Raw genomic sequence first — 54,468 nt, 5'->3', positions numbered from 1 at the left:
ATTGCCGCAGGTACTTGGCATAGGCGCGCAGGATCGCCACGCGGCGCCAGTCGATGCCCTCCCTGATCACCAACGCGTCGAACGCATCCGACTCCGCGTCGCCACGCATCGAGGCGCAAAACGAGTCGGCCAACAGTTCAGCCGTCGGGAGCGGATCCACTCCGCGCGGGTACTTCAACCCTAGGTCGTAGAGGAAGAACTGCCGGCCATCCGCCCGCTGCACATCGAAAGGCCGCTGGTCCAGGACCTTCAGCCCGAGGTTGTGGAAAAACGGCAGGATCTCCGTGAGGCTTTGCGGACGGGTCAGGTACAGGCGTACGCGGGCGTCCTCGGTCAGGATGGCGGTGCCGGGGCGTTTGTAGACGGAGAGGATGGGGTCCTGGTCGCCATCCTCAGGGAAGCCCTCGAACCTGGCGATGTCTGCAACGGCATCCTCCACCTCGTACTCGGCTTTGTAGCTTGCGGAAAACGCGGTACCCCATTGCGCCGAGAGCTGGGTGGCTTCCTCCCTCGGGTACCTGGCCTGCAGTGCCTCGTCCAGGCCCTGCGCCCAGGAACGCGTGGCGGCGATGATGCGCTGCTCCAGGACGGCTGAATCGATGAGGGCCGCTGAATCGACGACGGCGGCAGTCACCCCTTGCGGACTGGTTCCGCTTTCGCTGTGGTTGCCGCCGTGTTCCGCTGCCTCCGGCAGCAGGATCCGGAAGAACACCCGTGCCATGGCAGATTCGCCCAGCCGCAGCTCGAATTCGATCTCTTCGGCACCGAAGGCCTCGCGCAGCTCGCGCTCGATGTTGAGCCGGACGGCCGTGCTGTACCGGTGGCGTGGCAGGAAGACGAGTGCCGTCATGAACCGGCCATAGGAGTCCGGGCGAAGGAAGAGCCGGGTGCTGTGGCGTTCCTGCAGGCGCTGGATTTCGCGTGCGTGCATTGCCAGTTGTTCGGCGTCGATGTGGAACAGCTCGTCCCGGGGGTAGGCGTCCATGACCGCCAGGAGTTCCTTGCCGTGGTGTGATTCCGCGGGGTAGCCGAACATCCGGAGGACATCCAGCACCGTGTCCCGGATGGCGGGGATCTGCAGGGCCGAATGCGCAGAGGAATTCGGGGAGAACAAGCCAACGAAGGTGTGCCCGCCGTGCCCGCCGGGGATTCGCACCTTCATCTCGTCGAGGTACGCATGGCGCAGTACCGTCGAGCGGCGGGTGGACTTGGTGAGCGTGAGGATTGGCGTCCCGGAGCGTGGGTTGTCCACGGTGGTCTCCGTGGCTGGCAGGTCCTGCAGGATCCCGAACCCCATTCCATCCGGCCCGCGGTACCCCAGGAACACGAAATTTCCGTCCTCCAGCCAGCGCAGCAGCTCTTGGGCTTCGTCCGTTCCGGGCTCGGATTGACTGTCCAGTTCGCGGAGCACGCCCTCCAGCTGCGAGTGCATGGCCAGAGCGTCCTCGGCTGCGGCACGAACGTCGCGAATCACGGCCTCCACGCGGGAGATCAGCCGCGCGGTGGCTTCCTCATCCGCCAGCCGTGGGATGTCCAGCGCCAGCCAGGCTTCGGTGAGCTGGCCGGCGTCGTGCGTTTCCGGCGGGTGTTCGACGCCGGTGGGCAGCCCCGTGCGGTGCGGTCCCCGGTGGAGGCCGGTCAGGCGGTGGGTGGCGGGGTCGCGTTCCACCCGGAACGTGGGGTGGACCAGCAGGCGGATCGACGACGTGTCCCTGGCGATCTCGGCGGTCACGGAGGGCAGGAGGTAGGGGAGGTCGTCCGTGACGATGGCGACCAGGCTGGCATCGGACTCATTCAGGATCCCGATCACGGCCTGGCCCGGCTCGCGGCGTTCGGCCAGGGACCGGTGGTAGCGTGCCCGTTCCACCAGGGTTTCGGGCGGGTAGTTGAGGACATCGTCGTCGGCCACGTGCTCGTAGTAGTCGGTGAGAAACCCGTCCGCCGGCTCCAATGTGGGTGCCATGTCGCGCCTCCGCTGCCCTGGGGCTGCGCAAGTAGCGGCCGTACTGGTGCGGTCGGCGAAGTCCCTGCGCCTCATCCCATGATCGTCTCCGAGGGGCCGGCGGTAAAGGCTTGAAGGCGCATATCCGGGTGCGGCCGGTGGCCGCGGAACGTGCCCGCGGCCACCGCAAACCCGCTAGGGTTTGGTTTGCCAGAACCCCCGGACAATCTCATACGCAAGGCGAACGAGATTGACCATGAAGTTCAGGCGGCCCCACTGCTCGAAGCGTTTCCGCTGACGAGGCATGGTGCACCCCCTCCCGAGGACAGGGTGCGACTGCGGGCTGATGTGTTTGCACACGGCACGCAAAGGGGCATACCCTTGAGGTGTGGTCAGCAAGGATTTGCCCCTTGTTATCGCACCTAAGAGCGCTTCGCGCTGAACAAGGACCCGATTGCCGTCGGGTCTTTCGTTTGTAACGAAGCAGCCGGCTGTTGCCCGCTGCGAAGTAGTTTATCGAGAGTTAACTACTTATTAGTTCATGGTGGATGTTCGTCGTCCAGAGAAGCACTCAGCCCCCTGCCGGAAACCGGCAAGGGGCTGATCGGTTTGTCCCGCGGGTGCTTAGCGCTTGACGGCGTCGAGCTTGAGCATTTTGGCGATGACGTTGTCGAGTTCGGAGTCGTCGAAGATTTTCTTCCAGTCGTCCTTGATGATGGTGTCCTTGCCGTACTGGATGGCGATTTCGCAGGCCTCGGAGAAGGGGTTGGAGCCGCGCAGGGCGTTGGTGAGGGCGATCTGGACGTGGCCGAACAGCATGGCCTTGGCGGCTGCCTCGGGGACGCCGACGGTGTGGACGGTCTCGTGCAGTGCCTCGTTGAGCAGGGTGCCGATCATGCAGGCCACGGTTTCCACGAGGGTGGGTTCCAGCACGGCGAGCTGGTAGACGGTGACCCAGTGGACGTCGATCACGGGGGCGTAGATGGTGCGGATCACGGCTTCGGCCGCGTCGCGGGTGGCGGTGGGGGCGTCGTCGTCGATCGCGGCGACTACGTTCTGGGGTGCGCCTTCGCCGCCGAAGGTGTCGGCCCATTCTTCCTTGGTGGTGCGTTCCAGGAACACGGACGGGTGGCACGGGTGCGCGACTGCCTGCACCACGTCATCGCGCTTGGCCAGCAGGCCGGCGTAGGCGGCGGCGGGGTCGAGGGTCAGGAGGATGGAGCCTGCCTTCATCTGCGGGACCACGCCTTCGGAGACGACGCCCAGGACGGTGTCCGGGACAGCGAGGATCACGACGTCGGCGCCCTTGACGGCGTCGTCGGTGGCGGTGATTTCGCGGCCCTCGGCCTGGATGCGTTCCTGACCGGCGGGGGAGTTTTCGCTGTAGAAGACGGTGTGGGCCGACTTCTGGAGGTTCCGGGAAACGCGCATCCCCATCTTGCCTCCGGCTCCGATCACGGCGACGGTCAAAGTTTCTGCAGTCATTTCACTTGCTCCTTAGGAAGTCGAGGCTTTGTTGGGTCCACTGGTTTTCGAGGCGGATGGTTTCTGCTTCGGTGTCCTGCCAGGGCAGCCAGTGTTCGACGATTTGGTTGATGTTTCTGGTTTTGGGCTGGATCTTTTCGACCATGTAGTCGTAGTCGAGGAGTCCTTCGCCGAGGGGTGCGCCGGAGTACGTGAATCCGACCCATCCCTGCTTGCGGCTGAACGCAAAGTCTTTGATGTGCATGTTCAGGACATAAGGCTCGACGGCGTCAATCACCTGCCGGGGCATCTCCAGGGCCGCGACCGTGTTGGCGGGGTCGCTGCAGATCCCCAGGTACGGGCTGTTGACCGCCTTGACCACGGAAAGGATCCGTTGCGTAGGGACCTGTTCGTAGGTTTCGATCGCGATCCGCACACCTGCCGCTTCGAATTCGGGAAGCACCTGCGTGAAGATGTTCACGGCTTCCTCGTTGCTGGGGGTGTGCCCGGGGACGTTGAACATGGTCCGGAGCAGGTCCGAGCCCAGGATTCCCGCGATGTGCAGGAACTTCCGGAGATGCTCCGAGCGGATGCCCTTGGTCCCGACTTCCAGGGTGATTCCGAGTTCGTCCGCCGTCGTGCGGACGGCGGTCAGGTCGGCGTCGTCCATGTCCTCCAGCGGCGCGTAGTCGCAGATCTGAAACAAATCCACGCCCAAATCAGCGGCGCGCCCGAGGGCGTCGTGGATGCTCAACGGTTCGCTGACCCGGTCCGAGAGCTGCCAGAAAAACGCGTAACTGCTGAGGCCAATCCTGCTCATGCGGCCACCTCCTGTGTTGCCAACCGTGCGGCGGTTTCGTCGAGGATGGTTTTCAGCGCGGTGGGGTCGTGCGCGAAGCGGCCCAGGAAAAGACCTGCGACGGCGGTGTCCAATTCGGTGATCAGTCCCGGTCCGGCGCTGCCGCCGTAGATGACCCGACTGGTCTCCTGCCCCGGCAACGAACGCAGGTGGGCGTCGAGGCCGCGGATCACTGTGCTGATGTACTCCGGGGTGGCGGGTTCGGGAGCGCCGATGGCCCATTGGGGTTCGTACGCAACGATGGTCCTGCCCACCGGTCCGAGGGTCGCTGCCCGGTTGAGGGCGGCGTCGATCTCGGGGGTGCACCGGGCGATCGCTTCCTCGGGGGAGCCTGCGGTGAGTTCGCCGACGCACAGGATGGGGGTGAGGCCGTTGCGGTACGCGGCAGCGGTTTTCAGGCCGATCACCCGGTCGTCTTCACCGAAGATCCGGCGCCGTTCGGCGTGCCCTACTTCTACGTACCGTCCACCGAGTTCGGCCACGGTCTTGCCGCCGACTTCGCCGGTGTAGGCGCCTTCGTCTTCCCAGAAGAGGTCCTGCGCGCCGGTGCCCACGTGCGCGGGTCCGAGGATCCGGGCCGCTTCCGGGAGGGCGGGGAGGATGGGCAGGATGAACAGTTCGATCTCGCCGTTCTGCACTGCGGGGTGTTTCAGGGCGATCGTGGCCACGTCGCGGCAGTAGTCCACGGAGCGGGCGTGCCCGAAATACATTTTCAGGCTCACTCCGATCACGGCCTTGGCGGGAACGGGGTTAGCAGCTGGTGACACCTTCGTAGTCCTTAATCAGGGTGACTTTCTCTGCCGAGGCGGAGGTTTCGTCGAAGGTGTAGGTGAGCCATTCCTTGGCCAGGCGGCGGGCGAGTTCCAGGCCGATGACGCGCTGTCCCATGGTCAGGATCTGGGCGTTGTTGGACAGGATGGAGCGTTCCACGGAGAAGGAGTCGTGCGCGGTGACGGCGCGGACGCCGGGGACCTTGTTCGCCGCGATCGCCACACCAAGGCCGGTGCCGCAGACCAGCAGGGCACGGTCGGCCTTCCCGGCAGCAACCAGCTCAGCGGCGGCGATCGCCACGGACGGGTACGGGGTGTGGGAAGTGGCGTCCACCCCGACGTCGGTCACGGACTCCACCAAAGGGTTCGCTTCCAGGTCAGCCTTCAGGGCTTCCTTGTATTCAAATCCGGCGTCGTCCGATCCGATGACCAGGCGCAGTGCGGCGCTCATGCGTTCTCCTTAACAGTGTTCTTTACGGCTGCGGTGTTCTGAAGCAGGGTGTTGTGGATGGCACGGACGATCAGTGCCATGGAGATGGCTCCGGCGTCCGGGGTTCCGAGGCTCTTTTCGGCGTGCGGGCGGGCCCGGCCCATAAGGGGCAGCAGGTTCGCGGTCGCTTCGGCGGACTGCTCCGCGACCGTGGCGGCAGTACCCCATGCGTCCCGGAGGGAACCGCCGTCGTTCACCGCGGCGGTGAGGGCGTCGCTGAACGGGGAAAGGACATCCACCAGGGTCTTGTCGCCGACCTTGGCTTTGCCGAAGTCCATGATGGAGCGCTTCGCTTCGGCCACACCGGCGGCCACGGCCGCGGCGTTCGGGGCATCACTGTCGCCGACGGCGGCACCGACCGCGCGCAGGGCCATGCCCCACAACGCACCCGAGGTTCCACCGGCCTTGTCAGCCCACGCATCGGCGGCCAGGTTGAGCACGGTCCCGGCACCGGCACCGCGGACGACGGCGTCTGCCGCGGCAGCCGTGGCGGCGTGGATTCCGCGTTCCATGCCGATGCCGTGGTCACCGTCCCCGGCGATCGCGTCGATCCGGCCGAGCTCGGCCACGTTCGCGTCGATCACGGCCTTCGCCGCGTCCAGGGCCGCCAGGACAGCGCCTGCCGATGCTTTCGATTCTTCGCTCGCGTCCGGGATCACGGCCAACTGCTCCGCGTCAAAGGCAAGTTCTTCGGCGTCGAGCGCCTGGGCGGTGACCGCACCGCGGCGGAACGCCGGGGCGTCGGCGGGGGCGAGCCAGAGTTCCTCCAACTGGGCATCGAGCCAGAACAGGGTCAGGGAGGTGCCGGCCATGTCGAAGCTGGTCACGAGCTCACCGACCTGCGGGTCCACGGCCACAACGCCCGCCTCGGCCAAGAGCTGGGCCACGCGGCGGTAGACCACAAACAATTCTTCGTACTTCACGGACCCGAGGCCGTTAAGAATAGGTACAACACGTGCACCCTCCACCGAGACACCGTCCGGCACCTCGGCCAGCAGGTCCTTCACGAGCAGTTCGGCAAGGGCGTCCGCCGTCGGAATGTCCGTTTCGCCGATGCCGGGTTCGCCGTGGATGCCCATGCCCACCGCCATCCGCCCCTCCGGAACGGAGAAGAGCGGCTCCGGGGCGCCGGGCAGGGTGCAGCCGGTGAACGCGACCCCGAAGGAGCGGGTGCGGTCGTTGGCGCGGTTGGCGATCTCCACCACTGCGTCCATCGAGTGGCCGGCCTCGGCAGCGGCTGCGGCGACCTTGAACACCGTCAGGTCACCGGCGATCCCGCGACGCTTGTGCTTCTCAGCCAACGGTGCCGAGGAAATATCGTCCGTGACCGCGATGCTGCGGCAATCAATGCCCTCAGCGCGGAGCTTGTCCTGGGCCTGGGTGAAATGCAGGACATCCCCCGCGTAATTGCCATACCCCAACAACACACCCGCGCCATTGTCGGACGCTTTGGCCACGTTGTAGACCTGCTGCGCGGACGGGGACGCGAACAAGTTCCCCATCGCCGCACCATGGGCCAGGCCCTGACCCACCAAACCCGCGAACGCCGGGTAATGGCCCGAGCCGCCGCCGATCACCAAAGCGACCGTATCCGGCGTCGAACGCGTACTCCGCGCAACACCACCGGACACGCGGCGTACCCACCGGCCATGCGATGCCACGAAACCATCGATCATCTCGTCAGCAAAAGCTGAAGGTTCATTGAACAAACGGGTCATGCGGGGGCTCCTGGAGCAGTCGGCGTGAAAGTGTGCGTGGTTGGAGAGGGGTGCCCGCCCTTCGGGAGGGCACCCCGGATCAGGGAGTGTTACGGCTCTGCGTGGTGCCCGGCGCCCTGGGGGTCAAGGGCCTCCGCGGGCGTGCCTTCGGCGGCCTTGCCCTGGCGGCTCAGGACCACCATGAGGATCGAGGAGAGCAACATGAAGCCACCCACCACGAACATGGGAACCGTATAGTTGCCGGTCCAGTCTTTGAGCCAGCCCGTGATGTAACCGGCGCTGAAGCCTGCCAGGTTGCCCACCGTGTTGATCAAGGCGATGCCTGCGGCCGCCGCTGCGCCGGTGAGGAACTGTGTAGGAACGGTCCAGAAGTTGGGCAGTGCCGCGAAGATGGACATGGCGGTGATAGTGATGACCGCGATGGTCGCAGCCGGGGAGCCTGCGAAGAGCGCCAGCGGGATGCTGAGGCCACCGATCAGGGCGGGGAGGGCGATGTGCCAGGTCTTGACGCCACGCTTGGTGGCGTCCTTGGACCAGAAGTACAGGGCGAACGCCGCCGGGAGGTACGGGATGGCCGTGATCAGGCCCTTCTGGAAGACGTCGAACTTGGCGCCGTAGAGGCCTTCGAAACCCGCGATGATGGTCGGCAGGAAGAAGCCCAGGGCATAGAGGCCGTAGATGAAACCGAAGTAGATCAGGGAGAGCATCCAGACGCGGCCATTGCCGAACACGGTGCGGACGCTGACGTGCTTGTTGCTGGCGGCAGTCTGGGCCTTTTCCTTCTCCAGGGCGCCGGTCAGCCAGGTCTTTTCCTCGGCCGTGAGCCACTTGGCTTTGGCGGGGTTGTCGGCAAGGTAGAACCAGGCGATGACACCGATCACGATTGCCGGAACAGCGACGCCGAAGAACATGAAGCGCCAGCCTTCAAGGCCGAAGAACACGCCGTGCTGCTGGATCAGCGCACCGGCCAGGGGAGCACCGATCACGGTGGTCAGCGGCTGGGCCAAGTAGAAGAGGGCAAGGATCTTGCTGCGGTGCTTGGACGGCACCCAAAGGCTCAGGAACAGGATGGCGCCCGGGAAGAAACCAGCCTCGGCAACACCCAGGATGAAGCGCAGGATGTAGAGCTGCTCAACGTTGCCAACCCACGTGAAGAGCAGGGACACGATGCCCCAGCTGACCATGATGCGGGCAAGCCAGCGGCGGGCGCCGAACTTGTGGAGGGCCAGGTTGCTGGGGACTTCCAGCAGGATGTAGCCGATGAAGAACACGCCGGAGGCAAAGCCGAACTGGGCTGCGGACAACGCCAGGTCATTGTTCATGCCATTGGGTCCGGCGAAGGAGATGGCCGTGCGGTCCAGGTAATTGATGAAGAACATCAGGGCGACGAACGGCACCAGCCGGACCGCCACCTTCTTGATTGCGGATTTCTCTACCACCGATTGTGTGGTGTCCACATTGACTCCTAGATGTTGGTGTCCCCGCAGATCCTGCATTGGATGCGCCGGGCTGACTCGTGGATTGCCGGTCTGGGTCCGGCCAAAACGAAGCTTGTGACTTAAACCATAGGACTGGAATCTAAATTGGTCAACCGGTTGATGTGTTTTTCTTTTTGGTGTCTCTCGACGCTGCCTCTCGATTGGTCATCCGGTTGCTACGCTTTGAGGATGTCTGTGAATTCTGCCGCCGCAGCGGCCCAAATGACGGCGGCCCTGGCGCCCATGGAGCAGGGCTCCGTCGTGTCCGAAGTGGCCGAGCGACTGCTCGCCTACTTCACCAGCGGCGACATCGCGCCGGGCACGCGGCTACCGGCCGAACGCACGCTGGCAGCGTCGCTGGGTGTCGGACGCTCGGCCATTCGCGAGGCACTGGCCGCCTTGGAGATTCTCGGCATCGTCATTGTCCGGCCAGGCTCCGGAACGTACCTGCGCGACGGCGTCTCCGAACTCTTGCCGCGCACGCTCAGCTGGGGCTTGATGCTGGGGGAGCCGCGGACGCGGGAACTCGTTGAACTCCGCAGCGGCCTGGAAGTGCAGGCTGTGGAGTTGGCCGCCGGGCGGGTCCCCGACGAGGCCCTGGAACGCATGCGCGCCAACCTCGATGCCATGGAGAAGAACCTCGATGACTTGGCAGCGTATGTCGAAGCAGACGCGGCGTTCCACCGGGAGATCGCTGCCGCCTCCGGGAACATGGTCCTCGAGGAGCTCTTGCAGAGCATCCGGTCGCTGCTGAGGATCTGGGTGGACCGCGCCCTGACGGACGAAGGCCACGCGGAAGCGGCCCTCCAGGAACACACGGCAATCTATGAGGCTTTGAAGGCCCGGGACGTCGACGCTGTCACTAAGACCATGCGCTCCCACATGGTCACCGCATCCCGGCGCCTGCTCGCTGGCTTCGACGCGGCCCAGTAAATCTCCGGCGAGTTGGCATTTAATGGCAATGTTTGGGCCAAACATTGTCATCAAATGCCATCTCGGTGAGGACCACGGACCCAACAGACGTGGTGGCGGGATTCGAACCCGCGTGCGCTGCTTTGCAGGCAGCTCCCTGGCCTCTTGGGTACACCACGTGCCAACGAGACTAGGCCCGGGCCGGCAAACGAATCAAAGTTCTTTGCCCCGGTTTTCGCAGGGCTACGCGGGCTGACGGTTAGGCTACGCGCCCTGACGACCGGACTACGCCGCTGGTCGCTGGATTACGTCCGCGTTGCGTGGCTTTGCGCAGCGTGAAGCGTGCGCCCCCGCCACGACCGCCCAGCCAGTTTGGCCACGCCGGCTCCGATCAGGAGCGTGAGGATCGCAGCAGCTGCGTGCGTGTACAGCATGAGGTCCCCGGCGTGGAGAGCGGCCGTCCCGGCAGCGGGGACGGGCAGGTCCGCTGGAATCTGGCCGGTGCCGTGAAGGTGGTCCAGGGAGCCGAGCCCGGGGATGGAACCTCCCAGCGCATCAAAGCCGAAGAACAGCAGCTGCTGCGTGGCTCCGGAAACCAGCAGCAAAAGCAGCGGCCCGTGGATCCACCGGGAAATGAGCTGCGCGCCCAACGCCGCAAGGGCCACGAAGCCCAACAGCACTGGAATGGCCGGCGCACTGCCCCCGGAAAGTACGTGGGCAGCGAGGCCGAGCGCCACGGCCACCGGCCCGGCCACCCAGCGCCACTTGTTCTGCACAGGAGTTGCGTTCATCGCCGTCCTTCCCTCCCCACAGGCTATGCGGAGGATGGCCGCAAGGAAACAGCTATGCCAGGAGTGTGTTGACCAGCCGGGCCGCAACCTTGGCGGTGCGGGAGTCGATGTCGAACTCGGGGTTCAATTCAGCCACGTCCAGGTGCAGCAAAGCGCCACTCGCGGCAACCTGCTTGCAGACTGCGCTGATTACCGGCAGCGGCACACCATATGCAGCCGGGGCACTCACGCCCGGCGCCACAGCGGCGGGCAAAACATCGAGGTCGATCGTCAGGTACAGCACGTCGATCCCGGCCAGGAAGTCGGCCACGAAGGTCTCCACGGCTTCCGGCGAGCAGTCTTCGTCCAGCAGGTATTTCACGCCGAGCCGGTCGGCGGTATCGAACAGCGTCCGCGTGTTGTTGGGTTCGGAAATACCGACGACGGCGTACTGGAGTTCGCGCCCCGCGGCGGCTTCCTCCTGGGCCATCTGGAGGAACGGGGTCCCGGAGCTCGGTGTCGGCTCGTCCCGCAGGTCGAAGTGGGCATCGAGGTTCAGCACGCCCAAACGCTTTCCGCTGCGCACGGCCTCCGAGCCGGCAACGCCCAGGTAGCTGGCAAACGCGGTCTCGTGCCCGCCGCCCAGCACCACGGTGAGGTTGCCGCCGTCGAGCAGTCCTGAAATGGCGCGTCCCGCCCGCTCCTGTCCCGCTTCCAGGGCATCGCCCTCAACCACCACGTCGCCGGCGTCGAAAACATCGCGGTCCAGGTGGAAGGCCAGGGGACCCAGCGCGGCACGGATGGCGGCCGGAGCCGCGGCGGCACCCACGCGCCCCTTGTTGCGCTTGACGCCGGCGTCACTGCAGAAGCCAAGCACGACGGCGGGACGCGCGGCGGCTGCTGCGGCCTCCGGAGTATGGGGAGCCACGGCCTGCCACCAGCGGCGGTGTTCGTCGCCGTCGCCATCAAAACGGCCGGTCCACGGCGTGGGGCTGACATCTACGGTGAAGGCGCTGGTTTCCATGCTTAAAGCACACCGGACCCGGACTGCCAAAGCCAGCAGTTCCGGGTCCGGAGTGTCTGAAATACCGGACATCCGTCCCCTCAAAAAACCGCGAGTTGGCATTTGATGACAATGCGGGAGCCTCGGACTGTCATCAAATGCCAACTCGGCGCAGCGACTTACTTGACGCCCAGCAGTTCCTCCACCGTTCCGATGCCGAAGAACAGCAGGAACGCCGCTGCAACAACCCACATCAGGGGGTGCACTTCACGGGCGCGGCCTTGGAAGGTGCGGATCAGGACGTACGAGATAAAGCCTGCCCCGAGGCCGTTGGCGATCGAGTAGGTGAACGGCATGAGGGCGATGGTCAGGAACGCCGGGATGCCCACGCCCCAGTCCTGCCAGTCGATCTTGCCCACCTGGGACACCATCATGAAGCCCACCACCACCAGTGCGGGGGCAACGGCTTCGAACGGAACCAGGTTGATGAGCGGCGTGAAGAACATGGCCACCAGGAACAGCAGGCCGGTCACGATGGACGCCAGCCCGGTCCGCGCACCTTCGCCGATGCCGGCACCGGACTCCACGAAGATCTGGTTGGAGGAGACGGACGCGCCGCCACCAACAATCGCGCCAAGGGCGTCCACCTGGAGCACACGGTCCACGTTGGGGATGTTGCCGTGCTCGTCCACGGTTCCGGCCTCGTTGGCCAGGCCCACCATGGTGCCCATGGCGTCGAAGAAGATGCTGAGCAGGATCACGAAGGCCAGCAGCGCTGCGGCGATGAAGCCAAGATGTTCAAAGGCGCCGAAAGGGTTCGCCTTGCCGATCAAGGACAGGTCCGGCGCGCCCCACTCGGAGAGCGTCGGCGCCACGAGGGACCAGCCGCGGGGGTTGACGTTCTTGCCGTCGAAGCTCGGGCCGATGTGCAGTGTGAATTCCAGGATCGCTGCCAGCGCGGTGGATACGACGATGCCGATCAGGATCGCGCCGCGCACCTTGCGGACCACCAAGGCGATGGTCAGGATCAGGCCGACAGCGAAAACCAGCGTGGGCCAGCCCATGAGCTTGCCGTCCACGCCAAGTCCCAGGGGAACCGTGGTTCCGGCGGCGTCGGGGATGCGCCGGACGAACCCGGCGTTGACGAGTCCGATCAGGGCAATGAACAGGCCGATGCCCACGACGATCGCGGTCTTCAGTGCTTCCGGCACGGCCTTGAATACGGCGGTCCGGAACCCCGTGAGGACCAAGATCAGCATGGTCAGGCCGGACAGGACCACCAGTCCCATCATGTCCGGCCACGTCAGCCCCGGATGCGAAGCGACGGTGACGGCAACGAAGGCATTGACGCCCAGGCCCGTGGCCACGGCGAACGGGTGCTTGGCCCAGGCTCCCATGAGGATGGTGAGGATGCCCGCAACGAACGCGGTGGTGGCAGCGACGGCGGTGAAGCCGAGTGACGCTCCGCTGGAGTCGGCTCCGGAGAGGATCAGGGGGTTCAGGACCACGATGTAGCTCATGGCAAAGAAGGTCGCGAACCCGCCACGGATTTCCCGTGAGTACGTGGAACCACGTTCGGAAATCTTGAAGTAGCGGTCTATGGCAGAACCTTGTTTAAGCATGAAGGTCTCCGGGGATCGGGTGAGTGTGCTCTCAAATCCTATGCCCGCGGCTACGGGGCGCCCGGACGATTCGCCTAGTCTGTAAGGAAGCCAACATTAGGAGAAACCGCCCCATGCGTACCATCCGCCCGCTTCTGGCCGCCGTCGTTGCCGCCCTTGCCTTCGCCTCGGCGGTACTTTTCGGTGCCGCCCCCGCGTCCGCGCACGACGTGGCCGAGTCCACCACTCCGGCCAACGGAGCCACCGTGGCGGCCGTGCCGGCGTCGGTCTCCATCACTTTCAACAACCGTCCGCTGGCGATCGGCTCCGGCATGACGGTCACCGCGGGCGGCGAAAACTGGGCAGACGGGGCCGTCGAAATCATCGACAACCAAGCAGTCCAAAAGTTGCGTCCGGGAGCGCCGGCCGGTGAGTACACCGTGGTGTGGCGCGTCGTCAGCTCCGATTCGCACCCCATTGAGGGCACCTTCAAGTTCACGGCCACCGCGGGAAGCACGACGGCGGCGAGCGGCTCCGCGGGCGCCTCACCGTCCGCTTCGGCCTCGGGAGCGGTGATTCCGAGCGCGGGAACGGCCGCTCCGGGGACCGGCTCCGGCGAGTCGGCTCCGGCCGCTTCCCAGCCCTTCCCTTGGAGCATTGTGGGCCTCGCCGTGGTGGCCGTCGGCCTGGTGGTTTTCCTGGCCGTTACAGCCCGCAGGAAGTTGGCCGCGTCCAACGAGGCTGAGGGCGATAATTCCGCGGAATGACGCGGTTTTCTACATACCTGCGAAAATCTCGAAAGGGTTACCGCGACACGCGCAAAGCGAACTCCTCGTTACTCAAATGTGACTTTGGGGTGATCATCCGTTACGGTAGTACCTGTGCCCGATCCATCTTTGGGGCACTTCCGGCCTGATTGCCTAGCTCTGCCGCAGTCCGGAATCCGTTCGCAGACAAACCTACGGCAGAGACGGGGAACCCATTTTAGGCCGCCATCGAGCGCGCCTTGGGGTGAAGTCACGAGGCTTCCGCTGAACAGCGGGGGATAGTGACCGGGTGACTCCCATCCGAATCCGACAGCTAACCTCGCAGGCATCGGGAGAGGCTTTTTCATGTCTTCACGCATTCTTCGCGGCCGTCGTAAGGCGGACATCGCACGTCCCAATCCGTTCATCTCCATCTCCAAGGCCGTTGCCAGCAATGCTTCCGGCGCTGGCCGCCAGGCAGCCGTCATTGCTGCAGCTTCCGGCCTTGTCCTGACCGGCTCCATTGCCGCCCACGCTGCCGAGACCCCCGCACAGGCTCCGGTCCAGCGCGACTCCAGCCCGGCGACGGTTGCCGAAACCGTTGCGGAGACCCCCAACAAGGTAGTCACCGCAGCTGCAACGGCCACCATCAACTTCGAGCGCCCCGCGGTTTCCTCCGTCGCGGCTCCCGTTATCGAGAAGCCGGCTCCGGTGGCTGCGGCTCCGGCCAAGAAGGCAACCACTACGGCCACCACCGCCAAGGCTACTGTTGCAGCTACCGCGGCTGCCCCCGCCGCCGCGGCCCCTGCAGCAGCAGCACCTGCCGGCAGCGTCAACGCAGCCATGGTTGCCTCGGCTTACGCCCAGATCGGCATCATGCAGGACTGCACCGCCATGGTGGAGCGCGCCCTCGGCTCGGCAGGAATCCCCGTGGGTGACCTCGCTCCGATGCAGTTCATGAACTACGGCAAGGTAGTCAGCGATCCCCAGCCCGGCGACATGATCGTCCAGTCCGGCCACGTTGCCATCTACATCGGCAATGGCCAGGCCATCAGCGGTGGCATCAACGGCAACCAGACCGGCATCCACCCGATCAGCTGGCTGACCGCAACCGGCCCCATCACGTACGTACGCGCTGGCGCCTAAGCTTCACGCTTAAACACCAAGGCCGGCACCTGGGAGAGATTGCTCTCCGGGTGCCGGCCTTTGGCTGTTAAGGGCTTGCTGGGGACTCGGGGTCCCTGGCATGTGGATGCTCGCGACATTTGGCTGCTCGCAGCAGCGGGCATGCCGGTTGGTCAGGCGGCCGAGGTGCCCGTTTCCAGGTGCGGCACTGTGCCGGAGCTTCAGGCGATCGCGATGCCCGGTCCGGCCGGGAGCGCCACCTTCGACGAGATCGCCTGTCCCACGGCCTTCGCTTGCCGCAGCACTTCCTTGGGCGTGGGTGTGATAAGTTCGCCGACGCCAACAAGGTGCATCCCGACCGCCCGCATGGCGGCCACGAGGTTCTGCCCGATCGCGATGCCCAGTTCGGCCAACATCCGGCGCAAGTGGCTCTGGGCGCAGCGCGTCACCACAATGTGGTCCGCCAGAAGGATGCCGCTGGCCGTGTGCACGGCCCACTGGCGGGGTGCTAAGTCGAAGGGTGCTGAGTCGAACGGTGCCGACTCAAAGGGTGCGAGTCCCGCCGTCGCCAGGCCGGGGCCACTGACGCCGGGAGCCGAGAGCCCTGGCACGGCCCGCTCGCCAAGCTGCAGGCCCTGGTTGGCTCCCAGGAAATCCAGGCGCACCGCCTTGGTGGTGCTCCGCACGTCGAGCTGATGGCTGGCTGCGTAGTTCCGCAAGTGCCGGAGGATCTGGTTGCGTTCCAGCATGGCCGCGGGGTCGGCAGCGTCGCAGCGCTGCAGCATTCCCGTGTGGACGGAGGGACCGGATGTGGACAGGGATCCAAACCCATCCACAACAATTGAGCCAACTCCGTAGCGGCTGAGCTCGCTGGCCACGGCCAGGCCGGAAAGCCCGGCTCCAATCACCACGGTGGTGGTGCGCTCTGTGCCGGAATCAGGCGTGAGTGACACTGCTTGGCTCCTCCTTGACGTGTGTGCCCGAAGGCATCGCGTTGTTTCGCGTCCAAGCTCCCCCAGCGTCCGCAAACAAATGGCCGGGTGTGTCCTGGAACACGCTTGCCGGCCATTCGGTGACTCGAACACTACAGAACTTTTAGGGCCGTGGATAGCCTCAGTGGCAGCGTGTTTTTACTTGTTCATCCAGAGTCCAACAACCACACCTGAAACCGAGCCCGGACCGTTATGCGACCGGCGAAAAGTCGCCTTGATTCGGCCTTGGCAACCGAGAATAGTGGGCAGTGGAAGGGGATGCCCTGAACTTCTCTTTCCCCGGATATTCGCACCAGGCCGGGCGCGTCACCTTGCGGGGTGAAACCTCTGGCAGAATGACCGGAACAAAAGCAGCAGGTGGAGAGGCGGGCCCCATGGACCAGCACGGCAGTCACGTTGAAGAACCCCGGAGCGGCGACGGAGAAGCCGTTGCCCCCGGTGGAATCGTCGTCGGAGTAGACGGCTCGGAACACGGTCAATGCGCTTTGGTGTGGGCCGCCCGCGAGGCAGAACGCCGCCAACTTCCCCTTCATATCGTCACGGCCTATTCGGTGCCGATTTTCGCGGCCTCCGGGCTGGACGGCGGTTACGCCACCGTGGACGATTCCGTCATCCGCGAGGGCGCGGAAGCGATTGTCAAGCAGGCCATGGAAAAGGTGGCCGGCTATGACCTGGACGTGGATGCCTCCGTGGAAAACGGAGATGCCGCCGGGGTACTGCTGGACCTTTCAACCGAAGCCGCTTTGCTGGTCTTCGGAAGCCGGGGCCGGGGAGGCTTCGTTGGGCGGCTCCTGGGTTCGGTGAGCAGCGCGCTCCCGGCCCACGCAAAATGCCCCACGGTTACGGTGCCTTTGTACTGCGCCGACCGCCTCGGGGAGAACACCGAGGACCGCCACATCAAGGCCGAGCACGCCAAGGCCGGTCCGCGCACGGTGGAGAACGTGGTGGTGGTGGGCGTCGATGGTTCCGAGCAAGCCCGCATCGCAGTTTTGGAAGCTGCCGAGCAGGCAGAACGGATGGGAGCCAAGCTGCGGGTCGTTTGCGCCGTCCCGCAATACAGCGGCTCCCTCGCCTGGGTGCCCGCGCCGCTGGACAGGGACGCCCTGTTCGCGGATATCAAGGTGCAATTGGACGCCGGTGTCGCATGGTTGCGCAGCCACTTCCCCACATTGACCGTGGAAACCGAACTGACCGACGGCTCGCCTGTGGATGTCCTGGTGGAAGCGAGCAGGGGCGTTGAGCTGGTGGTACTGGGTACCCGCGGCCGCGGCGGTTTTGCCGGGATGCTCCTTGGCTCCACATCCGACGGCGTCCTGCACCATGCCAAGGGCCCCGTGATGGTGGTTCCGGACCGGGAGGACCCGCGACTCGCCGACCGGGCCAACTTCGGTCCCATGCTCGGGGCTGAATAGGGCAACGGCGCCGGTCGATGGACGGCCAGGATCCCGGCGCACGGGCAAAGGACCCGGGGGTAAAGGCACATGAGCCGCCGCAGACACAGGAGACTGACGGCTCCGGATTCATCCTGCCGCTGGAGGAGATCCGGGCAGGCATGCTCGCGGAGGTTGGCGGCAAGGCTGCCAACCTCGGTGAACTGACGGCGGCCGGGCTGCCGGTTCCTCCGGGCTTCTGCCTCACGACGGCGGCCTACCGCCATTCGCTGGCGTCCGCCGGAATGGAAGGGGTCTTCGCGGCTATGGAGGCCGCGGCTTCCGGCGCGGACCCGGCGGGCGCCCGCGCCACGGGCGGCCCGGAACCTGCCGCTTCGGGCGGTGAACCGACGGGCGCCCGCGCCACGGGCGGCCCGGAACCTGCCGCTTCGGGCGGTACCCCGGCGGGCGCGACACCGGTGCGCAACGGCTCCCCGGCCGGCCCTGACCCCGCCCACCTCAACTCCCTCGCGGCCCGTGCCCGGTCGTTGGTCCTCGACGCCGGGATTCCGCCGAAAGTCGCCAGGCAGGTGCGCGCCGCGTACCTCGCCTTGGGAACCGACGTTCCGGTCGCGGTCCGGTCTTCGGCAACCGCCGAAGACCTCGCCTTCGCAAGCTTCGCCGGCCAGCAGGACACCTTCCTGAACGTCGTGGGCGTGGACTCCGTCCTGGACGCCGTCAGCAAATGCTGGGCCTCCCTCTGGACTGACCGGGCAGTGAGCTACCGGTCCACCAACGGCATCGACCATTCCACGGTGGCCTTGGCCGTGGTGGTCCAGGAGCTGGTCCAGTCAGCCACCGCAGGGGTGATGTTTACCGCGAATCCGGTGACCGGCCGCCGTCGGGAAGCCGTGATCGATGCCAGTCCCGGGCTCGGCGAGGCCGTGGTGTCCGGGGCTGTGAACCCTGACCAATACGTGGTTGACATGCAGAGCGGCCGCATCCTGAAGCGCACCCTCGGTGACAGGCAGGTGGAAATCCGCTCTGTGGCCGGCGGCGGCACGGAAAGGGTAGAACAGGACGCCTCCGAGGCGCCCCCGGAACCCTGCCTCAGCGATGGGCAGGTCAAGGCTGTGGCGGCGCTCGGCCTGCGGGTCGAGGAGCACTACGACGCTCCGCAGGACACCGAATGGGCCATCGACCAAGCAGGCAAGCTCTGGCTCACCCAGGCCCGGCCCATCACCACCCTGTATCCGCAAACCACGCGGAAGCCGGACATTCCCGGAGAACACGCCTTCCTCAACTTCAGCCTGGCCCAGGGACTCACCCGCCCGTTGACGCCCATGGGACTGGCAGGGATCCGCCTTATCGCGTCCTGTGTGGCGGGCAAGGCCCACTTCAACGTGCCTCATCCGCGTTCGGGGCCATCGCCGTACTACGAAGCAGGGCAGCGGATCTTCTTCGACGTCACGTCAGTACTCCGCAGCAGGGTAGGACGGCTGATCGTGCCCAGGGTCTTCGACATCATGGAAGCCCGCTCGGCTGCCCTGATCCGTGGACTCGGCGATGATCCCCGGTTCGCCGTCACCAACAAGACGCCGTTCAAGCTCATCCGGCACGTGGCACCCGTTGCCGCCGCGTACCGGGTGCCGGAGGCGATTTTCCGGGCGCTTTTCCGGCCAACGGCGGCAATGCGGTGCGTGGACAGGCTTGACCAGGAGCTCCAGGAATCGTTGGCGGCACCGGAAGCGGCAACAAGCCGACAGCGCCTGCAGCACGTCGAGGAGATCCTGGGGCAACGAATCTTCGCCACCGTGCCACAGGTCTTACCGCTTCCCGCCGTGGGCTTTGCCATGCTGGCCCTGGTGCGCAAACTCCTGGGACCGGACGTGTCCTATGGCGAACTTCAAACCGTGATCCGTGGCCTGCCCAACAATGTCACCACTGAGATGGATCTGGAACTGTGGAATCTGGCATCGAAGATCCGCCAGGACCCGGAAGCCAAGGAGTTCTTCGCCTCCCGGACGGCGGTCGAGCTCAGCGAGGCCTATCACAACGGCACGCTTCCGCCGCGGTCCCAGTCCGGCACTGACAGGTTCCTCGCCGATTACGGACACCGCGCCGTCGCTGAAATCGACCTCGGCATGCCGCGTTGGTCCGAGGACCCCACCCACATCCTTGGCGTGGTGGCCAACTACCTCCGCCTGGAGCCAGGGGCCGGAGACCCCGCCCGGCAATTCGAGGACGCCGCCCGGGCAGCTGAAGAACAAGTGTCCCGGCTGGTGGCGCGGGCGCGTGCCAAGAGCCCGGTCCACGCCGCGGTGGTCCGCACAGCCCTGGACCGGACACGGCGCTTCGCCGGCATGCGGGAACTTCCCAAATACAACCTGGTCCTCGGCCTGGCCGCAGCCCGGGAGCAGTTATTGCTGGTGGGTGGGGAATTGGCAGGGGCGGGGCTGGTGGACGACGCCCTGGACATCTTCTTCCTGGACTTCAACGACGTTGAGACCGCCCTTGACGGGACCGGGCTGCACCACGTGGTTGCCGGGCGGCGTGAGGCCTATCAGCTTGAGCTGCGGCGCAGGCACATTCCCCGTGTCCTGCTGTCGGATGGAACAGAGCCGGAGGCCGCCGGTGCGCTCGCCGCTGCTCCGGGCGCGCCAGGGTCGCTCACCGGCAGCCCCGCATCCGCAGGCATCGTCACGGCCCCGGTGAGGGTGATCATGGATCCTGTTGGAGCGCACCTGGAGCCCGGGGAAATCCTGGTGGCGCCCTCCACGGACCCCGGATGGACGCCCCTGTTCCTCACCGCAGGCGGGCTGGTCATGGAAATGGGTGGCCCCAATTCGCACGGCGCCGTGGTGGCCCGCGAGTACGGCATCCCGGCCGTGGTGGGTGTTCCCGAAGCCACCGCAAAGCTCGTCACGGGACAAACCATCACTGTGGACGGTGCCGCGGGGACGATCATCCGGGCCGAGGGCTAGGCGTGCTGGTGCGATTCGTGTTCTGAATGGCTCACGGGTTCCAGCTGGAACGTGCAGTGCTCGGTATCGAAGTGCCGTCCCAGGCAGGAGCCCAACTGGTCCAGGATGCTGTCCGCCCCACTGGCATTCAGGACCTCGTCCTCCACCACCACATGCGCCGAGAAAACGGGCACGCCGGAGGTGATGGTCCAAATGTGGATGTCGTGTGCTTCCACCACGCCATCCACGGCAAGGATGTGTTCACGGATCATGTTGACGTCCACGCCCTTGGGGGTTGCCTCCAGGAGTACGTCCACCACGTCGCGGAGCAGGTGCCAGGCGCGGGGGATGATCATGAGCGAGATCAGCATGGAGGCGATGGGGTCCGCTGCACTGAAGCCCGTGGTCATGATGACGATAGCGGCCACAATAACGGCGATGGAGCCCAGCAGGTCGCCGAGGACCTCAAGGTAGGCGCCCCTCACGTTGAGGCTTTCCTTCTGTGCCCCTTGCAGGACAAGGAGTGAGACGAGGTTGGCTACGGCACCCAGGACCGCGGCCCCCAGCATGATGTCCGTATGGATCTCGGGAGTCTCGCCAAAGCGCCGGATGGCCTCGATCATGATCACCACGGCGATGACTATGAGGATCAGTGCGTTGGCCAGGGCCGCAAGGACCTCGGCGCGTTGGTAGCCGTAGGTGCGCTGGTCGCTCGCCGGACGGGTGGCGATCCAGGCCGCCATCAGGGCGATGAATACGCCGGCGGCGTCGGAGAGCATGTGGCCGGCGTCGGCGAGCAGGGCCAGCGAACCGGAAACGACGGCGCCAACCACCTGGATGCCCACCACCCCCAGGGTGATGGCCAGGACGGCGATAAGCCGCTTGCGGTGTTTGCCGGTTGCTGTGACTCCGTGGGAGTGGTTGTGGTCGTGCCCCATGCCTACAAGGCTAGCCCCACCCGAGTTCATGAAGGCGGTCGTCGTCGATCCCGAAGTGGTGGGCGATCTCGTGGACCACGGTAATGGCCACTTCATCGATGACTTCCTCACGGGTGGTGCAGATGTCCAGGATCGGCTGGCGGAAGATGGTGATCCGATCCGGTAGGGAACCGGCTTCCCACCACGAGTCGCGTTCGGTCAGGGGGACGCCCTCGTACAAGCCAAGAAGCACGGTGTCCGGGTCTTCCCCGGGCTGCGGGGTGTAATCGTCTTCGATGAAGATCGCCACGTTGTCCATGGCGCTCGCGGCTTTGGGTGGAATCAATTGCAAAGCATCGCTGACGGCGGCCTCGAATTCCTCCGGCGACATCTCGAACGGGGCACCCTGGGGCAGCCCGGAATCTTCGGCTGGGCTGTGCACGGCTTCGCGGGCCGGCAGCGACGGCAGCGGCGAAGAAGGGCGGTCGCCGTCGGGAACGATGGGAAGGCCGGGAGGAAGATTCGCGGGCATGGTTCGACTCTAGTCCGCACCGGGAGCATTGACGCTGGATGTGTTGGCAGATACTGTTTTGGAGGTTTGGTTATGCGTATAACCAAACCTCCATTCCCACCACAGTCAGGTCCCGCATGTCCCGCAATGGCACCAGGCCTGGATCCCCAGGGTCCGGCCCCACGATGCACCACGTGGCGGCTGCCGCCGGGGTTTCGCAGGCCACGGTGTCCATGGTGCTCAACGATGCCAGGGGAGCCAGGGTCTCGGAGGAGACCCGGCTGCGCGTCCACCAGGCTGCGCGGGAGTTGGGCTACCGGACCAATGCCCACGCAAAGGTCCTCCGTGACGGGGTGGCAGGGATGATCGGCTTCGTGGGCGATCACGTGGCCACCGCGCCGTTCGCTGGAAAGATCATCGAGGGAGCACAGGCCCGCGCCTGGGAAGCCGGCATGCTGCTGCTCACCGTCAACACCGGCGGCGACAAGGAGCTCGAGGCGGCGTCCCTTGAGGCCATGCTGTCCCATAAGGTTGCGGGCGTGGTGTACGCGTCCATGTACCACCAGGTGGTAGATGTTCCGGACGCGCTGGGTGAGGTTCCCGCCGTCGTACTTAATGCCCGGGATCGCAGCGGCACGTTCGCGAGCATCGCGCCCTCGGAAGTCCTGGGCGGCCAAACCGCCACCAGGAAACTCATCGACGCGGGCCACCGCCGCGTCGGCTTCATCAACATCGGCGCCGTCAAAGACGGACTGCCTGCAGTCGTCGGGCGTCTTGAAGGGTACCGGCAGGCGCTGGCCGGGGCAGGCATCGCGTACGACGGCGACCTCCACCGTGCGGGCGACGGCCAGGAAGCCGGCGGCCACCGGGAGACGCTCCAGCTCATGGCGCTTGACCAGCCGCCAACTGCGATTTTCTGCGGCAACGACCGCACGGCGTGGGGTGCCTACCAGGCGCTCGCGTCCTTGGGGCTCACCGTGCCGGACGACGTGTCCGTGGTGGGCTTCGACAACCAGGAGTCCCTCGCACCGCATTTGCGGCCGGGCCTGACCACCCTGGAACTGCCTTTCATTGACATGGGAAGGCGGGCCGTGGAGCTGATCCTTGCCGGCACGCCTTCCCCGGGCCACACTGAATTGTTCGAATGTCCCCTCGTTGACCGGCATTCCGTGGCCGCGCCTCCGCACCTCCCCAACCAACGAACAGGAACCGCATGACCGCCAGCCCTTCCCTCGCGCCTGAACCCCTCGACGTCGTCGTGGTGGGTGAAGCGCTCATCGACATTGTGGAATCGCCTGATGGGACCACGGAGTACCCCGGCGGCTCACCCGCCAACGTGGCGTACGGGCTTGGCCGCCTCGACGTGAAGACGGGCCTCCTGACCGCCATTGGCAAGGACCAGCGCGGGGATGCCATCGCCACGCACCTGCAAAGCGCGGGCGTGGTGCTCCTGCCGGGTTCCAAGTCGCTGGGCACGACGGCGACGGCGACGGCCCAGATCGCTGCAAACGGCTCCGCGGAATACACGTTCGACATTGACTGGGCGCTGTCTCCCCTGGTGCTGCCCTACGCGCCGAAGATCCTGCACACCGGTTCCATCGCCACGTTCCTGCAGCCGGGCGCCAGCGTGGTCCGGAGCCTTTTGGAGCAGGCGCAGGGCGGTTGCATGGTCACGTACGATCCCAACATCCGCAAGGACCTGGTGGGCAGCCACCATGAGGCGTTGACCCTGTTCGAAGAGTTGGTGCCGCTCACTGACGTGGTGAAGATGAGCGACGACGACGCGCAGTGGCTCTACCCGGGCAAGGCGCTGGAGGACACGGCCAGCCACCTGCTCTCCCTCGGCACCGGACTCGCCGTGGTTACGCAGGGCTCCAACGGTTCGCTCATGGCAACCCGGCAGATGCAGCTCAACGTCCCGGCCATCCCCTCGGACGTCGCGGACACCATCGGCGCCGGCGACTCCTACATGTCCGCGCTCATCATGGGCCTGCTCCTGCGCGGCAGCGACGGGATGGCGCCCACCGTGCTCGAGCGGATCGGGACCACCGCGTCCATGGCCGCCTCCATCACCGTTGGCCGTCCGGGTGCCAACCCGCCCACGCACCGCGAACTATTGGCGGGCATGGCCCGCTAGGCTCCTGCTTCCTTAACGTGTTCGCCTTGGCCCTGCCCTGCGCGCGTCCTGGCCTTGGACGCGCGCAGCACGGTTTTCGCTCCGGGGTCACGCCGGGTCAGGGCGACGCCCACCAGGCACACAACGCCGCCCGCGAGTCCCCAAATGGTGGGCACTTCCTGGAGCAGGGCCCACGAAATCAGGATGGTGGTGCCCGGAACCAAGTAGGTGGTTGCGGCCAGCTTTCCCGCCGGGATCAAGGACAGTGCGTAGGCCCACGTGGTGAAGGCAATGGCCGTGGGGAAGATCCCCAGATACACCAGGCCCAGTGTTGCGGGCACTGGGGCGGCCTGGATTTCGCCGACCAGTTGGCCGGTCCACGGGAGGCAGCACACCGCCCCGATCATGATGCCGAACCACGTTGCCTGCCCTGCCGTGAATTTCCGCAGGACGGGTTTCTGCAGGATCGCGCTGACTGAGGCGAGCACCGCGGCAAGCAAGCACAACAGCACGCCGGTGACATCCGCCGTCGAGCGTTGCCCGGAACCGAGCGCGATCATCGCCACCCCGCCAAAAGCCACGGCGCTGCCGATCAGCAGCCACCGCGGAAAGCCTTCCTTGAGGATGACGCCGGCGAGGACCGCGATCAGGATCGGTGAGACGTTGATCAGCATGGCGCTGGTTCCGGCGTCCAGCATGTGCTCCGCGGCGTTGAGCGCCACGTTGTAGCCGCCGAACCACATCACCCCGTAGGCCGCGATCGGCAGCCATTCGCGGCCTTTCGGCCACACCTTGAGGCCGGGCAGCACCACGAGTCCAAGCACGACGGCGGCAACCGCCAGCCGTCCGAGCGTCAAGGAGCCGGGGGAGAAGCTGGGACCCACGGCCCGGATACCGACGAACGCCGAAGCCCACAGGACAACAGTGACGATGACGGCGGCGATGCCGAGCTTGCTGATGGGGGCTGCCGGCGCGGGGATGGTGCGCGGCAAGGAGGGCGAGGGCTGGCCGGATCCGGCCGGGGTGGATGTCATAGGGCAAATCTAGTCCCGCGGAAGACGGCAGGGCTGGCGGTTTTCGGACGCGTCACGGCAAGAAACTGCCAATGTTTGAAAGGTCTATTTGATGGGTGTTCGAGGTCACACCGTTCTCGATTTTGGAATATGGCCGTCCATGCTCTAAAGTTTTAGAGTCCAGTTCGGACGAGCGAGAGCAGAAAAGAACGCGTAAAGCGTTGTTTCCTGTTGCGAAATTCGAATTGAGTTCAGGCCCCCATCGTCTAGCGGCCTAGGACACCGCCCTTTCACGGCGGCGGCACGGGTTCGAATCCCGTTGGGGGTACGCAAGGCAAGTGGTAAATCGGACTGAAAAAGTCTGGTAAGCTAGAAGCCTTGGAAAAAACGCGGTAGAGATACTGCAAAGCAAGGCCCTGTAGCGCAGTTGGTTAGCGCGCCGCCCTGTCACGGCGGAGGTCGCGGGTTCAAGTCCCGTCAGGGTCGCTCTGAGCGCCGGAAGAAGTTCCGGTTCTCAAGGTGACTTGTCACCTAGGCTCTGTAGCTCAGTTGGTAGAGCGTTCGACTGAAAATCGAAAGGTCACCGGATCGACGCCGGTCGGAGCCACCACTGGGAAGCATCAGTTCTTCGGAACTGGTGCTTTTCTTCTTTTAACTTCCTGTTTCTCTCCGGCCAGGCACTAAAGCACGACGTCGGCACTTGCTGGATGCCGACGTCGTGCTTTATCCCTACGACTTGAGCTTCGGCTTCACGTCCTTGGTGTAGATGGCCTCCAGCGCTCCCTTGAGATCGGTGAGCGTTGCCTTGACGTCCGCCTTCTCGTTCATGATCTTGGTAGCGGCCTTCGCCAGTTCCTGGTCGCCGCCGGGGAGGAAAGTGCGGGCGTAGTCCTGGGTCCTGGTGGCCTTCAGTTGGTCCACCACGGTTTGGAACTCCGGCGTTTGGCCCAGGATGGGCGAAATATCGGCGCCCTCGGCCACGGGCGCGTAGCCTGTGGCCGCCGACAAGGTGGCTGTGCTTTGTGCATTGGTGACGAAGGTCATGAACAGTGCCGCGGCCAGTTGCCTCTCCGGAGAGGTCTTGCTGGCAATCACCAGGCCCGATCCGCCGGTGGGGCACACGGGGGCCTGGCTCACCGAACCGCCCGGGAGGAAGCCGACGCCGATCCGCATGTTGGCGTCCTTCGCCGCCTTGAGCGTCGCGGCAAGGTCTGCGGACGAACTGATGGTGGCACTGACCGCGCCGGCCTGGAGGTCAGTGATGGCGTTCTTCGAGGAAACACCGGCCCAGGAGTCCTTCACGATCGAGTCCTGCACCCATTGGAGGGCCTTGACCGAGGCCTCGGAATCCGTGGTGATGTCCCACTCCTTGGACCACCCGCCGCCGAAGCCCCACAGAACGTTCTGCAGGGTCCACCCGGCGTAGCCTGCAATCGCGGGGTACTGGTACGCATTCTGGTAGCCGGCCAAGTCCGCGTTGGCGGACTTGATCTTGGGAGCCCACTGCGCGAACTCTTCCCACGACTTGGGTGCCTCTTCAGGGACACCGGCCGCTTTGAAGTGATCCTTGTTGAAGTAGAACAGCGGGGTTGATCGCGCGTATGGCACTGCCCACTGCTTGTTGTCGTACTTGTAGTCGGAAATCAGCCCGGCAACGTAGTCGGACGTGCTGGCTTTTGCCGCCTGCAGGAGGCTGTCGATGGGTAGAATGGCGCCGGACATTGCGTACCGAAACCACCAGACATCCGAGGCCACCACTACATCGGGGACATCGTTGCCGGCCTGTGCTGTCTGGAATTTCTGCGCCACTTCCTCATAGTTCGCGCCGCCCGTGATGAGGTTTACCTTGATGTCCGGGTGCGCCTTCTGGAAGGCCTCAATGAGCTTCAACTCGGTATCCCGGGACTTTCCCGGGTGGCTGGACATGAAGCTGATGGAACTCGCAGGTTTGACCTTGGACCAATCGGTGGATGCGGTGGTGCTGGTCGAACCGCCAGTCGTTGACGGGCCGGCGCACGCGGCGAGGGCCAGTGTTCCGAAGCTTGCTCCCGCGACGCTGAGGAATTGCTTGCGGGAAAGTGGAGTGGACATGCTGAAGCTGCCTTTCTGTTGGGTGATGGCTCTATTGGGTGATGGCTCTGATGCGTGATGCCTCTGTTGCGTGATGCTGTGGGCCTGCTGCCTTAGCCGGTGACCGACCCTTGGGTCAGGCCGGAGACGATGTACCGCTGGAGCGCGGCGAAGATGATCAGGATCGGTACCAGGACAATCACTGCGCCGGCCATGAGCATGCCCCAGTTCTGGGTGCTGCCCTCGCTGTTCACCAACTGGGTGAGGCCGACGGGAAGCGTCATCATGTCAGGGTGGTCGGTGACGATCAGCGGCCAGATGTACTCGTTCCATTCCGAGACGATGGTCACCAGTGCCACGGTGGCAATGCTGGGCACCGACACCGGGACCACGATCTGCCACAACTTCCGCCAGTGTCCGGCACCATCGATTTCCGCGGATTCCAGGATGGCCGGTGGCAAGGTGAGGAAATGCTGGCGCAGCAGGAACGTCCCGAATGCCGTTCCCAAACCGGGGAGGATGATGCCCCAATACGTGTTCAGTCCACCCATGCTGGCGATCAAAACGTAGTTGGGCAGGACGGAAACCTGCGGCGGAACCATGAGGGCCACCAGGATCAGCAGGAAGATGACCCGCTTGAACGGGAACCTGATGAACACCAACGCGTAGGCCGTGAACACCGCCAAAACGCACTTGAGCGTTGAGCCGACGGCGGTCACGATCACGCTGTTGAGGAAGAACCGCGGGAACGGAACAGTGGATGTTGCTTCCACGTAATTCTGCAGGTTCGGATTCTTCGGCAGAATCGCTAAATCCGTGGTGACAATCTCGCCGGGTGCCTTGAGTGAGGACAACATCATCCACAGCAGGGGGACGAAGACCACCAGTGTGGCGAGGATGAGGGGAACGTAGCCGGCAGCAACGGTCTTTCCGATGTTCTGCCAGGACAAGGGCCTGGTCCGTTCCTGGAAGACGTCCGCGGATTGGGCGCTCATGAGTAATGGACCTTTCGCTCAACGAACCGCAATTGGACCGCCGTCATCACCAGCAGGCCGAGGAACAGGACTACGGAGATGGCGGCCGAATACCCCGCCCTGTTGTAAGAACCGAAGGCTTGCAGGTACGACTCGAAAATCAACGTGCTGGTGCCGTTTCCGGACGGCGTCATGATCCTGATGATGTCGAATGCCTGCAGTGAGCTGAGCAGCGAGGTAATCAGCAGGAAGAACGTTGTGGGGGACAGGAGCGGGACAACGATCGAACGGAAACGTCGGAAACCCGAGGCTCCGTCCAGTGCGGCGGCTTCCATCAGCTGGGGTTGGATTGACTGGAGCCCTGCAAGATAGACCACGGCGCAGTAGCCAAGGTTCTTCCAGACGTACACCACGATAACCATGACCAGCGCCAGCTTGGGGTCGTTAACCCACTGCGGACTGGCCTGGCCCAGGGAGCGGAGGAACCAGGACAGCGCTCCGTAGGTGGGATCGAAAATGAACAGCCACACCAAGCCGACGCCAACGCCGGAGAGCACATACGGAGCAAACACCACGGCCCGGGCGAACGTGCGCCCCTTGAGCCTCTGGTTGAGGGCCAGAGCGATCAGCAGTCCCAGGGCCATGGCCCCGCCGACCGTGATCGCGGTGAAGATGACTGTGGTGCCCAGGACTGTTGGCGCGTCCGAGGACGTAAAGAATTCCACGTAATTCCCCAGGCCCACACTGGTGGCGTTCGCTGCGCCCAAGGTCCAGTCCAGGGTGGAGAAATAGAAGTTGGTTAGCAGCGGTCGGTACGTGAACAGCACTATGAGGATCACGTTGGGGGCTGCAAACAGGACGAAAGTCCACGCATCGCGGCGGGTGCGGCCATTCCAGCGGCGGTTCTTCGGCGGACTGGACGGCCGGACACCGGCTGTCCCGGGATCTGCCCTGCCGCTTCTGCCGGACGACGGGGGCGCACTCTTGCCCCCAGGATTTGCGTCAACAACGCTCACCACAGACCTCAACTTCATTGTCGTTGCCGTCTGGGGCCAGCGCTCGTCGAGGTTGGAAGGATCAAAGGGGCATTTGACCGGACAATCTAACCTTTTGTCTTGTGCCAAGCTACAGACTGCGCGTTGAATGTGCAAGGCACCAGAGGCACCCTTGCGGCTAAAGCCTTGATTGCAATGTGCTAATGTCCTTACAAATCTGCCGAAGGGTAGATTGCAAGAACTGTGCGTGACCTCCTGGAATTCCTCCAGCCCCGGGGCTCCGGCTTGGACGGTCACGCCACAGAAAAGGGCTCTTGGTCGATATGCCGAACAGGAGCAAAGATTGATTTTCAGTGCGGAAACCCAATGGTGGCAGATGTGCGTGGCCCTCGCGGTGGCGCTGCTGCTGTCCACCGCGATTGGTTTCGAACGCCAGAGCAAGAACAAGTCGGCAGGCATGCGGACCCACGCCATGGTGGGCCTCGGTGCTGCCTTGTTCATGGTGGTAAGCAAGTACGGATTCAGCGACGTGCTGATGGTGGACCTTGTGCGACTGGACCCCTCAAGGCTCGCCGCCCAGGTGGTTTCGGGCATCGGTTTCATCGGGGCCGGCCTCGTTTTCGTGCGGCGCAACCAGGTGCGTGGACTCACCACTGCGGCATCCATTTGGGTCACGGCCGCCGTGGGCACCTCGGCCGGGGCGGGCTTGGTGTGGCCCGCAGTCTTCGTCACCGCGGCGCACTTTGTCATTGTGTACGCCTACCCCGTGATGTCCCGGAAATTGCGCTTCGGTTTGCCGGGCCGTTGGGTCCTGCGCGTCACCTACCTGGATGGCGTGGGTGCCCTGCGCGATGTGCTCAGCACCTGCACGGAAGAGGGCTTCCAGGTACAGGGATTTACAACTACCCGGGGTTCCGGCGAAACGAAACGTGTTGTTGAGCGACTCATACAGCGGGACGAAGCAACGGTTACCGCCGAATTCATCGAGATTGAACTCGAAATCGAAGGCTCCGCGGCTCCGTCCACCATCGTCAGCAGGCTTTCGCAGCTCGGCTCCGTCACCGAGGTCTCCTTGGTTGACGAGGCCGAATAGCGAATCCCTTCGCTCAAAGGAGACACTAATGATTGAAATTCAAGGGCATCGCGGGGTCCTCGCGACGCGGCACGGAAACACCTTGGGCGGATTCGTCGAAGCGCTGCGGCTGGGGGTGGGTGCCATCGAAGTGGACATTTGGCTCACGGCCGACGGGCAATTGGCGCTCCGTCATGATGCCGTGGTCGGTTCCCTCGACATCCGGGAGGCCGTGCTGAGGGAGGCTGCCGTGGAGATTCACGCTGCCACCACAATCTCAGTTGACGTGGAGTCCAGGACGCCCACGCTCGAGGAACTGCTGGCCCTCCTGCGTTTTGCCGGCGCTGGGGGAGTGGTCCTGGATATCGAGGTTAAGACTGACAATGCCCCCTGGAACGAGTACGGTCAGGCGGTGGTGGCTGCCCTGGCCAAGGTGTTGAAGGCCCACGAGCATGAACAGGCACTTCGTGTCCGCAGCTTCGATCCGCAGATCATCCGTGCCCTGGCCGCGATGCTCCCGGGCATCCCCATGGTGGCTCTGTGCCGTGAAGTCGCCATTGCCTCGCTGGGGCTGTATCCGTTTGAGCCATTCGCCTTGATCGAGGCCGCGCTTGCCACGGGCGCCTCTGCGGTAGCGCCGGAAATCGGGCTTCTCAGCTCCGAACTCGTGGCCAGGGCACACACCGCCGGCCTTGCCGTTTATCCGTGGACGTTGGTCACCGCCCAGCAGATCGTCGAGGCCGTGGGCCTTGGGGTGGACGGCGTGTGCGTCAACGACGTGGCCATGGCACGCGAATCCTTGGCCGGGCTGGGGCTGGAGTTGCCCGTCTCCCGGCCCATCACGCTGCCCATGCTTGAGTCCGCGCGCGCTTGGTAGGGACTCGTTTGGCAGGGAGAGGCCTCGCCGGAAGGATCACTGGAAGTGGGCGGCCGGTGGAGGGAACCAGCGTCGGCTGGAGTTGGCCGGCGGGAATCATCGGCGGCCCGGAAGCGTGCCTCCGGCCGATGGATCCGCGATCCGCCTAACCCTCGCACTCCGTGCAGTAGAGCTGCCCACCTTTTTCCCGCGCGATCTGTGAGCGGTGGTGGACCAGGAAGCACGAAGAGCAGGTGAATTCGTCCTCTTGCGGCGGGATGACGTTGACGATCAACTCCTCGGCGATGAACTCACCGGCAGGGCCGCTGGAGTCGGCCTCGTCGCTTTCCTCTACTTCCAGGACTGCGGTCATCGCCGTGGGGGCTTTTGCCGTCTGAAGTGCTTCGAGGGATTGTTCCTGGGCTTCTTTGACCTCTGGACGCAGGTCGTCGTAATCCGTTGCCATGACTGCGCTCCTTTTCAACGTTCGGGCAAGCCGATGTGTCGGCTCGGTGCTCTATTGTAAGCATGCTGATGATTTAGGCAAGTCCTGCAGTAGCTTGCGGGACCGTGATGCGGCCCTGCGGGTGTCTCTGTCTCTCATCCGGCCGGGCGGAGGTCCCGCGCCGGTGTTCCTTCGCGACCGACTTTGGCCCCGGTTGGTGGGCCTTTCGGGCGTTCTGGGCGTGTTTCGGGGTCAATGTGGGTGGTGGCGGTACGGGGTGACTGTGGGTGGTGCGTGTGAGTGGGCGCTTCTTCAATTGTGCTGCCTCCTTCAGCGGTGCGGGTTTCCAGTGGTGCCGGCTTTGTCAGTGTTTGGTTGGGGTGTTTGTGCCGGGGCAGCCCCAGGAGTGGGGGTTTTGTTCGCAGGTGTCGGCGACGAGGGCTGTTTCTGTTTTGAAGACGTGGATGGTTTTGGGTGTGGTGGTGAGGTTGAGGGTTCCGTTGATGGGCAGGGGTGGGCCGTTGTTGACGGAGTAGGTTCCGGTGTAGGTGGTGGTGACTGTTGTGGGGTAGTTGCCGGAGGTGGTGTAGGTGTGGCTGGTGCGGGTTTCTGTGGTGAGCCAGGTATTGGCGGGGATGGGGTATCCGGTGGCTGGTGTGGGTCCGAGGGTTTGGCCGTCGCCGAAGTGGTAGGTGTGGGTGGTGGGTGTGGCGGTGAGGTGGACGTGTTGGCCGAGGATGGTGGTGTCGAAGTGTTGTTCGGTGGTGGTGGTGTAGAAGTTGGTGGGTCCGCCTTTGAGGGTGTTGGGGAAGGGCTGGGCTTCGAGGGTTCCGGGGTTGATGGGTAGTTGTTGGAAGTCGGTGAGGATCCGGGCTGCGATGTCGGCGAGGACGTTCTGGGGTTCGGGACCGTAGAGACACGTGGGACCGCTGACGGGTGGGTAGTCGGTCCATTGGGGGTTGGTGATGGCTTTCGGTGCCTGCCGCCAGATGACGGGTGTGCCGTCTTGGCCACCAGCGGTCTTTGGTGGGCATTGAAGATTAAGGCACCCGCGGTCCGGGGTGTCGGTTCCGCCGGAGCGGCAGTGGACATCGGCCATGTACTGGTTGGGATCCTCGGCCCCTTCTTGCGTGTCAGACGAGAGGCTTGGGCGCAACTGGCCGCTCTCTGAATCGATATGGAAACGAGCGCCCAAATCGATGCCTCGATCGCCAGCGTTGTTTACCGCCCACACGTCGTCAGCTGCGGCAATTTGGCCTATCGATGTGAGAACTGTCGCAAGAACGATTGAAAGAGCAACCAGTGAATGTGGGCGGCCGGTACCTCCTTTACGCGATGACGCCAAGGTCCACCACCGTCCATCGGCCGTCTCCGTATTTGGCAAACAGTGCGAAGGCGTCATTTGATGCTTCGGATCGGGCCCGCCCGGCGCTGCCATCGGCGTTGTGATAGTCGATTGCATCCTGAATTACCTGCACTTTGGACCACTGTCGCGTCGCCCCGTCGATCCATTGGTGCTCGACAGTGGCAACGGTAATCCGCCCACCGGATAACCATCGCCCGTTCAGGTAGCCGTCCTCCCCGGATTCCCGCAGTCCCAGACAAAGCCTGCACTCCTGCGCAAATAGGGGAAGCCAGCCCGACATGTCACCGGTCTCGTCGACGTAGGAGAGTTGTGCGTACCAATACCGGATAAACGCCTCCAGCCCCTCCTTCGTGTTCTCCTTCGCCAAGGCCGGCATCACAGGTACGGGCACGTTCCGGGCCTTGCCTGTCGCGTCGGCTGGCTTGTACGCGCCGGAGGGCGAGGGCGTCCCCGCAGCTGAAGACCCCGCAGTGCCGGGCGCCGGCGTTCCCGGCGACGAAGAGCCTGGCGCCGAAGAGCCCGAGGTGGGCGGCGCCGTCGTCGTGCTTGTTTCGGAAGGAGTGCTGCCGCCCTGGCAGCCGCCCAACAACAGCATTGCGGACACTGCCATGACGAAGGTCCGGATCCAGAGAGATCCCCGGACAGGCGGGAATTGGGCAAAGGAATGGTGTGGCATGACAGGCTCCCCAGCGGCTGTTGTGGCGTAGTGCTGGCCAGTCTAGGCAGGGCACGCTCGAGGACTCATCCCGGAAAAGGCGGTATGTGGATAACCCGGCTCTGGTCAGTGCACGTGGGCTGGCGTAGTCTTGCCTCGCCTGTTCGTCATCGCACACATCCAAACGGGGGACACCATGGTCACGATCAGTAGGTCACGCACGTCAAAATTGCTTGGAATTCTCGTGGGGTCTGCGCTGGCCCTCAGCGCCTGCGCGTTCCCGCTGCCCATCCCTACACCCACGCCGACCACCAGCACGTCGGCCCAACCGAATGCTGCCCCATCGGTGGGGGTTCCTTCCGACAGCCCAAGCACGGGCACCGGCATCGGCACGGGTTCAGCCAACGGCCCTTACGGTGAATTCACGTCATTGTCCGAGGCCTGTATTTCCGTCAGCGCCGCCATGTTGAGCGTGACGCTCCTTCCGCTCGCGGCCTTGGTTGGCGGCAAGCCGGAGGACATTGAAAAGGCCAAGCAGGAACTGTCCCAAATGCAGGAAAAAGTACCCGATGAACTGAAACCGAGTTTCGAAAAGCTGCGGGCTTACACGGAGTCGGCAGGTACGGATTTCAGCAAGTATGGCGAACCCGAGTTCGAGGAACTGATGAAGCCGATCGAGGACTGGATGGATAAGAACTGCAAGTAGCTGCGCCGCGCACTCCCTTCTCTCACAAAGCGTCGGAGGCAGGCGCTAGGGTGGTATTCAAGAGAAGGGGAGTGCTCCGTGTCAGATCATTTGTCAGATCAGAGCGTGCCAGGTCAGGAGCTGCGGCTGGATCCTGTGCCAGAGGTGGAGGGCCTGGGAACCGGACGCACCATCATCTCCGAGGCCGCCGTTGCCAAAGTGGCGGGCATAGCTGCCCGGGCCGTTCCAGGTGTCTATTCCCTGGGCTCGGGGCCATCGCGTGCCCTCGGCGCCATCCGGGACGCTGTTGGCAGTTCGGACCACGCTGCCGGCGTCCGTGCTGAAGTTGGCGAGACCCAGGTTGCCGTGGACATCAACCTGGTGGCGGTCTACGGGCACCCGCTCCACGGCGTCGCCAACCAGGTGCGGGCCGCGGTCTACCGCGCCGTCGAAGAACTGGTGGGCCTGCAGGTCATCGAAGTGAACATCGAGGTCACCGACGTCTACATTGCTCCGCCGCCAAAGCCGGCGGGAGGCAGGACAGGATCGGTGGAGAGGGAGGCACTCCAATGAGCATGACCGTGGTGGGCATCGCCATAGGCGCTTTTGTGGCGTTCATGTCCTTCCAGTTTGGGTTCTGGGGTTTCGTCATTTCCTTGCTCTTCATGGGCATCGGCGCCCTTCTGGGACGCGCGGCGGACGGCAAGCTTGACCTCCGCAGCGTCCTCGACGCCATTACGGGCCGGCGCTCGTCGTCATGAGCGTGGCTGAGGCTGTGGATCCCACCACCAGCCTGGCCGGCCACAACCGGATCAGTACCCAGGCTCTGACATCGTTGGCCCAAGCTGCGGCCGCTGAGGCGCTTGGTGTCGCCCCCAGCGACATCCGCGCAGACTGGTCGGACGACGACGGCCTGCTGGCTTTGTCCATCGTGTCACCTATTAGCGTGCCTTCTTTGAGCGAAGTACTGCGGCAGCCCCAACGGGTCCAGGGATTCGGTGGTTCGATTTGGGACCGTGCTGTGTCCGCCAAAGCGAAGGTGCTGGACAGCGTCACACAGCTCAGCGGCTCCCAGGTGAGCCGTGTGGATATACGGATCAGCGGCGCGCAGGTCACGGAAGGAGGCCGGGTCCAGTGACCCAGGACCAGGAAACAGGGCTCGCCCCGCACGACGCAAACCCAGCTGATCCGCGTCAGGCCGTCGCCGGTGAGGACCCGGCCATGGGCAGGATCCTGCGCCGGGAAACCCACTCGTCCCGTGCCGGCGCGGCAGGGATTGCGGCGGTCTTGGTGATCCTGCTGTGCGTCTATGCGCTCTTGGAGTCGGGTGTGCGTGCGGTGGGACAGCCCCCGTGGCTTATCGATCCGGGGACGGCCGCCGAACGCATCATCGCCCTTCCCGCCGGAATCCAGCCACTCCTCCTTGGCGCCGCCGGTGCCGTGATCGCCATGGTTGGTTTGTTCTTCTTCCTTCATGCCCTGCTGCCCGGCAGGCGGGCGAGGCATTTGCTCCGGGACCCGCGGATCGCCGTCGTTGTTGACGACGAAGTCCTCGCCTCGGCGCTGGCCCGCCGCGCGCGGGCGGCCGCCAACGTGACTCCTGAACAGGTGATGGTGGTGGTGTCGCAGCGGCTGGTTGTGGTGAATGTCAGGCCGACGTCGGGCAGTCGTGTCAGCGAGGAAGCGGTCCTTGCGGCGGTACGGGCCGAACTCGAAGAAATGTCGCCAGTGCCCATGCCGGATGTCCGGGTCAACCTGGGGACCTCGGGGGTGATCGGCGCGTGAACGGAACGCCGCGGGCCCTGAACCGGGTACTGCTTTTCATCATTGGAGCCAAACTTCTGGCCATTGGGCTGCTGCTGGTCCTCCTGGCTACCGTTCCTGCGGTGGCGTCATGGTGGCACGGCTGGGCGGCCTCTGCCTGGGCCGGAGCCGAAGAGGCCTTCCGCCGAACCCGGTTCCCCGGTCGCGAGGAAAGCTGGCTGTGGATTGTTGCGGGCCTGGTCCTCGTCGCGGTGATCGCGGTCATGGTCGCTTGGCTCTCGCAACAGGGCAAAGGGCGTGCGAACCTCCTGGTGACGGGCGACGACGACAGCCACGTTCCGGGGTCAGTCCGGATCGGCGGGGGCGTAGCGGAGCAGGCGTTGCGTGCAGCCTTGGCGGAACGTACCGACCTTGCCGGCTCTTCCGTGGCTACGTATGAGGTGAAGGGCCAGCCGGGATTGCGGATACGGATTCAGCCCCGGCAAGGGGTGGCTCCGCATATCCTGGCCGCGGAAATCTCCCAAATGGTTGAGGCTTTGGACCTGGTCATCGGAAAAAGGACGCCCGTCTTGGTACATATGGTTTCCGGGGCACGGGCGCGGTTTACCAGAGCAGAGCGGGTCCGCTGAGCGTGGCCCGGCAGACAATTGTTGCGTCGATGGGGTCCGGCGTTGCCAAGCCGCTGTTTCTGCCCATAGTTTGAAAGGGCAGGGGGAAAGGCTCCCTTGGCACGTTGAGACCTGGCCCGGTGAGAACTGCAGCCGCGCGTGGTCCTCGTTCCAACCGTCACAGAGGAGACACCATGAGTGAAGAAACCACGGGAGCAGCGGCAGCAGGAGACGCTGCCGAAAACGCCAAGGAATTCGCTGGCGAGGCTCTGGAGAATGCCAAGGAATTTGCTGGCGAGGCTCTGGAGAATGCCAAGGAATTCGCCGGAGACGCCGCTGAGAATGTGAAGGAATTTGCCACGGATGCTGTAGAGAACGTGAAGGAATTCTTCTCCGGCGATGTCGGGGAAAATGCGAAAGAACTCGCAGGCGATGTGGCTGAAAAGTCGAAGGAAATCGCCGGCGACGTAGCGGAGAACGTCAAAGGACTTGGCTCCAAGGTTGCCGGATTGTTCAAGGGCGACAAGTAAGCCGCACCAGCCGGAAAGATGGCGGTCCATGGCCTACGGGAATCCCCAGGGCGCGATGGGCCGCCATCGTGCGTTACCGGGACCTGACCCGTCCGGCGACGCACGGGTGTTGACGATGTGCCAGTGCGTTGACAAAGCCTCTCTGCCTCAGCGGCTCCATATCCTCCGAGCCTCTGCCGCCTAGCGGCGCTCCCAGTAGGCTGGGACCCACACACTTCATGAAGAGGAGGCCAGGGATGGCCGGAACAACAGTGGCAGGATCGACGCCCGCGTCCCCGGCGAATGCCGCCGTCGTAGCCGAGCTGATGGCGGAACTTGCAGCGCTTGAGGATCCGCGATCACGCGAGGTCAATGAGAAGCACGGCGATGATCACGGCGTCAATCTCAGCAAGCTGCGCGCGGTAGCCAAGCGGTTGAAGACCCAACAGGACCTTGCGCGGGAACTCTGGGCCACGGACGATACCGCTGCAAAGTTGTTGGCACTGCTGATTTGCCGGCCCAAGGCCTTCGAACGCGAAGAGCTGGACGAGATGCTGCGTGCCGCGCGGACGCCGAAGGTGCATGACTGGCTGGTCAACTACGTGGTGAAGAAGAGTCCCCACGCCGAGGAGCTGCGCCGGGCATGGTTCGACGATCCGGACCCGGTGGTCGCCAGCGCAGGGTGGGCGTTGACGTCCGAACGCGTAGTCAAGTCACCCGGGGGTCTGGAGCTTGGGCGGCTCCTGGACATCATTGAGCAGGACATGAAGGATGCTTCTCCCCGCCTGCAGTGGGCCATGAACACATGCCTGGCCCAGATCGGGATCGAGCACCCGGAACTCCGGGCCAGGGCGCTGGACATCGGAGAGCGGCTGGAGGTCCTCAAGGACTACCCAACTCCGCCGAACTGCACTTCTCCCTTCGCTCCCAGCTGGATCAACGAGATGGTGCGCCGGCAGGTACTTTAGTCCCTGTTGCGCTGCATCATGCGGTAGGTCAGTTCGGCAAGAAGTTCCTCATCGCTGAGGTGGGCTGCCTTGGCGATGGGTGCGGCCGGTGTGCCGATGTAGGGATTGGCAAGAGGGCGGGCGCCGTCGCTGCTCCGCATATCGTCCGGAGTGATCTGGTCCGGCGCGAACGTGGATTTGCCTTTGAGGACCTCGGACACCGAGCCTGCACGCCAACCCAGGGCGTGTTCGAGCTTGCGTTGGTTGATTTCCTGCGTGCGTCGCGTGCCCGATTCAAGGGTGCGCACGGTCTTGATGGCGGTTCCGGCCTGCTTGGCCAACTGCACTTGACTCAGCCCCTGGGCCAACCGTTCTTCTTTGATGAGGCGGCCGATGGTCTGGAGTGCTTCGAATTCATCCACGCTTCCCACTGTTCCATAGGCAACCTTGGGCAATCAAATCGAACTTTAGCGTCACGGACGCGATGGTACGCCTTCGGCGGTGCTATCGCGCGGGCGTGCGCCTACCAAAATCCGCAATTATCAGGCTGCTTGGTATCGTTGTGATTAACTTCGGTGTAAGCGCTTGCATTCCGCCGGGGTACCTCGCTAGTGTGAGCCTCACCACATCAACCGCATCGCGGAAATTACCTGGTCCACTCACCGAGGAGTTCCCAGCATGAAATCGAAGAAGTACCTTCTTCCGGCAGCGATCGCCGGAGTCCTGGCTATGTCCCTCAGCGCATGTGGCGGCGGGGGCGGAGGCGGCGGCTCGAGCACCGGCGGTGCGAGCGGCGACGCAGCCAACAACCTTGACGGCCGCGGGCCGATCACCTACGTCCAGGGCAAGGACAACAGCAACGTCGTCCGCCCCCTCATCGACAAGTGGAACGCGGCGCACCCCGACGAGAAGGTGACGTTCAAGGAGCAGTCGGACCAGGCCGATCAGCAGCACGACGACCTCGTCCAGAACTTCCAGGCGAAGAATGCCAACTACGACGTCATGAGCGTCGACCTCATATGGGTTGCCGAGTTCGCGGCAAAGGGCTGGCTGCAGCCGCTCAAGGACAAGACCGCCATCTCAACTGACGGCATGCTCGAATCCACCGTCAAGAGCGCCACCTACAACGGAACCCTGTACGCAGCTCCGCAGAGCTCGGACGGCGGCATCCTGTACTACCGCGGCGACCTCGTCACCACCCCGCCCAAGACCTGGGACGAGATGATGCAGATGTGCGATATCGCCAAGCAGAACAACATCGGCTGCTACGCAGGCCAGTTCGCCAAGTACGAGGGCCTGACCGTGAACGCGGCAGAAGCCATCAACTCCGCCGGCGGCAAGATCGTGGATGATTCCGGAAAGGCGGCCGTCAACTCCGCTGAAGCCAAGGCGGGCCTCAACAACCTGGTCCAGGCTTACAAGGACGGAAACATCCCCACGGAGGCCGTGACCTTCCAGGAAGAGCAAGGACGCCAGGCGTTTGAAGCCGGCAAGCTCCTCTTCCTCCGCAACTGGCCGTACGTCTACAACCTGGCCAAGACCGACGGTTCCTCCACGGTGAAAGACACCTTCAAGATGGCTCCGCTTCCGGGCAAGGACGGCCCCGGCGCCTCCTCTCTGGGTGGCCACAACATCGCCATGAGTGTCTACTCCAAGAACAAGGCGACTGTTGCGGACTTCATCAAGTACATCACCAGCGAAGAGACCCAGCGCTTCTACGCCACCCAGGGCTCCCTGGCTCCTGTCCTGACCAAGCTGTACGACGATCAGGAACTGGTCACCAAACTGCCTTACCTCCCGGTGCTGAAGACGTCCATCGAGAACGCTGTTCCGCGCCCCGTGACGCCGTTCTACCCGGCCGTCACCAAGGCCGTCCAAGACAACGCCTATGCAGCGCTCAAGGGTGAGAAGACCGTGGACTCGGCCATCTCCGACATGCAATCGGCAATTGAGTCGGCCGGAGCCAAGTAACCACCCCGGCCCTCGTCCGGCCGTCTGCCCTCACGGGCGGACGGCCGGACTCCGGCAACGGCCTTCTCCCTGACAGGAGTCTTGTCATGTCAACAGAATTACAAAAACCGCAGACGACGGCTGCCGAACACAAGATGCCCGGGCGCGAAAGCGCGGACCGTAAGCAAGTAACACAGGGCCGCTGGGCCTCCACGCTCCTGGCTCCATCTCTGATCCTCCTGGCGATCGTGATCATCTACCCGGTGGTCAACGCCATCATCATGTCGTTCCAAAAGGATTCCGGCCTGGACCCGGCCACCGGATTCTTCTCCGAAGGCGGTCCCGCCGGCTTCGACAACTACGTTCACTGGCTGGCGCAGCAATGTACCGCGCCGGGAGGCGGAGCGGTGGCGTGTCCTCCGGGCACCCTGGGCGCCCAATTCTGGGACTCCATGGGCACCACGTTCTTCTTCACCGTGGTCACCGTTGCCTTTGAAACCGTCCTCGGCTTCTGGATGGCCATCATCATGGCCCGGGCTTTCCGTGGCCGCAGCCTGATCCGTGCAGCCGTTCTGGTTCCGTGGGCCATCCCGACGGCCGTCACGGCCAAGCTCTGGTTCTTCATCTTCGCCTTCGAAGGTATTGCCAACAAGCTGTTCGGCACCCAGATCCTCTGGACCGGATCCGAATGGCCCGCCAAATGGGCCATCATCATTTCAGATGTTTGGAAGACCACCCCCTTCATGGCCCTGCTGATCCTCGCAGGCCTGCAACTGATCCCGGACGAGGTCTACGAGGCCGCCAAGGTGGACGGTGCGTCCACATGGCAGCGCTTCCGCCTGATCACGCTTCCGTTGGTGAAGCCGGCGCTCATGGTCGCCATCCTGTTCCGTGTGCTGGACGCCCTCCGTATGTACGACCTCCCTGCGATCATGACCGGTGGCGCCAACGGCACCACCACCCTGTCCATCCTGGTGGTCCAACAAATCAGGCAAGGTTTCAACTCGGCGGCAGCGCTATCAACCATCACCTTCATAGTGATCTTCCTTGTGGCCTTTATCTTTGTGAGATTCCTAGGGGCCAACGCGGTCGATGCCGCGTCATCTTCCGGAAAGGCGAAGTGACATGGCTACAGCCACAGCAACAAGGTCTTCCACAGCTCCCTCGGAACGCCCGAAGCGTCCATTCAACTGGGGTTCGTTCCGTACCTACGTCAGCGCCGTCGTCATCCTGATCTGGTGCCTTGCACCGTTCTATTGGATGATCGTGACGGCCTTCCGTGATGTTGGATTCACCTTCGACACCACGCCGTTCTTCACGCACTTCACCTGGGACAACTTTGCCACCGTCTTCGACGAGAGCCTGGGCAACCACTTCGGCAAGAACCTGCTGAACAGCCTGTTCGTGGGTGCCACTACCACGATCATCGCCTTGATCGTGGGCGTGTTTGCCGCCTATGCCCTGGCCCGGTTGAACTTCCGGTTCAAGTTCCTGGTGCTCGGCTTCATCCTGGGTGCCTCGATGTTCCCGGGCGTTGCCTTGGTGACCCCGCTCTTCCAGCTGTTCACCAACATCGGCTGGATGGGCAGCTACCAGGCGCTGATCATCCCGAACATCTCGTTCGTCCTCCCTTTGACGGTGTACACCTTGACCTCGTTCTTCCGGGAGATGCCGTGGGAGCTTGAAGAAGCTGCCCGCATCGACGGCTGCACGCAAGGCCAGGCGTTCCGCAAGGTGATCCTGCCGCTCGCGGCTCCGGCCACCTTCACCACGGCCATCCTGGCGTTCATCTCCGCATGGAACGAGTTCCTGATCGCGAGCCAGTTGTCCAACGACGACACCAGGACTGTCACGGTGGCCATCGCCTACTTCGCCGGCTCGCAGCCACAACAGGAGCCTTACACCGCCATCATGGCGGCAGGCACTGTGGTCACGGTGCCGCTGGTGATCCTGGTGCTGGTCTTCCAGCGCAAGATCGTGGCCGGCCTCACGGCAGGCGCAGTGAAGTGAGCAGCGCTGCAAGCCGGCGCCAGCAAGCTGCGGCGGCCCGGAAAGCCGATCCGCATACCAAGCGGGTGCGCTCCGGTGAGGATTTCGACATCATCATCGGGCTCCTGGCTTTCTGGGCGTTGGTCCTGTTGGCCGTCACGGTGTACATGGAACTTACGGCCCAGCCCGCCTTGGGCTGGGCCCTGGGCCTCCTGGCCACCGTCCTCGCGTTGTGGGGCATGATCCGGCTTCGACGCAAACTCCCTGAAAGGACGTCCCGGCGCCTCAATTGACCCGGCGCCCCGCCTGACGCGGCGCCACAATCGAACAGCACCTCAACTTAACAGTGGGTCGACATCAAGCCGTGCGAAATCGGTGAAGGGCACACAGACGGATAGGCTTAACGACGCCGTCTGGGGGAGCCCTCGGCCTTCGGCATGCACCTAATGAGGGGGCTTTAGTGGCTAAAACGAACGAACGGTCCCAGCGCGGTGGCCATACGGGCGTCAGCATCGAAGACGTCGCAGCCGCCGCCGGGGTATCCACGGCGACAGTTTCCAGGGCTGTGCGCGGACTGCCACGGGTTTCACCCGCCACCCGCGAAAAGATCCTCGAGGTAGCGGCTTCGCTGGGCTACGTTGCCAGTTCTTCCGCTTCAGGTTTGGCAACAGGACGGACCCGGACCATCGGCGTCCTGGCTCCTTTCGTGAGCCGCTGGTTCTTCTCCAAGGCCATCGAGGGAGCAGACCGGGAATTGCACTCCCGCAAGTACAACCTTTCCCTGTTCAATCTCGGCGGCCACGGGAGCAACCGTGAGCGGCTGTTCAGCTCCACCATGGTCTACAAGCAGATCGACGCCCTCCTGGTGCTCTGCATGGCGCTGAGCGAGGAAGAACTGGAACACCTCCACAAGATCGACATTCCACTGGTGGTGGTTGGCGGGCACGTCGAGGACTGCGCCTACATAGGCATCAACGACTACGACGCGGCTTCCACCGCCGTGCGGCACCTGCTGGACCTGGGGCATAAGGACATCGCGTTGCTGCACGGCGACGACGAAACGGACTTGAACTTCGATGTTCCCCGCGTCCGTATCCGTGCGTTCCAGGAAGTGATGTCCGACGCCGGACTGGACGTCCGTCCCGAATGGGACGAGTGGGGGGACTTCACTGTGGCCAGCGGACAGCAGGCCTTCAACCGCTTGTGGAGCCAGCCCGGCCGGAAGCCGACGGCGATTTTCTGTTCGTCGGACGAAATGGCCATGGGCGTCATTTTCGAGGCGGCGCGCCACGGGGTGCGGGTGCCCGAGGACTTGTCCGTGATCGGCATCGACGACCACGATTTCTCGGCATCCCTGGGGCTGACCACGGTAGGCCAGCGGCCCGACAACCAGGCCGAGTTGGGCACCAGGATGCTGCTCGACGAACTCGACGGCCATGTCGGGGCCGTCCGCTCGCAGACGGCTCCCCACGAGTTGATCGTCCGCGAGACAACTGCCCCGCCCTGCCGGTAGCACTCGGGGAAAGGGCGACGTCAGACTTTCTCTCTGTGGTGATACTTTCCGTACCTGTTCAGAAACCACATCATCATTGCGAATCCCGCGACGCCGAGCAACGGTATCGCCCAAAATGCGATTTCGGTGTCCCGCAGGATGACAGCGACGGCGCCCCCGACCATGGCAAGCAGTCCGACTCCCGGCGTCGCGGTGGAAAACCGCTGATTCCCGCTGAGCACTTGACCATTGGCAAATGCGTGGACCACGATGAACACCACTGCCGCCAAGGGGAAGATCACCGGCCAAATTCCCTGCGCGAAACCAATAATTTCCAAGGACACACCGTAAACAAGGCTGAGAACAAGCCAGTAGCGTCGTTCAACGCTTTGCTTCGCCCGTTCCATTGCCTAACACCCCCTGTTGAAATCTATGAGTGAACCGCCCACGCCCATAACCAAGTAGCAACTGAAGGCGGTCCATGGTCCAAAAAATCCTAAGGCTTCACAGATCAGGGTGGAACTGGAGAACCACGCCCAGAACGCGGCCCATGCTGACCCGCACCTGGGAAGACTGAGGTCCAACGGTCGGACAGAAGAGGTGTGGAGCCCGCCGCCCTGAACCTTGATCATCGGACTCCCATGCGTCAGTCTGAGGGATGACGCGCCATGGAAGGGCCCTGCAGATTCCAATTTCAGTTCACCCGAATTAGTGATCTCGATGAGGCCGGCAAGGGCGGAGGTAGGCATGGATGCCGCGGCAAATTCCTTCTGGAGATTCAGGTCGAAGCCTGGCGTGCTTGACAAGTATCGAGTCAGCTCCGGTGCTCTATCGAGCATCTGCATTCTCCGCTCAAATCCAACCGGGTCCGAACTTTTTGCTTGTTCCAAATTCTTCATTGCCACCAAGCGCTGCTCGGGACTGGGTTGCTCTAACAAAGACTTGGACGAATCATTCGGGTTTGCTGTAGCCGCTGTCGCGGGGCCAATGAGACCTACCACGAGGGAGACTAGGGTGACAACGACCGCGATTTGCCTCGAAAGACGGTTGACAACGAGCCGTGCAGTCTGTGCATAGGAATTCAACAAGAAGCTCCTCCAATCAAAATTCGAATTTCAATCGGAAGTCTGCCTCAGGAATCGGCGTCTAGGTGTCAAAAATAAATCTCTAGGTGTTGGTCTCCCACAGAAACATGCGGATCAGGAACTCCAAATTTGTCAAAAACCTAAAAATTAGGTGTTTTGAGAAGCCGTCTAGGTGTTGAGGACACTCAATTCAGGAGGCCCGGGCCAGTTGCCGGATCGGGATCCACCGCGACGCCAGGCGCCTGTATGCCGCAGCGGCCCCCGTCATGTCCCCTTCGGCCAGGCACTCAATGCCCAGGCGCACGTCCATGGGGGACTCGTCCGGGTAGACCTTGTCCGCCACGGCCCCGTAATCCAGCTCCACCATGGACTGGACGTGGAACAGTTCCAGCCATTCGGTGAGCTGGGTGAGATCGTCCAGCATGTCCAGATCGGGTGCTGCGAGGGCAAGGTGGGCCACGGCGAAGCGTGCCCGTTCCAGGGCTTCGGTGAGTGGAGTCCACACCCGGACGGTGACAATGTGCCCGTCCGATTCCACCACATCCTTGCGGTCCGACTCAGCGAAGAGCGAGAACCAGCTGAAGGGGATGCCCCACGTCGAGGCACGGGTGTGGACGCGCTTGGCGTCGTCCCCGGCGTTGATGCGGTCAATCCGGACCTGGTGCCTGTCGCGTTGCGAGACCGGAATCAGCAGATCGGCGAGCGGGCTGTGCACCCCGTCCATGAGGGCGTTTGCCGCCAAGCCGGCCCGAATCACCAGTTGGCTGGGGCAGTAAAGCAGGCGACCGGCGTCGTCCGCTGGCGTCTCTTCGCCGGAGTCATCCGGTGCGGCGTGCCGCCCGTTGGGGACGCGCGTCATGCGCACCAGGTCAGTTCGTCCGGTCGGAAACGGGTCGCCGCCGGTGCGCGTGATGCGTCCGAGCGAGGCCTGCAGCTCCGCATTCTCGACGGCGGCCCGGGAACCGATCCTGCCGCTGTCCGCCACCAACTGGCGCTGCTGTTCCGCGGGAAACGCCTCGAGCGGCTCGTAGATCCGCAGGGACGATGAAAAGGGCAGGCCGGCCTGGCCCCTGTACAGGTTTCCACTCATGTCCAGCCAGCCCCTTTCACTCCGGGTTGTTGGGTGGTTAGTCGGCGAGTTCCACAATCACGGGAGCATGGTCCGAGGCACCCTTGCCCTTGCGTTCCTCGCGGTCGATCGACGCGCCCGTAACCCGCGCGGCCAATGGTGCCGAGGCGAGGCAGAAGTCGATGCGCATGCCTTCCTTCTTGGGGAAGCGCAGCTGCGTGTAGTCCCAGTACGTGTAAACGCCGGGCCCCGGGGTGTAAGGGCGGACGACGTCGGTAAAGCCTGCGGTTTCGAACGCGTGGAACGCGGCGCGCTCCGGTTCGCTGACGTGGGTGAAGTTGTTGTCGCGGAAGAGCTGGATATCCCACACATCGTCGTCGAACGGTGCGATGTTCCAGTCACCCATCAGGGCGATCTGGGCGTTGGGATCGGCCTTAACCCACTCGGCTGCCTGACCCTGGAGAACTTCAAGCCACTTGATCTTGTACGGCATGTGCTCGTCGTCGAGCGAGCGGCCGTTGGGCACGTAGAGGCTCCAGACGCGGATCCCGCCGCATGTTGCCGCGATGGCGCGGGCTTCCTGGGCGGGGTTCTTGCCCGCTTTGCCGAAGGCCGGTTGGTCGATGAAGGTCCGCTCCACGTCTTCCAAGCCCACCCGGGAGGCGATGGCTACGCCGTTCCACTGGTTGACGCCGAAGTGGGCCACCTCGTAGCCCATGCGCTCGAACAGCTCCCATGGGAAGTTGTCGTCCTTGCATTTGGTCTCCTGGATGGCCAGGACATCGCAGTCGCTGCGCTCAAGCCAGGCTTCCACGCGGTCGGCGCGGGCACGGAGGGAGTTCACGTTCCAGGTAGCTATCTTCACAGCCACTAACTTACCGAACTTGGGGCTGGGCGCATCCCCTCCGAAAGGATTGCTGCCGGTGCGGACGCTGTGCGACCCGCGTCAGTTGGCGTAGACCAAGGGGCTTCGTGCGCCCCGGCGGAGCCTGATGCCGCACACGATCAGGAGGAGCCCGGCGATCACGGCAAACGCGGCGAGGAAGCCCGCCATGGCAAGGAATCCGAGGCCCGGGTTGAGGATCACCAGCAACCCAAAGAGGGCCGTCACCACCCCGGTGAGCAGCCAGACAGGCCAGCCGCTCATGGTGCTCCGGGCTGCGAAGGCCAGGATGATTTCGGAGACGCCGAGGATCAGCGCCCACAATCCAATCAACACTGCCAGGGCAGCCGCCGTCATGCCGGGCCAGGCAACAGCCACAAGGCCCGCGGCGATGGAAATGAAGCCGCCGATCAGGGACCACCGGGAATGGCGGGAGGGATCGTAGAAATAGTGGGCAATGTTGGTGAGGCCGTCAACGATCGCGAAGACTCCGAACACGAACACCAGGGCGAAAACCGTGGACACGGGGAGTGCGGCAATGGCGAAGCCGAACAGCACAGCCAGGATCCCACGGAACAGGAGTGCCGTTCCGGAATGCTTGAACATCTTGCGTCCTGAGGCGTCGGACATAGCGTCAGTTTAATCCAATGACCCTGTTGGAGATATAGCTTCGGCCCGGGAAACTCAGCGCATCCCTTCGCGCCGGATCGCCGTGGCGATGGCGGCGGCGCGGGTTTCAACGCCGAGCTTGGCATAGATGTGGGCAAGGTGCGTTTTGACGGTCGCTTCGGAGATGAACAGCCGTTTGCCCAGGTCGCGGTTGCTGAGGCCCTGGGTGAGGAGGCTGAGCAATTCCGCTTCGCGCGGGGTGAGGATGTCGTCCGGATTGCGCAGTTGCTGGAACAGTCTGGAAGCCACCGGTGCACTCATGACGCTCTTGCCCTGCACGGCCCCGCGGACGGCGGCGAAGATTTCCTCGGGTGCCGCGTCCTTGAGAAGGTAGCCCATGGCGCCGGCATCGACGGCCCGGACAATGTCCGCGTCCGAATCGTAGGTGGTGAAAACGATGATCGCCTGCCGCGGATTGCTCTGCCGCACCTGCTTGATAGCCTCGATCCCGTCCATGCCGGCGCCCATGGCCAGGTCCATCAGGATCACGGTAGGGTAATGTTCTTGGGCAGCCTGCAGGGCTTCCTCACCGGAGGCTGCCTCGGCGACGACGGCGATGTCCGCCTGGGTGCCAAGCAGCGCCTTCAGTCCGCTCCGGACCACGGTGTGGTCATCCACCAGAAGCACGGAGATTGTGGTCACGGGGTCTCCTCCGGAGAACGTAGGGGCAACTGCGCCGCGATGATGGTGCCTTCGCCGGGTGTGCTTTCTACGGACAATTGTCCGCCCAACTGTTCCACCCGCTGCCGCATGGCCCGCAGCCCGTACCCTCCGGCTTCCGACGGCGGTGGTACCGCTCCCGGATCAAAGCCGCGGCCGTCGTCGTACACGTCCAAAGTGACCGCATCCGGCAAGTAGCCCAGCGTCAAGCTCGCGTGCCGGGCGTCGGCGTGCAGGCCGATGTTGGCCGCCGCGCTTTGGGTGACCCGGAGCAGGGTGTGCCGCACTTCCGCCGGGACGGTCCTGGGATCACCGGTGACGTGGACGGTGATGCCCGCGACGTATTGCCGGGCTGCGTGTTCCAAGGCTTCTTCGAGGGGGCCGGACTCAAGGCCCGGCGCGGAAAGTTCGTGGACCAGGCTGCGGGTATCGGCCAGGTTCCGGCGGAGGAGTCCGGTGGCCTTGAGTAGGTCGTCACGGGCTGACGGTTCCGGCCACGAACGCTGGGTGGCCTCCAGCAAGAGCAGGCTGCTGGCCAGGCCCTGCGTCACGGTGTCATGGATCTCCCGGGAAACGCGCTCGCGCTCGGCCGCGATTCCGGCCGCACGCTCACTCGCGGCGAGCTGGTCCTGGGCCATGGAAACCTCCGCCAACAACTTCCGTTGCACGGCGGCGTCACGCTCGATCTTGTCGTAGATCAATGTCAGCAGCACGCCCGCGGCCAGCGGACCCAGCACCATGGCAACATCGGTCCAGTCGCTCAGGCGGAACAGCCCGACGGCGGTGGCCGCCGCAGTTGCGCCGCCGGCAACGTACGCGGGCCAGCCGCGGAAGACGCTGCGGCAGAGGAAGAAGATGGCGAACGAGCACCACGCGAAACTCGGCGCCACGATGACCAGGGCTGCCCAGGCGGCGAGCAAGGCGACCATCCACGGAAGCCACGGGCCACGGTTCCGCCGGGCCAGGACGGCCGTCGCGGCGTAGAGGGCGCACACGGCCGCAGCCAGCGCGACCGTCCAGAGGTTGTCCGCGGGTGCGTGGCGCATGACGTACCGGACCCCCGAGGCGACCATGAGCACCGCGAATCCAAGGTGGACCACCACGTCGATGCGGCCATCCAGGGGGCCGTCGGCCGGCGGCTTGGGGGCAGGTGTCATGGGTGGTTCCCGTTCGGTTGAGGGCGCTCTTTCCATGCTAGGTCCCGCGCCGTTGCAGGTCTCTCCACCTTTTGGCTGATACCGCCGACGGAAAGGATGAGGCCGGGATCGGCGGCTGGCCGATGTGGGCGCGGGGTGTTGGCCGGAAGCATGGAGATGTACCCAAGAACGTGCCAAGGAGAAACCATGAAGAAGTCCAACAAGATGATTGCCGCCGCCGCTGCCGGAGCACTGCTGCTCACGGGCGGGATCACGGCTGTGGCCAACGCTGTTGCCCCTGAAGCCGCCCCGGCCGCAGCGGCCGCCAAGGCTCCCGCCGAGGTCACACCCGCTGCGGAGAACGTGGTTGCCCAGAACCGCATCACCGTTGGTGCCTCCGGCAAGGCGGTTACTGCTGCACTCGCCAAATGCCAGGCGGACAAACTGCCGTTCGTGACTGTTGCCTTGGTGGACCGTTTCGGCACCGTCCAGGCCCTCCTCCGCGGTGACAACGCCGCTGAGCACACCATTGAGGCCGCCAAGCAGAAGGCCTACACCGCAGCCGCATTTGGTGCTCCCACCAGCGAGTTGGCCAAGCGTGTCAACGGCAACGGTCCGTCCATCGCCGACCTCCCCGGCACCCTTTTCCTCGCCGGTGGTGTGCCCGTCAAGGTCAACGGCGTTTCCGTGGCCGGCATCGGCGTCGGCGGAGCTCCTGACGGTGCCCTCGACGAAGCCTGCGCTACCGCCGGAGCCGAGGCACTGGCCGCAGCGGCGAAGTAGCCTTTGAAGATGAAGTCCCCCTCCGGAATTTTTGAACGGATGCTGCGCTCCTGGACGCGTTTTAGGGGTGTTTCGTGTACAAAAACTCCGGTGGTGGGGGCGGGGCTGCTGCTGGCCGCCGGACTTGTGGCCGGCTGCGCCGCGGGTTCTCCTGCGGGCCCGGCCGGTTCACCGTCGGTCGCTCCGGCAGGCACGACGGCGGTTCCCTCGCCTTCCAGCCCGGCCAGCACTCAAGCAGCCCCCAGCTCAGCCGCAGCGGCGAGCGCGGGGCCCGGTCCGGCGTCGTCCGTGCCGCCCAAACTGTCAAAGGAGGCCCAATTGGAAACCGACCGGCTCCTGATCCTCGCCGCGAAAGCCAACGATCCCGTCCGGGTCCGCGAGCTGATCGCTGCCGGCGGGAACGTCAACGCGAAGGACGAGATCCAGGACTCCGCATTCCTGTACGCCGGAGCCGAGGGGTTCAATGAGGTCCTGCGGCTTACTTTGCAGGCCGGGGCCGATGTCCGCAGCATCAACCGGTACGGCGGCACGGCGCTGATCCCCGCGAGCGAGCACGGACACACAGATACCGTGCGGATCCTGATCGCCGCCGGAGTGCCGGTGGACCACGTCAACAACCTGGGCTGGACGGCCATGCAGGAAGCGATCCTGCTCAACAATGGCGGACCCAAGCAGCAGGACGTGGTCCGGCAGTTGTTGGCCGCCGGAGCTGCCCCGGACATCCGCGACCCCCAAGGCCGGACCGCCCTGCAGAACGCGGAGCGGCTCGGATTCACGGAGATCGCGGCGCTGATCCGGAACCGCTGACCCCGCCGGACCCAAGTAGGGGACAGCACTTGCTCCACTGAGTGCTCAGTGGAACGTTTGCTGTCCCCCAGTTGGGTGCTAGAGGGATTCGAGGATGCTTACGTAGTTCGCGATGCCCACGCCGCCCATGTTCTGGACTGCGCCGCGGCGGGCGTTGGGGAGTTGCATGTCGCCGGCGGTGCCGGTCAGTTGCATTGCAGCGATGACGTGCTGCGACACACCTGTCGCGCCGACGGGGTGGCCCTTGGCCTTCAGACCGCCGGACACGTTGACGGGCAGCTTCCCATCTTTGTAGACCCAGCCTTCCTTGATGGCCCGGGAGCCCTCGCCGCGGGAGGTCAGGCCCATGGCCTCGTACATGATGAGCTCGGCGATGGTGAAACAATCGTGGACCTCGGCGAAGTCGAGATCGTTGACGCCAACACCGGCCATGCCGAACGCCCGCTCCCACGAGGCACGCGTAGCGGCGAATTCGGTGGGATCGCGCTTCTCCGCGGGGAAGAAATCGTTGGCGTGACCGAACCCGGCCAGGCGCACGGCTGCGGTTGCGCCGTTGGTCGCCCTGGTGGAAAGTACGACGGCGGCAGCACCGTCCGAGACCGGCGAACAGTCAGTGCGGCGCAAGGGATCAGCCACCATGGGGTTCTTGTCCGAGATGGTCCTGCAGAACTCTTCGCCGAAATCCCGGTGCATCTGGGCATAGGGGTTGTCCATGCCGTTGCGGTGGTTCTTCGCGGAAATGGAGCCGAGCACATCGCCCAGGCCGGCTTCGAAGCCGGTGCTGCTTATACCTGCGCCGCTTGTACCCGAGCCGTAGCGTTTGTCATAGTGCTTGGCGACCTCCGCGAAGAGGCCCGTGAAACCAGTTGTGGAGGGCTTACCGGCCATCTCGTACGAAGCGCCAAGGAGGGCCGCCCCCACAACGTCCGCACCAGCGTCGGTCATCTTCTCGGCACCGATCACCAGGACGTTGCGGGCGGTTCCGGCCAGGACAGCCTTGACGCCCTGTTGAAAGGCTGCCGAACCGGAGGCACAGGCGTTCTCCGTGCGGGTGGCCGGCACGTTGCCGAGGTCCTCGGACAGCTGGAGCGCGAGGGACGACGTGAAGCCAAGGGGCTGCATGCCGGAGTTGAACTGGCCCAGGTAGATCTCGTCGATGTCCTTGGGGTCCAGGCCGGAGTTCCGGATGGCTTCGCCGGCGACCTGGACGATCAGGGTTTCCAGGGTGTCGTCGCTGAGCTTGCCGAACTTGCTGTGACCCCAGCCTGTGAGCAGGATGTCCTTGCCGAACTGGTCCTTGAGGCTCATGCGTTCGCTCCTTCGAGGGTCTCTTCAACAGTGGGCTCCGGTGAGCCGGCTTCAAGAGCGTCGGTGAATTCCGCGTCGGTTTTGCTGCGCAGCTCTTCGACCGTGACACCCGGGGCGAGCCGGGTCAGCAGAAGGCGCGTGCCGGCGTCGTGCGTTTCGCCGGTTTCCGAGTCGGGCACGATGTCGAAAACCGCGAGATCCGTGATGATCCGGTCCACGCACTTGAGCCCGGTGAGAGGCAGGGTGCATTCGGTGACGATCTTGGCGGACCCGTCCTTGGCGTTGTGCTCCGTCAGGACCACCACGCGCGGGGTGCCGGCAACCAAGTCCATGGCTCCGCCCATGCCCTTGACCATCTTGCCCGGAATGGTCCAGTTGGCGAGGTCGCCGCTGCCGGATACCTGCATGGCACCGAGGATGGCGACTTTCACGTGGCCGCCGCGGATCATGCCGAAGGACGTAGCGGAATCGAAGATGCTGCCGCCGGGATTGATGGTGACGGTTTGCTTGCCTGCGTTGATGAGGTCGGCGTCTTCCTCGCCCTCGTACGGGAACGGGCCCATTCCGAGGAGCCCGTTCTCGCTCTGCAGGACTACCCGCACGCCGTCGGGCAGGTTGTTGGCTACCAGCGTGGGGATGCCGATGCCGAGGTTGACGTAGTCGCCGTCGTTGAGTTCTTCAGCCGCGATGGCGGCCATTTGGTCACGTGTCCATGCCATGGTGTGTGCTCCTTTGCTTAGGCCGGGACGGGTTCGGGACGTTGCCGGACCGTGCGTTGTTCGATGTCCTTGACCCGGTCGCTGGCCTGGACGAGCCGTTGGACGTAGACGCCCGGGGTGACAATGTGGTTGGGATCCAGCTCGCCCGGCTGCACGATGACCTCGGCCTCGGCGATGGTCACCTTGCCGGCAGTCGCGACGACGGGGTTGAAGTTCCGCGCGGTGTAGCGGTACACGAGGTTGCCGTCGGTATCCGCCGTGTGGGCGTGGACCAAGGCGATATCCGCGGTGATGGCCCGCTCGCGGACGTACGTGACGCCGTCGAACTCCTCATGGGGCTTGCCCTCTGCCACCAAGGTGCCCACACCGGTCCGCGTGTAGAACGCGGGAATGCCCGCGCCCCCGGCGCGCAGCCGCTCGGCAAGCGTGCCCTGCGGGGTGAACTCGACCTCGAGCTTGCCCGCAAGATACTGCTCGGCGAACAGTTTGTTCTCGCCCACATACGACGCAATAACCTTCCGGACCTGCCCGGCCTCGATCAGGACACCCAAGCCCTTGCCGTCGATGCCCATGTTGTTCGACACGATGGTGAGGTCCTTGGCGCCCGACTCACGGACGGCATCGATCAGGTCGGCGGGGATGCCGCTAAGGCCAAAGCCCCCGACGGCGATCGTCTGGCCATCTGCCAGCAGGTCCTGTAGTGCTTGGCTGGCTGTGGGGTGCAGCTTCGACATAGGGCGGCTCCTCATTGAGTATCCACTTTGTGGACTGGTTGTTCCTGGCTTCTGAGCCTAGGAGTGGTGCCTCTACTGGGCAAGGCCAGCCGGGCTCATTGGCTCATGCTGTGGACGATATAGTGGGAGGTGTCCATATTGTGGATGAATCTTTGGGAGTGATTGTGGCCGACCAGAAATCTGGGCCTGCAAAAGCGGTGGCGCCTTCAAAAACGCTGCCGTCGTCGAACCCGGTCCAGGGCGCCCAAGTGGTGGGCCGTGTAGCGGCGCTGCTTCGTTTGGTGGGGCGCAAGCCGGCCGGGATGTCCCTCGCTGGGGTTGTTCGCGAGTCCGGACTGACGCGGCCCACGGCCTATCGACTGCTCACGTCCCTGGCGGCGGAGGGCCTGGTGGAACACGAGGAAGCCACGGGAAAGTGGGTCCTGGGGCCGGAGGTGTTCCTGCTGGGTTCCGTTGCCGCGGCCCGTTTCCCCATGGAGGAACTTGCCCGGCCGTCCCTGCGTCGACTGGCCGCGGAAACCGGCGAGAGCGCGTTCTTTTCCATTCGCCGCGGCAACGAAACCGTGTGTGTGCTGCGGGAGGAGGGTTCGTTCCCGGTTCGGTCCTTCGTGCTGCATGAGGGCGTTCGTTTCCCCTTGGGCGTGGCTTCGGCGGGAACCGCGATCATGGCTTTCATGGATCCCGGAGAGCAGGGAAGTCTGTTGGAGGACTGGGCCGCGCATGCCGGGGAATTCGCCGTCGGGCATCCGGCGGACGTGGTCCGGGACAACCTGGAACGGACCCGGCTGGCCGGTTATTCGGTGAACCCCGGGCTGGTCCTCGAAGGAAGCTGGGGGATGGGTGCCGCGGTCTTCGACCGGCAGGGCCAACCGGCGTGGGCGTTGTCCTTGACGGGGATCGAGCCGCGTTTCCGTGGGGAGCGGCAGGATTTCCTGGGCAAGTTGCTCATGGCCGAAGCACACAGGATGACAGCGCGTTTGCAAGGGTCCACGCCCAACTGAGGGACAGCAAACGTTCCACTGACGTCCCAGTGGAACGTTTGCTGTCCCCTAGCTGGGTTCGTCAGGTGAGGTCCAGGCGCATCAGGACCCTCGGGAAGCCGTTGAGGACGGACGTGGTCTCGGCGACCTTCGTGAACCCGGCCTTCTCGAAGAGCCTCCGCGTGCCCACGTAGGCCATGGTGAGGTCCACTTTGCTGCCCCTGTTGTCCACGGGGTAGCCCTCGAGGACCGGTGCGCCGTACGCCTTGGCGAAGTCGATGGCGCCCTGCAGGAGGTGGTGTGAGATCCCTTTGCCGCGGTGTCCTGGTTTCACGCGGATGCACCACACTGACCAGACCTCCGAATCATCCACGTGGGGGATCTTCCGGTTCGTTGCGAAACTGGTGTCCGCGCGCGGGTGGACGGCCGCCCACCCAACTACCTCGTCGCCGTCGTACGCCAAAACGCCGGGAGGCGGATCCTCGGCGACGAGCACCT

General features: G+C 64.3%; 57 protein-coding genes, 4 tRNA genes and 1 riboswitch (2 of these 62 running past the window's edge). Of the genes, 29 read left to right on the top strand and 32 right to left on the bottom strand.

From position 1 onward, the window contains the following. From ACIPV6_RS06690 to ACIPV6_RS06660, 7 genes are all read right to left on the bottom strand, one after another. On the bottom strand, positions 1-1,963 hold the start of the coding sequence (locus tag ACIPV6_RS06690) for an NAD-glutamate dehydrogenase (RefSeq protein WP_400270113.1). Its footprint begins 2,897 nt before the window's first position; 1,963 of the gene's 4,860 nt are visible here — the first part of the coding sequence; the start codon lies at positions 1,961-1,963; the stop codon falls past the left edge of the window. Between the two features lie 603 nt (positions 1,964-2,566). Next, positions 2,567-3,427 carry a phosphogluconate dehydrogenase C-terminal domain-containing protein gene (locus ACIPV6_RS06685; protein ID WP_400270112.1) on the bottom strand — a complete coding sequence of 287 codons (861 nt, stop codon included), beginning with the start codon at positions 3,425-3,427 and terminating at the stop codon, positions 2,567-2,569. A 1-nt stretch (position 3,428) separates the two neighbouring features. Beyond that, positions 3,429-4,226, bottom strand: coding sequence for a sugar phosphate isomerase/epimerase family protein (locus tag ACIPV6_RS06680; RefSeq protein ID WP_400270111.1), 798 nt, complete (start codon positions 4,224-4,226; stop codon positions 3,429-3,431). Next, positions 4,223-5,032, bottom strand: coding sequence for a triose-phosphate isomerase family protein (locus tag ACIPV6_RS06675; RefSeq protein WP_400270110.1), 810 nt, complete (start codon positions 5,030-5,032; stop codon positions 4,223-4,225). The genes ACIPV6_RS06680 and ACIPV6_RS06675 overlap by 4 nt, the downstream gene beginning before the upstream one ends. Continuing rightward, positions 5,016-5,486, bottom strand: a complete 471-nt coding sequence (locus ACIPV6_RS06670; protein WP_400270109.1) for a ribose-5-phosphate isomerase — start codon at positions 5,484-5,486, stop codon at positions 5,016-5,018. The genes ACIPV6_RS06675 and ACIPV6_RS06670 overlap by 17 nt, the downstream gene beginning before the upstream one ends. Further along, positions 5,483-7,243 (bottom strand): dihydroxyacetone kinase family protein, encoded by a 1,761-nt coding sequence (locus tag ACIPV6_RS06665; protein ID WP_400270108.1) that lies wholly within the window; start codon positions 7,241-7,243, stop codon positions 5,483-5,485. The genes ACIPV6_RS06670 and ACIPV6_RS06665 overlap by 4 nt, the downstream gene beginning before the upstream one ends. An 89-nt stretch (positions 7,244-7,332) precedes the next feature. Next, a complete protein-coding gene (locus tag ACIPV6_RS06660) occupies positions 7,333-8,700 on the bottom strand; it encodes an MFS transporter (protein ID WP_400270107.1) in 1,368 nt (455 codons plus the stop codon). A 210-nt stretch (positions 8,701-8,910) separates the two neighbouring features. On the opposite strand from ACIPV6_RS06660, the gene ACIPV6_RS06655 reads away from it, so the two are divergent. Continuing rightward, positions 8,911-9,654 carry a FadR/GntR family transcriptional regulator gene (locus ACIPV6_RS06655; protein WP_400270106.1) on the top strand — a complete coding sequence of 248 codons (744 nt, stop codon included), beginning with the start codon at positions 8,911-8,913 and terminating at the stop codon, positions 9,652-9,654. An 87-nt stretch (positions 9,655-9,741) separates the two neighbouring features. Here the strand turns inward: ACIPV6_RS06655 and ACIPV6_RS06650 are convergent. The 4 genes from ACIPV6_RS06650 to ACIPV6_RS06635 form a co-directional block, all read right to left on the bottom strand. Continuing rightward, positions 9,742-9,812 (bottom strand) — tRNA-Cys (locus ACIPV6_RS06650). A gap of 126 nt (positions 9,813-9,938) precedes the next feature. Continuing rightward, on the bottom strand, positions 9,939-10,424 hold the full coding sequence (locus ACIPV6_RS06645; protein ID WP_400270105.1) for a hypothetical protein: 486 nt from the start codon (positions 10,422-10,424) through the stop codon (positions 9,939-9,941). A gap of 52 nt (positions 10,425-10,476) precedes the next feature. Beyond that, complete coding sequence (hutG, locus tag ACIPV6_RS06640) at positions 10,477-11,427, bottom strand: formimidoylglutamase (RefSeq protein ID WP_400270163.1); 951 nt, start codon at positions 11,425-11,427, stop codon at positions 10,477-10,479. A gap of 158 nt (positions 11,428-11,585) precedes the next feature. After that, positions 11,586-13,028, bottom strand: coding sequence for an NCS2 family permease (locus tag ACIPV6_RS06635; RefSeq protein WP_400270104.1), 1,443 nt, complete (start codon positions 13,026-13,028; stop codon positions 11,586-11,588). Between the two features lie 113 nt (positions 13,029-13,141). On the opposite strand from ACIPV6_RS06635, the gene ACIPV6_RS06630 reads away from it, so the two are divergent. Beyond that, complete coding sequence (locus ACIPV6_RS06630) at positions 13,142-13,774, top strand: copper resistance protein CopC (protein WP_400270103.1); 633 nt, start codon at positions 13,142-13,144, stop codon at positions 13,772-13,774. Between the two features lie 150 nt (positions 13,775-13,924). Then, positions 13,925-14,116: riboswitch (cyclic di-AMP (ydaO/yuaA leader) on the top strand. Positions 14,117-14,119: 3 nt separating this feature from the next. Further along, positions 14,120-14,899, top strand: coding sequence for an NlpC/P60 family protein (locus tag ACIPV6_RS06625; RefSeq protein ID WP_400270102.1), 780 nt, complete (start codon positions 14,120-14,122; stop codon positions 14,897-14,899). 200 nt (positions 14,900-15,099) lie between these two features. On the opposite strand, the gene ACIPV6_RS06620 is transcribed toward ACIPV6_RS06625, so the two are convergent. Continuing rightward, positions 15,100-15,831: an FAD-binding protein gene (locus ACIPV6_RS06620; RefSeq protein WP_400270101.1), complete on the bottom strand. Its 732-nt coding sequence runs from the start codon at positions 15,829-15,831 to the stop codon at positions 15,100-15,102. 413 nt (positions 15,832-16,244) lie between these two features. Between ACIPV6_RS06620 and ACIPV6_RS06615 the strand changes: the two genes are divergently transcribed. Together ACIPV6_RS06615 and ACIPV6_RS06610 are read left to right on the top strand one after the other, a co-directional pair. Next, positions 16,245-17,282, top strand: a complete 1,038-nt coding sequence (locus ACIPV6_RS06615) for a universal stress protein (protein ID WP_400270162.1) — start codon at positions 16,245-16,247, stop codon at positions 17,280-17,282. A 17-nt stretch (positions 17,283-17,299) separates the two neighbouring features. Next, positions 17,300-20,224, top strand: a complete 2,925-nt coding sequence (locus ACIPV6_RS06610) for a PEP/pyruvate-binding domain-containing protein (protein WP_400270100.1) — start codon at positions 17,300-17,302, stop codon at positions 20,222-20,224. Here the strand turns inward: ACIPV6_RS06610 and ACIPV6_RS06605 are convergent. Together ACIPV6_RS06605 and ACIPV6_RS06600 are read right to left on the bottom strand one after the other, a co-directional pair. Further along, a complete protein-coding gene (locus tag ACIPV6_RS06605; protein WP_397325050.1) occupies positions 20,221-21,141 on the bottom strand; it encodes a cation diffusion facilitator family transporter in 921 nt (306 codons plus the stop codon). The two genes, ACIPV6_RS06610 and ACIPV6_RS06605, sit on opposite strands and share 4 nt — an antisense overlap. A gap of 10 nt (positions 21,142-21,151) precedes the next feature. Then, positions 21,152-21,652, bottom strand: coding sequence for a metallopeptidase family protein (locus ACIPV6_RS06600; protein ID WP_400270099.1), 501 nt, complete (start codon positions 21,650-21,652; stop codon positions 21,152-21,154). 116 nt (positions 21,653-21,768) lie between these two features. Here ACIPV6_RS06600 and ACIPV6_RS06595 point away from each other — a divergent pair, with 116 nt between their 5' ends. Both ACIPV6_RS06595 and ACIPV6_RS06590 read left to right on the top strand, forming a co-directional pair. Further along, complete coding sequence (locus ACIPV6_RS06595; protein WP_400270098.1) at positions 21,769-22,848, top strand: LacI family DNA-binding transcriptional regulator; 1,080 nt, start codon at positions 21,769-21,771, stop codon at positions 22,846-22,848. Continuing rightward, entirely contained in the window at positions 22,845-23,768 is a 924-nt protein-coding gene (locus ACIPV6_RS06590) for a carbohydrate kinase (protein WP_400270097.1), read from the top strand. The genes ACIPV6_RS06595 and ACIPV6_RS06590 overlap by 4 nt, the downstream gene beginning before the upstream one ends. Here ACIPV6_RS06590 and ACIPV6_RS06585 read toward each other — a convergent pair. Continuing rightward, a complete protein-coding gene (locus ACIPV6_RS06585; protein ID WP_400270096.1) occupies positions 23,765-24,781 on the bottom strand; it encodes a DMT family transporter in 1,017 nt (338 codons plus the stop codon). The two genes, ACIPV6_RS06590 and ACIPV6_RS06585, sit on opposite strands and share 4 nt — an antisense overlap. 234 nt (positions 24,782-25,015) lie before the next feature. Between ACIPV6_RS06585 and ACIPV6_RS06580 the strand changes: the two genes are divergently transcribed. The 3 genes from ACIPV6_RS06580 (at position 25,016) to ACIPV6_RS06570 (ending at position 25,370) form a co-directional block, all read left to right on the top strand. Next, a tRNA-Glu gene (locus tag ACIPV6_RS06580) sits at positions 25,016-25,088 on the top strand. 84 nt (positions 25,089-25,172) lie between these two features. Beyond that, positions 25,173-25,246, top strand: a tRNA-Asp gene (locus ACIPV6_RS06575). Between the two features lie 48 nt (positions 25,247-25,294). Beyond that, positions 25,295-25,370: transfer RNA gene (locus ACIPV6_RS06570), tRNA-Phe, on the top strand. 119 nt (positions 25,371-25,489) lie between these two features. On the opposite strand, the gene ACIPV6_RS06565 is transcribed toward ACIPV6_RS06570, so the two are convergent. The 3 genes from ACIPV6_RS06565 to ACIPV6_RS06555 all read right to left on the bottom strand — a co-directional run bounded on the left by ACIPV6_RS06565 (position 25,490) and on the right by ACIPV6_RS06555 (position 28,838). Next, a complete protein-coding gene (locus ACIPV6_RS06565) occupies positions 25,490-26,851 on the bottom strand; it encodes an ABC transporter substrate-binding protein (RefSeq protein WP_400270095.1) in 1,362 nt (453 codons plus the stop codon). Positions 26,852-26,943: 92 nt separating this feature from the next. After that, on the bottom strand, positions 26,944-27,825 hold the full coding sequence (locus tag ACIPV6_RS06560) for a carbohydrate ABC transporter permease (RefSeq protein WP_400270094.1): 882 nt from the start codon (positions 27,823-27,825) through the stop codon (positions 26,944-26,946). Further along, positions 27,822-28,838 (bottom strand): carbohydrate ABC transporter permease, encoded by a 1,017-nt coding sequence (locus ACIPV6_RS06555; RefSeq protein WP_400270093.1) that lies wholly within the window; start codon positions 28,836-28,838, stop codon positions 27,822-27,824. The genes ACIPV6_RS06560 and ACIPV6_RS06555 overlap by 4 nt, the downstream gene beginning before the upstream one ends. A gap of 304 nt (positions 28,839-29,142) precedes the next feature. Between ACIPV6_RS06555 and ACIPV6_RS06550 the strand changes: the two genes are divergently transcribed. Next, entirely contained in the window at positions 29,143-29,892 is a 750-nt protein-coding gene (locus ACIPV6_RS06550; RefSeq protein WP_400270092.1) for an MgtC/SapB family protein, read from the top strand. 28 nt (positions 29,893-29,920) lie between these two features. After that, positions 29,921-30,748: a glycerophosphodiester phosphodiesterase gene (locus ACIPV6_RS06545; protein ID WP_400270091.1), complete on the top strand. Its 828-nt coding sequence runs from the start codon at positions 29,921-29,923 to the stop codon at positions 30,746-30,748. 145 nt (positions 30,749-30,893) lie between these two features. Here the strand turns inward: ACIPV6_RS06545 and ACIPV6_RS06540 are convergent, their stop codons facing one another. The 3 genes from ACIPV6_RS06540 to ACIPV6_RS06530 all read right to left on the bottom strand — a co-directional run bounded on the left by ACIPV6_RS06540 (position 30,894) and on the right by ACIPV6_RS06530 (position 32,914). After that, positions 30,894-31,193 (bottom strand): DUF4193 domain-containing protein, encoded by a 300-nt coding sequence (locus tag ACIPV6_RS06540; protein WP_400270090.1) that lies wholly within the window; start codon positions 31,191-31,193, stop codon positions 30,894-30,896. A gap of 343 nt (positions 31,194-31,536) precedes the next feature. Further along, positions 31,537-32,271: a hypothetical protein gene (locus tag ACIPV6_RS06535; protein WP_400270089.1), complete on the bottom strand. Its 735-nt coding sequence runs from the start codon at positions 32,269-32,271 to the stop codon at positions 31,537-31,539. Between the two features lie 229 nt (positions 32,272-32,500). Next, positions 32,501-32,914 carry a DUF6318 family protein gene (locus ACIPV6_RS06530; RefSeq protein ID WP_400270161.1) on the bottom strand — a complete coding sequence of 138 codons (414 nt, stop codon included), beginning with the start codon at positions 32,912-32,914 and terminating at the stop codon, positions 32,501-32,503. Between ACIPV6_RS06530 and ACIPV6_RS06525 the strand changes: the two genes are divergently transcribed. From ACIPV6_RS06525 to ACIPV6_RS06485, 9 genes are all read left to right on the top strand, one after another. Further along, entirely contained in the window at positions 32,889-33,245 is a 357-nt protein-coding gene (locus ACIPV6_RS06525; protein ID WP_400270165.1) for a hypothetical protein, read from the top strand. The genes ACIPV6_RS06530 and ACIPV6_RS06525 overlap by 26 nt on opposite strands. A 192-nt stretch (positions 33,246-33,437) precedes the next feature. Continuing rightward, the gene (locus tag ACIPV6_RS06520) at positions 33,438-33,899 is read left to right on the top strand and encodes a hypothetical protein (protein WP_400270088.1); all 462 of its coding nucleotides are present in this window, start codon (positions 33,438-33,440) and stop codon (positions 33,897-33,899) included. A 105-nt stretch (positions 33,900-34,004) separates the two neighbouring features. Next, positions 34,005-34,451, top strand: a complete 447-nt coding sequence (locus ACIPV6_RS06515) for an Asp23/Gls24 family envelope stress response protein (protein ID WP_400270087.1) — start codon at positions 34,005-34,007, stop codon at positions 34,449-34,451. Then, a complete protein-coding gene (locus ACIPV6_RS06510; RefSeq protein ID WP_021471114.1) occupies positions 34,448-34,639 on the top strand; it encodes a DUF2273 domain-containing protein in 192 nt (63 codons plus the stop codon). Before ACIPV6_RS06515 ends, ACIPV6_RS06510 begins: the two co-directional genes overlap by 4 nt. Next, positions 34,636-35,016 carry a hypothetical protein gene (locus tag ACIPV6_RS06505; protein WP_400270086.1) on the top strand — a complete coding sequence of 127 codons (381 nt, stop codon included), beginning with the start codon at positions 34,636-34,638 and terminating at the stop codon, positions 35,014-35,016. The genes ACIPV6_RS06510 and ACIPV6_RS06505 overlap by 4 nt, the downstream gene beginning before the upstream one ends. After that, positions 35,013-35,663: a DUF6286 domain-containing protein gene (locus ACIPV6_RS06500; protein ID WP_400270085.1), complete on the top strand. Its 651-nt coding sequence runs from the start codon at positions 35,013-35,015 to the stop codon at positions 35,661-35,663. Before ACIPV6_RS06505 ends, ACIPV6_RS06500 begins: the two co-directional genes overlap by 4 nt. Next, positions 35,660-36,271: a hypothetical protein gene (locus tag ACIPV6_RS06495; RefSeq protein ID WP_400270084.1), complete on the top strand. Its 612-nt coding sequence runs from the start codon at positions 35,660-35,662 to the stop codon at positions 36,269-36,271. Before ACIPV6_RS06500 ends, ACIPV6_RS06495 begins: the two co-directional genes overlap by 4 nt. Before the next feature lie 173 nt (positions 36,272-36,444). Continuing rightward, complete coding sequence (locus tag ACIPV6_RS06490; RefSeq protein WP_400270083.1) at positions 36,445-36,780, top strand: hypothetical protein; 336 nt, start codon at positions 36,445-36,447, stop codon at positions 36,778-36,780. A 236-nt stretch (positions 36,781-37,016) separates the two neighbouring features. Further along, on the top strand, positions 37,017-37,727 hold the full coding sequence (locus tag ACIPV6_RS06485) for a DNA alkylation repair protein (protein WP_400270082.1): 711 nt from the start codon (positions 37,017-37,019) through the stop codon (positions 37,725-37,727). Here the strand turns inward: ACIPV6_RS06485 and ACIPV6_RS06480 are convergent. Beyond that, positions 37,724-38,128, bottom strand: coding sequence for a multiprotein-bridging factor 1 family protein (locus tag ACIPV6_RS06480; protein WP_400270081.1), 405 nt, complete (start codon positions 38,126-38,128; stop codon positions 37,724-37,726). The two genes, ACIPV6_RS06485 and ACIPV6_RS06480, sit on opposite strands and share 4 nt — an antisense overlap. A 256-nt stretch (positions 38,129-38,384) precedes the next feature. Here ACIPV6_RS06480 and ACIPV6_RS06475 point away from each other — a divergent pair, with 256 nt between their 5' ends. The 5 genes from ACIPV6_RS06475 to ACIPV6_RS06455 all read left to right on the top strand — a co-directional run bounded on the left by ACIPV6_RS06475 (position 38,385) and on the right by ACIPV6_RS06455 (position 43,158). Continuing rightward, positions 38,385-39,677, top strand: coding sequence for an ABC transporter substrate-binding protein (locus ACIPV6_RS06475; protein WP_400270080.1), 1,293 nt, complete (start codon positions 38,385-38,387; stop codon positions 39,675-39,677). An 86-nt stretch (positions 39,678-39,763) separates the two neighbouring features. Then, positions 39,764-40,780: a carbohydrate ABC transporter permease gene (locus ACIPV6_RS06470; protein ID WP_400270079.1), complete on the top strand. Its 1,017-nt coding sequence runs from the start codon at positions 39,764-39,766 to the stop codon at positions 40,778-40,780. Position 40,781: 1 nt separating this feature from the next. Next, on the top strand, positions 40,782-41,666 hold the full coding sequence (locus ACIPV6_RS06465; RefSeq protein ID WP_400270078.1) for a carbohydrate ABC transporter permease: 885 nt from the start codon (positions 40,782-40,784) through the stop codon (positions 41,664-41,666). Then, positions 41,663-41,938, top strand: coding sequence for a hypothetical protein (locus ACIPV6_RS06460; RefSeq protein ID WP_400270077.1), 276 nt, complete (start codon positions 41,663-41,665; stop codon positions 41,936-41,938). Before ACIPV6_RS06465 ends, ACIPV6_RS06460 begins: the two co-directional genes overlap by 4 nt. Before the next feature lie 167 nt (positions 41,939-42,105). Then, complete coding sequence (locus ACIPV6_RS06455) at positions 42,106-43,158, top strand: LacI family DNA-binding transcriptional regulator (protein WP_400270076.1); 1,053 nt, start codon at positions 42,106-42,108, stop codon at positions 43,156-43,158. A 20-nt stretch (positions 43,159-43,178) separates the two neighbouring features. Here the strand turns inward: ACIPV6_RS06455 and ACIPV6_RS06450 are convergent, their stop codons facing one another. The 6 genes from ACIPV6_RS06450 to ACIPV6_RS06425 all read right to left on the bottom strand — a co-directional run bounded on the left by ACIPV6_RS06450 (position 43,179) and on the right by ACIPV6_RS06425 (position 48,660). Continuing rightward, positions 43,179-43,544 (bottom strand): hypothetical protein, encoded by a 366-nt coding sequence (locus ACIPV6_RS06450; RefSeq protein WP_400270075.1) that lies wholly within the window; start codon positions 43,542-43,544, stop codon positions 43,179-43,181. An 868-nt stretch (positions 43,545-44,412) separates the two neighbouring features. After that, positions 44,413-45,312 carry a hypothetical protein gene (locus ACIPV6_RS06445; RefSeq protein WP_400270074.1) on the bottom strand — a complete coding sequence of 300 codons (900 nt, stop codon included), beginning with the start codon at positions 45,310-45,312 and terminating at the stop codon, positions 44,413-44,415. Positions 45,313-45,349: 37 nt separating this feature from the next. Then, positions 45,350-46,156, bottom strand: a complete 807-nt coding sequence (locus ACIPV6_RS06440; RefSeq protein WP_400270073.1) for an exodeoxyribonuclease III — start codon at positions 46,154-46,156, stop codon at positions 45,350-45,352. An 81-nt stretch (positions 46,157-46,237) separates the two neighbouring features. Then, complete coding sequence (locus ACIPV6_RS06435; protein ID WP_400270072.1) at positions 46,238-46,804, bottom strand: HdeD family acid-resistance protein; 567 nt, start codon at positions 46,802-46,804, stop codon at positions 46,238-46,240. 54 nt (positions 46,805-46,858) lie between these two features. Then, a complete protein-coding gene (locus ACIPV6_RS06430) occupies positions 46,859-47,485 on the bottom strand; it encodes a response regulator (protein WP_400270071.1) in 627 nt (208 codons plus the stop codon). Then, the gene (locus ACIPV6_RS06425) at positions 47,482-48,660 is read right to left on the bottom strand and encodes a sensor histidine kinase (protein WP_400270070.1); all 1,179 of its coding nucleotides are present in this window, start codon (positions 48,658-48,660) and stop codon (positions 47,482-47,484) included. The genes ACIPV6_RS06430 and ACIPV6_RS06425 overlap by 4 nt, the downstream gene beginning before the upstream one ends. 186 nt (positions 48,661-48,846) lie before the next feature. Between ACIPV6_RS06425 and ACIPV6_RS06420 the strand changes: the two genes are divergently transcribed. After that, complete coding sequence (locus ACIPV6_RS06420) at positions 48,847-49,422, top strand: heme-binding protein (protein WP_400270069.1); 576 nt, start codon at positions 48,847-48,849, stop codon at positions 49,420-49,422. A 318-nt stretch (positions 49,423-49,740) separates the two neighbouring features. Further along, the gene (locus ACIPV6_RS06415; RefSeq protein WP_400270068.1) at positions 49,741-50,229 is read left to right on the top strand and encodes an ankyrin repeat domain-containing protein; all 489 of its coding nucleotides are present in this window, start codon (positions 49,741-49,743) and stop codon (positions 50,227-50,229) included. A gap of 78 nt (positions 50,230-50,307) precedes the next feature. On the opposite strand, the gene ACIPV6_RS06410 is transcribed toward ACIPV6_RS06415, so the two are convergent. Genes ACIPV6_RS06410 through ACIPV6_RS06400 form a run of 3 tightly spaced genes read right to left on the bottom strand, consistent with a single transcriptional unit; the run spans position 50,308 to position 52,990 of the window. Continuing rightward, positions 50,308-51,537, bottom strand: coding sequence for an acetyl-CoA acetyltransferase (locus tag ACIPV6_RS06410; RefSeq protein ID WP_400270067.1), 1,230 nt, complete (start codon positions 51,535-51,537; stop codon positions 50,308-50,310). After that, the gene (locus tag ACIPV6_RS06405) at positions 51,534-52,256 is read right to left on the bottom strand and encodes a CoA transferase subunit B (RefSeq protein ID WP_400270066.1); all 723 of its coding nucleotides are present in this window, start codon (positions 52,254-52,256) and stop codon (positions 51,534-51,536) included. Before ACIPV6_RS06405 ends, ACIPV6_RS06410 begins: the two co-directional genes overlap by 4 nt. Before the next feature lie 17 nt (positions 52,257-52,273). Next, positions 52,274-52,990 (bottom strand): CoA transferase subunit A, encoded by a 717-nt coding sequence (locus ACIPV6_RS06400; RefSeq protein WP_400270065.1) that lies wholly within the window; start codon positions 52,988-52,990, stop codon positions 52,274-52,276. 248 nt (positions 52,991-53,238) lie between these two features. Between ACIPV6_RS06400 and ACIPV6_RS06395 the strand changes: the two genes are divergently transcribed. Then, a complete protein-coding gene (locus ACIPV6_RS06395) occupies positions 53,239-53,991 on the top strand; it encodes an IclR family transcriptional regulator (RefSeq protein WP_400270160.1) in 753 nt (250 codons plus the stop codon). 61 nt (positions 53,992-54,052) lie between these two features. Here the strand turns inward: ACIPV6_RS06395 and ACIPV6_RS06390 are convergent, their stop codons facing one another. After that, positions 54,053-54,468, bottom strand: partial view of a GNAT family N-acetyltransferase gene (locus ACIPV6_RS06390; protein ID WP_400270064.1) — the 3' portion only. The gene runs 157 nt beyond the window's last position; the window shows 416 of its 573 coding nt (coding positions 158-573); its start codon lies beyond the right edge, outside the window; its stop codon occupies positions 54,053-54,055.

The organism is Paenarthrobacter sp. NPDC089988 (assembly GCF_044748465.1).
Lineage (GTDB): Bacteria > Actinomycetota > Actinomycetes > Actinomycetales > Micrococcaceae > Arthrobacter.
Note: the sequence above shows the minus strand (reverse complement) of the source record. Positions and strands in the feature narration are given on the sequence as shown.

What these genes read in the sequence shown, in the direction of transcription:
- ACIPV6_RS06685 (WP_400270112.1), bottom strand. Translation starts at nt 3,427, where the DNA reads ATGACTGCAGAAACTTTGACCGTCGCCGTGATCGGAGCCGGAGGCAAG.
- ACIPV6_RS06680 (WP_400270111.1), bottom strand. Translation starts at nt 4,226, where the DNA reads ATGAGCAGGATTGGCCTCAGCAGTTACGCGTTTTTCTGGCAGCTCTCG.
- ACIPV6_RS06670 (WP_400270109.1), bottom strand. Translation starts at nt 5,486, where the DNA reads ATGAGCGCCGCACTGCGCCTGGTCATCGGATCGGACGACGCCGGATTT.
- ACIPV6_RS06665 (WP_400270108.1), bottom strand. Translation starts at nt 7,243, where the DNA reads ATGACCCGTTTGTTCAATGAACCTTCAGCTTTTGCTGACGAGATGATC.
- ACIPV6_RS06655 (WP_400270106.1), top strand. Translation starts at nt 8,911, where the DNA reads ATGTCTGTGAATTCTGCCGCCGCAGCGGCCCAAATGACGGCGGCCCTG.
- ACIPV6_RS06645 (WP_400270105.1), bottom strand. Translation starts at nt 10,424, where the DNA reads ATGAACGCAACTCCTGTGCAGAACAAGTGGCGCTGGGTGGCCGGGCCG.
- hutG (WP_400270163.1), bottom strand. Translation starts at nt 11,427, where the DNA reads ATGGAAACCAGCGCCTTCACCGTAGATGTCAGCCCCACGCCGTGGACC.
- ACIPV6_RS06635 (WP_400270104.1), bottom strand. Translation starts at nt 13,028, where the DNA reads ATGCTTAAACAAGGTTCTGCCATAGACCGCTACTTCAAGATTTCCGAA.
- ACIPV6_RS06630 (WP_400270103.1), top strand. Translation starts at nt 13,142, where the DNA reads ATGCGTACCATCCGCCCGCTTCTGGCCGCCGTCGTTGCCGCCCTTGCC.
- ACIPV6_RS06625 (WP_400270102.1), top strand. Translation starts at nt 14,120, where the DNA reads ATGTCTTCACGCATTCTTCGCGGCCGTCGTAAGGCGGACATCGCACGT.
- ACIPV6_RS06615 (WP_400270162.1), top strand. Translation starts at nt 16,245, where the DNA reads ATGGACCAGCACGGCAGTCACGTTGAAGAACCCCGGAGCGGCGACGGA.
- ACIPV6_RS06610 (WP_400270100.1), top strand. Translation starts at nt 17,300, where the DNA reads ATGGACGGCCAGGATCCCGGCGCACGGGCAAAGGACCCGGGGGTAAAG.
- ACIPV6_RS06605 (WP_397325050.1), bottom strand. Translation starts at nt 21,141, where the DNA reads ATGGGGCACGACCACAACCACTCCCACGGAGTCACAGCAACCGGCAAA.
- ACIPV6_RS06600 (WP_400270099.1), bottom strand. Translation starts at nt 21,652, where the DNA reads ATGCCCGCGAATCTTCCTCCCGGCCTTCCCATCGTTCCCGACGGCGAC.
- ACIPV6_RS06595 (WP_400270098.1), top strand. Translation starts at nt 21,769, where the DNA reads ATGTCCCGCAATGGCACCAGGCCTGGATCCCCAGGGTCCGGCCCCACG.
- ACIPV6_RS06590 (WP_400270097.1), top strand. Translation starts at nt 22,845, where the DNA reads ATGACCGCCAGCCCTTCCCTCGCGCCTGAACCCCTCGACGTCGTCGTG.
- ACIPV6_RS06585 (WP_400270096.1), bottom strand. Translation starts at nt 24,781, where the DNA reads ATGACATCCACCCCGGCCGGATCCGGCCAGCCCTCGCCCTCCTTGCCG.
- ACIPV6_RS06565 (WP_400270095.1), bottom strand. Translation starts at nt 26,851, where the DNA reads ATGTCCACTCCACTTTCCCGCAAGCAATTCCTCAGCGTCGCGGGAGCA.
- ACIPV6_RS06560 (WP_400270094.1), bottom strand. Translation starts at nt 27,825, where the DNA reads ATGAGCGCCCAATCCGCGGACGTCTTCCAGGAACGGACCAGGCCCTTG.
- ACIPV6_RS06555 (WP_400270093.1), bottom strand. Translation starts at nt 28,838, where the DNA reads ATGAAGTTGAGGTCTGTGGTGAGCGTTGTTGACGCAAATCCTGGGGGC.
- ACIPV6_RS06545 (WP_400270091.1), top strand. Translation starts at nt 29,921, where the DNA reads ATGATTGAAATTCAAGGGCATCGCGGGGTCCTCGCGACGCGGCACGGA.
- ACIPV6_RS06540 (WP_400270090.1), bottom strand. Translation starts at nt 31,193, where the DNA reads ATGGCAACGGATTACGACGACCTGCGTCCAGAGGTCAAAGAAGCCCAG.
- ACIPV6_RS06535 (WP_400270089.1), bottom strand. Translation starts at nt 32,271, where the DNA reads ATGGCCGATGTCCACTGCCGCTCCGGCGGAACCGACACCCCGGACCGC.
- ACIPV6_RS06530 (WP_400270161.1), bottom strand. Translation starts at nt 32,914, where the DNA reads ATGCCGGCCTTGGCGAAGGAGAACACGAAGGAGGGGCTGGAGGCGTTT.
- ACIPV6_RS06510 (WP_021471114.1), top strand. Translation starts at nt 34,448, where the DNA reads ATGAGCATGACCGTGGTGGGCATCGCCATAGGCGCTTTTGTGGCGTTC.
- ACIPV6_RS06505 (WP_400270086.1), top strand. Translation starts at nt 34,636, where the DNA reads ATGAGCGTGGCTGAGGCTGTGGATCCCACCACCAGCCTGGCCGGCCAC.
- ACIPV6_RS06490 (WP_400270083.1), top strand. Translation starts at nt 36,445, where the DNA reads ATGAGTGAAGAAACCACGGGAGCAGCGGCAGCAGGAGACGCTGCCGAA.
- ACIPV6_RS06485 (WP_400270082.1), top strand. Translation starts at nt 37,017, where the DNA reads ATGGCCGGAACAACAGTGGCAGGATCGACGCCCGCGTCCCCGGCGAAT.
- ACIPV6_RS06475 (WP_400270080.1), top strand. Translation starts at nt 38,385, where the DNA reads ATGAAATCGAAGAAGTACCTTCTTCCGGCAGCGATCGCCGGAGTCCTG.
- ACIPV6_RS06470 (WP_400270079.1), top strand. Translation starts at nt 39,764, where the DNA reads ATGTCAACAGAATTACAAAAACCGCAGACGACGGCTGCCGAACACAAG.
- ACIPV6_RS06465 (WP_400270078.1), top strand. Translation starts at nt 40,782, where the DNA reads ATGGCTACAGCCACAGCAACAAGGTCTTCCACAGCTCCCTCGGAACGC.
- ACIPV6_RS06450 (WP_400270075.1), bottom strand. Translation starts at nt 43,544, where the DNA reads ATGGAACGGGCGAAGCAAAGCGTTGAACGACGCTACTGGCTTGTTCTC.
- ACIPV6_RS06445 (WP_400270074.1), bottom strand. Translation starts at nt 45,312, where the DNA reads ATGAGTGGAAACCTGTACAGGGGCCAGGCCGGCCTGCCCTTTTCATCG.
- ACIPV6_RS06435 (WP_400270072.1), bottom strand. Translation starts at nt 46,804, where the DNA reads ATGTCCGACGCCTCAGGACGCAAGATGTTCAAGCATTCCGGAACGGCA.
- ACIPV6_RS06425 (WP_400270070.1), bottom strand. Translation starts at nt 48,660, where the DNA reads ATGACACCTGCCCCCAAGCCGCCGGCCGACGGCCCCCTGGATGGCCGC.
- ACIPV6_RS06420 (WP_400270069.1), top strand. Translation starts at nt 48,847, where the DNA reads ATGAAGAAGTCCAACAAGATGATTGCCGCCGCCGCTGCCGGAGCACTG.
- ACIPV6_RS06410 (WP_400270067.1), bottom strand. Translation starts at nt 51,537, where the DNA reads ATGAGCCTCAAGGACCAGTTCGGCAAGGACATCCTGCTCACAGGCTGG.
- ACIPV6_RS06405 (WP_400270066.1), bottom strand. Translation starts at nt 52,256, where the DNA reads ATGGCATGGACACGTGACCAAATGGCCGCCATCGCGGCTGAAGAACTC.
- ACIPV6_RS06400 (WP_400270065.1), bottom strand. Translation starts at nt 52,990, where the DNA reads ATGTCGAAGCTGCACCCCACAGCCAGCCAAGCACTACAGGACCTGCTG.